The sequence below is a fragment of the Bacillus sp. 17RED48 genome, from assembly GCF_019837545.1.
GTDB lineage: Bacteria > Bacillota > Bacilli > Bacillales > Bacillaceae_G > Bacillus_A > Bacillus_A wiedmannii.
Window position 1 is genome coordinate 962657 of the sequence record NZ_JADAXG010000001.1, and the last position, 57671, is coordinate 1020327.

Sequence of the window (57671 nt, forward strand, 5' to 3'; positions counted from 1 at the left end):
TCTGAATTCGCTGAATTAGAAAATCCAGATAAAGAAAAAGTTAGAAAAGCAAATCAAAAAGACTTCGATTCATTCTAAGAAAGGGGTGAGAAAATGGCAGGAAGAATTAAAGGGATTACAATTGAGATTAATGGTAACACTCAACCGTTACAAAATTCTCTAAAAGATGTTAATAAGCAAAGTGATAGCTTGGCCAAAGAACTAAAAGATGTTGAACGTCTTTTAAAATTTGATCCTGGTAATGTTGAAGCTTTAGCTCAGAAGCAAAAGTTATTAACTCAACAAGTAGAAAATACAACGCAAAAGCTAGATAAATTGAAGGCAGCGGAACAACAAGTCCAAGCGCAATTTCAAAATGGGAAAATTTCCGAAGAGCAATATCGCGCATTTAGGCGTGAAATTGAATTTACAGAAGGATCGCTTAATGGCCTAAAGAATAAGCTTGGAAACATGAAGGCTGAGCAAGATAGTGTAGCGAGTTCAACAAGACAATTAGAAACATTGTTTAGCGCTACTGGGAAAAGCGTTGATGATTTTGCAGGAGCATTAGGAAATCGTCTTGTGAATGCAATTAAAAATGGAACAGCTACAAGTCGGCAGTTAGAACAAGCAATTGGGATTATCGGACGAGAAGCATTAGGAACAGAAGCAGATATTGAAAAATTACAACGTGCTCTACGATCTGTGGATGACGGTAATTCAATCCAGCAAGTTCGAAATGAATTAAGAGATTTACAACAAGAAGCCGGAAGAACGGAGAAGAAGTTTGAAGGTTTAAAAATAGGGTTAGAAAATGTTATTGGTGGGTTAGCAGCTGGTGGTGGTATTTCAGCCGCTATTGAAAAATCATTGGATATGTCAAAGCTACAAACGAAAATTGATATTGCTTTTGATGTTCCAGATTCATCAAAAAAATCAGTTGAAGAGGCTATTAGGGGTATAACTGCTTATGGGTTAGATGCTGAAGAGTCACTTGCAGGTGTGCGTCGACAATGGGCTTTAAATAAAGGTGTAAGCGATGAAGCGAATGCAGCAATTGTAAGAGGAGCAGCCGCAATTTCTCAGTCTTATGAAGGCATAGATTTTACTGAACTAATTCAAGAAACAAATGAAATCGGTAATGAATTAGGTATTTCACAAGAAGGCGCTCTCGGTATGGCTGATGCCTTATTAAAAATGGGTTTTCCACCGGAACAATTAGATATTATCGCCGAATATGGTGGTCAGCTTACACGAGCAGGCTACAACGCTGAAGAAGTACAAGCTATTATGGCAGCTGGCGTTGAAACCGGAACCTGGAATATTGATAACCTCCTAGATGGATTGAAAGAAGGTCGTATTAAAGCGGCTGAGTTCGGTCAAGGTGTCGATAAAGCTATGAAAGAATCGCTTGAAGGCACAAAAATTTCAGCAGAACAAGTTGAAAAATGGGGTCAGGCAGTAGCTAAAGGTGGTAAAGATGGATCGGCAGCTATGACTGAAATTGCACAAGCTTTATCAGAGGTTGAAGATGAAACAAAACGTAATGAATTAGGGGTTAAGTTTTTCGGAACAATGTATGAAGATCAAGGGCAAAATATCATTAATACATTGCTAGGAGCAAAAGAAAAGGTTATAGATTTTGATAAGAACCAAAAGAACTTAAATGATTCCATTAAGAAAATGGATGCAAACCCAGCAGTTAAATTTCAAAAAGCGATGCAAGATTTACAAGTTGCACTTAAGCCAGTTCTTAGTGTTATAGCTGATGTTATTGCTAAAATTGCTGATTGGATTTCTAACAATCCCAAATTAGCAGCAACACTAGCCGCGGTAGCAGTTGCTATCGGCGTCATTGCAGGAGCATTTATGGCATTAGCTCCAATAGTCGTGACCATATCCACCATTGGATTAGCGATGATGGGATGGGTAGCTTTAATTGCTGTGGTTGTAGCCGCGGTAATCGCCTTAGGTATAGCCATTTATCAAAATTGGGATTCTATAAAACAATGGACAATAGAAACATGGAATTCTATTAAAGAATATTTAATAGAGCTTTGGGATGGGATTGTTCAATCCTCTAGTGAAGCGTGGACTTCTTTTTTAGAAACCATGCACTCATTCTTTGATCCAATAGGTCAGTTTTTTAGCGATTTATGGACAGGGATAGGCGAAATATGTAGTAGTACATGGAATTCTATTGTTGAATTCTTTTCAGGTGCTTGGGCTTCATTCACTGAAATGATGCATAGTTTCTTTGATCCAATAGGTGAATTCTTTAGTAGCTTATGGTCTGGAATTGTAGAAACAGCGTCTTCTTGGTGGACTTCTTTAGTTACAACAGCTTCGGAATTGTGGGGGACACTCGTACAAGCTTGGCAAGAAACTTGGAATACCATTGTTACTGTTTTAGATCCAATCATTTCATTAATTTCAACAGTACTACAGGCTGGATGGCTATTAATACAAGCGGGGGTACAAATTGCATGGGCAGCCATTTCACATTATATTATTCAACCGATTCAACAAGCTTATGATTGGGTAAGTACAAAGATAGGTGAATTAGTTGCATGGCTCGGTACACAATGGGAAATTGCAAAAGCTGTGGCGCAAGTTGCATGGGGACTATTTAAGCAATATATTATTCAACCCGTCTTAGACACTTGGAACTTTGTAAAAGAAAAATTTGGTGACTTAATATCCTGGTTAAGCTCAAAGTGGGAACTTGCTAAATCATATACTCTTATGGCTTGGAATTTGGTTAAACAGTATGTGATTCAACCTGTTCAAGATTTGTGGAATACAACAAAGCAAAAACTTGGTGAATTAGTAAATTGGATATTAAGCAACTGGGAAACTATAAAATCCTATACACTTACAGCTTGGAATTTAGTGAAGAAATATGTAATCGACCCTGTCACAGAAACGTATAATCAAGCCAAACAAAAATTCACTGATTTATATAATTCAGCTAAAGAAAAATTCGATTCCGTAAAGAGTGCAGCACAAGAAAAATTTGAAGCAGCTAAACGTTTTATTATTGATCCAATTAAAGACGCAGTTGACAGTGTAGAAAAATTTATTGGAAAGATTAAGGGTTTCTTTAGTGACTTGAGGTTAAAGATTCCAAAACCAGAAATGCCACCTCTTCCACACTTCAGCTTGCAAACTAGCACTAAAAATGTTTTAGGAAAAGATATTACATTTCCGTCTGGACTCAATATAGATTGGCGCGCCAAAGGTGGTATTTTTACTAAACCAACTATCTTCGGAATGAATGGGGGAAACTTGCAAGGCGCAGGAGAAGCTGGACGAGAAGCGGTTTTACCTTTAAATAAAAAGACACTTGGAGATATTGGTGCAGGAATCGCAGCAACCATGTCACGTGAACAATTTTCTATGCCTGGTGAAATAAATCAATTAATGAGTGATATGAGCCGTATGATTGCTAGTTCTGTAAGTCAATTATCAGGATTAAAGACTGTCATGAGTGGTGTGTATGGAAGTATGTCAAATAGTAGACAAGCCATGACAAACAGTGTATCAAATCAAGTATTTAATTACTCTTCAGGATCATCTGATGGTGGAGTACTTCCAATGCTTGGTGGCGATTTAGTTGTTGAAGTTCCTGTTGTTTTAGAGGGACGAGATGTGGCGCGTGGTACTTATCGATACACGAAAGAGTATCAAGAAAGAGAAGAACAAAGAAACTCAGCCTTTTAGGTTTGGGTTTCTTTTATTATATAAAGAAATGAGGTGTCATCATGAGTTCTTTTACATTTAATAACGAACGAAAAGACTTTGTCCAAATCGCAAAAGGGTGGAAAAGACCGACTTGGGCACCATTGAAACGTAATTTTCTAAGTGTTCCAGGATATCCAGGTGCAAGACTATTAAACACACAAACAGAAATGCGTGTTTTATCTATTCCTGTAGGAATTATCGTTCCTGATGGATCTGATTTAGAACTCATAAAAGAAGAAATTGCGGATTGGTTAATTACAGATCAAGCAGTAGAACTTACTTTTGATGTAGAACCAAATAGAACATATTTAGCTGTTGTAGATGATAGCTTTGATCCAGATGAATTTGTAACACTCGGTATCGGTACAATTAAATTTATTTGTCCGATGCCATATAAATTAGGAAAAGTACAAACTCATCCATTTGTACAAAGTTGGTCTACTGAGACTACTTCCTATTTCACAAATAAAGGTAGTGTAGAAGCTCCAGCATTAATTGAAATGACTGTAAAAAAACCAAGCACTTTTTTAGATGTATGGTTTGGTAAATATCCTTTAGAACGAAATTATTTCCGCATTGGTTATCCCCTAACTGTGGAGGAATCAACGGTACAAGAGCGTGAACGTGTGTTATGGGATGAAATGGCTTCACCTATAGGCTGGACTCCTGTTACTGGACAATTTGATGATATGAAAGGGACAGGTAGTTTTAAATCAAGAGGTGGTTACGCGCTATATTGTGAAGAGTACGGAGAAGGGAAAGGATTTTACGGTGCAATAGCTAAGAAAAGTATTCCAGGTGGTCCATTACAAGATTTTGAAATGGAGGCATGGATGACTTTAAAGTCCAAAAACATTGATGAGATGGGGCGTTGTGAAGTTCTCTTATTGGATGAGGCAAGTAATCTGGTAGCTCGCATTAATATGAATGATTTATACGTAACGGCAGAAATTACAAAAGCACATATGAAAATCGGGAATAGCGGAACGCCTAATAGCATTCGGAAATTAGTAGATACAAGTGGCTATTACTTATCTACTTTCAATCAATTTCGGGGACGCCTGCGTATTGCTAGGAGAGGGACAAAATGGTCTGTATATGTAGCTAAATTTATAGATGGTAAAGAGATAGACGGAGCTTCCCTAGTTGAACAATGGAACGATGTTGACAGCAGTAATCCAATGACAAACCGAAAAATCGCACAAGTTATGATTGCGCTTTGTAAGTGGGATAATCACCGGCCTGTTAACGAAATGCAATTTGATGATTTAAAGATTTGGAAGGTAAACAAAGTTCCTTCTAATACAAAACCTTATATTTTCGATGCAGGAGACAAAGTGATTATTGATACAGAAAAAAGTCTTGTTACGATTAATGGGAAAGATGCTATAAATATTAAAGATATATTTAGTGAATTTCCTAAAATCATACGTGGGGATAATCGTATTGATATAATGCCACCAGATGTTACAGCGACAATCAGTTACAGGGAGAGGTATAGATGAGAACGCCAAGTGGTGAATTGCATGTTGTTGATTTTAAAACAGAACAAATTGTAGCATCTATTCAGCCTACAGATTATTGGGGTGATAAAAGACATTGGGAAATCAAAAATAACATTGATACATTAGAGTTTTTTGTATTTGATAATACAAGGCATTCATCCACACTTATGCAACAAAATTTAGTGTTAAAAGAAGTGCGTGATGGTCGTATCGTTCCTTATGTAATTACTGAAATTGAAAAGAATTCTGATGATAAATCAGTAATTGCTTATACATCAGGTGAATGGATTCAGCTTGCCAAAGCTGGAATTATTCCTCCGCAAAAACTAGAAGGTAAGACAGTCATTGAAATGGTTGATATCGCTCTTGCAGGTACGAAGTGGCAAAAAGGAAATTTAGAATATGCTAGTTTCCGTTCTATGACGATTGATGAGTTTATCGATCCATTAACTCTCCTTAAAAAGATAGCTTCATTATTCGAATTAGAAATTCAATACCGCGCTGAAGTCGTAGGCTCTCAAGTCGTTGGTCGTTATGTAGACATGGTTAAGAAGCGTGGTCGAGAAATAGGAAAAGAAGTAACTCTTGGCAAGGATTTAATGGGGATTAAGCGTATTGAGAACTCTCAAAACATTTGTACAGCCTTATTAGGTTTTGTGAAAAAAGAAGGTGGAGAGTTTGTTACCATTGCAGAAATAAATAATGGTGTTCCTTATCTTGTGGACAATGATGCGTTTCAAAGGTGGAATGAGAAAGGGCAGCATAAATTTGGTTTTTACAGTCCAGAAACAGAAAACGAGGACATGGATGCAAAACGTTTAATGACTCTTATGAATACAGAGTTAAAAAAGCGTGTCAATACATCCGTTTTTTATGAAGTTGAAGCACAATCAATTGGTCGTGTTTTTGGATTAGCTCACGAATTAATTAACGAGGGCGATACGATTCGAATAAAAGACACTGGATTCACACCTAAGCTTTATTTAGAAGCTAGGGTAATTGCTGGTGATGAATCGTTTAAAAATCCATTGCAAGATAAATATATATTTGGGGATTATCGTGAAATTGTTGATCCAAATGAAGAATTAAGAAAGATTTACAATCGAATCATTAGTTCATTAGGCAATAAGCAAGAAATGATAGATCAACTTGATAAATTAGTGAAAGATGCTAATGAAACAGCTAGTGATGCAAAGAAGGAGTCAGGGGCAGCAAAAGAACTTGCTGAAAAGGTACAAGAAAATATTAAAAATAATACCATTGAAATCATAGAATCGAAGAATCCACCAACAACAGGACTGAAACCTTATAAAACGCTTTGGCGTGATATTAGTAACGGAAAGCCCGGTATTTTAAAAATATGGACAGGTACAGCGTTTGAATCGGTTGTACCCGATGTTGAATCTGTAAAAAAAGAAACATTAGATCAGGTTAATAAAGATATTGAATCCACAAAAACAGAGTTAAATCAAAAGGTTCAAGAGGCACAGAATCAAGCTACAGGACAGTTTAACCAAGTGAAGGAAAGCTTACAAGGTGTTAGTCGTACAATTTCTGATGTGCAAAACGAACAAGGTAATATTAATAAAAAAGTAACTCAAATAGAACAAACTTCAGATGGATTTAAAACCTCTATTGAATCGTTAACTAAAAAAGATGGTGAGATTAGTAATAAATTAAGTACGGTAGAATCAACTGTGGAAGGTACAAAAAAGACGATATCTGATGTACAGCAAACAACGAATGATTTAAAGAAAACAACTACTGAAATAGAAGAGAAGGCTGGAAAAATCAACGAAAAGCTTACGAGTTTAGAGACAAGAGAAGTCAATGTTCGAAACTATGCAAGTAACTCAGATTTTTCGAATGATAAAAACGGCTGGACCGGAATTACAAATGCGGTTACTACTAAAATTGTCGATGTTACAGTACCAAGTATTCCAGAAATTAAGAAAGGTTTACAATTAACAAGCAATAGCGCTTTTGTCACTCAGATTTTACAAACAGAACCTTTTATAAATAAAAAAGGGGTAGCTTCCTGCTATGTGGATGTAAAAACGGTAACTTCCACATCTGAGTATCCACGTTTGTACATGCGGTTTACTTATGATCAAAACGGAAAAGATCAGAACTATTATGCTATTTTTCCGCAAAAAGAGGTAACGAATGGCTGGAAACGAATTTCAGTTAAATTTGATACGACTAAATATACAGGTACTTTGAAGGAAGTACGTGTAAATTTAGCAACCGCCAATACAACAACTGTAGATGCAACGTTTACAGGAATAATGGTTACATTTGGTGACTTACTTGAATCTTGGAATCTTGCTCCAGAAGATGGAGTAACACAAGGGGCTTTTCAATCTAAAACAACCGAGATTGAAAAAAGTGTGGATGGCGTAAAAACTACTGTAACAAATGTTCAAAATAGCCAAGCTGGATATGAAAAACGTATGAGCAATGTAGAACAAACAGCAAGTGGATTGTCCTCCACAGTTAGTAATTTAAACAATGTAGTATCAGATCAAGGAAAGAAACTCACTGAAGCAAATACAAAACTTGAACAACAGGCAACCGCAATCGGTGCGAAAGTTGAGCTTAAACAAGTAGAAAATTATGTTGCTGGGTTTAAGATACCTGAGCTGAAACAAACAGTTGATAAAAATAAACAAGATTTATTGGGGGAATTAGCTAATAAACTTGCAACTGAGCAATTTAATCAAAAAATGACTCTGATTGATAACCGTTTTACTATTAATGAACAGGGTATCAATGCAGCAGCAAAAAAGACAGAAGTATATACAAAGACACAAGCAGATGGACAATTTGCTACAGATTCCTATGTAAGAGATATGGAGTCACGCCTTCAAATAACAGAAAAGGGCATTAGCATATCTGTAAAAGAAAATGATGTAATCGCAGCCATTAACATGAGTAAAGAAAACATTAAGTTAAATGCTGCACGAATAGATTTAGTTGGTAAAGTTAATGCTGAGTGGATTAAAGCGGGAATACTAAGTGGTTGTCAAATTAGAACATCAAATACAGATAACTACGTAAGCTTAGATGACCAATTTATACGCCTCTATGAAAAAGGGGTTGCTAGATCATTTCTAGGACATTACAGAAGAACAGATGGTTCAGTACAACCAACTTTTATCCTAGGAACAGATGAAAAAACTAGCGCTCCAGCAGGCGCTTTATTTATGTCTCAAGCAGGTGCAGGATGGTCAGGTGCTTATGCGAGCATTGGTATTAGCGACGGCATAGTTGATGGTACAGTCCAAAAATCTGTGTATTGGGAGTTGCAAAGAAACGGTCTAAGTGTTCTAAACGCTAATGATTACCATGTGTTTTATGCTGGGAATGGGAGTTGGTATTTCAGACGAGGAAAAGTTGGGTTATATCAAACTTCGTTAGTCGTTGAAGATAATGGTACAGATTCTGATTTAAGATTACCCAATATCACTTTACGTAACAGCCGTGCAGCAGGATATACAGGTATCATTCAAGTTAAGTCACCTGTTACTCAGAATGGCTGGGGATCTGTTCAAGGTAATTTCATGAGCCCTTCATTACGGGAATATAAATCGAATATTCGCGATGTGTCTTTTTCTGCTTTAGAAAAGATACGGAACGTTAGAGTAAGAGAATTTAACTATAAGAACGCAGTAAATGAACTATACAAAATGAGAGAAGAAAAAGATCCTAATGATCCTCCATTGACAATACAAGATATTAAAACATATTACGGGGCAATTGTAGATGAGTCTGATGAAGCATTTATTGATGAAAGTGGTAAAGGAATTCACTTATATTCATATGCATCACTTACAGTCAAAGCTTTGCAAGAAGTTGATGCAACGGTACAGGAACAGGAAGGAGAAATAGCTAATCTAAAATCACAAGTAGCAAGTCAAGAAGATCGGATAGCTCGATTAGAAGAATTATTACTACAACAATTAATTGATGAGAAACCAGAGCAGCCGTAAGCTGTTTTTTATTTTGCGCAAAATACGGCTTTTGTATGGAAATTCCTGCGATACATTCACCGTAAATAAGGTTGTCTCATATCATGTAGAGATTGCTTTATTACGATTACAAAAGGATGTGAATGTATTGGAAGATGTATATGTAAAAATCGACAGTTTAAAAGCAGAACAAAAAGAAATTATGCGAGATATTCGTAATTTAGAAACTCGCACAACAATTAATGAGAAAGACATCGCTACAATTAATAAGCAATTAGAAAAGATTAGCATGAATACAACTTGGATTTTACGAATTATTATTAGCGCGATCACTATGTCGGTTTTGGGTTTAATATTAAAAGGGATGATTTAAATTACTAAAATAAAAGTACTTATTGAGGGAGAGACGAGAGTCTCTCTTTTTTATTTTGAAATGAGGTGGTCAAAGTGGAAGGGTTACAAGATGTAAGAAATGATGTACAAGAAATGAAGCAAGAAATCAAAGAAATAAGATTTGAAATTAAAAGCTTAGAAATGCGAACAACTGGTAACGAAAAAGACATTATTAATATCACTAAACAGTTAGATAAAATCGGTGCCAATACTACCTGGATATTACGACTTATTGTGGGCGGACTTGTTGGGGCGGCTCTTACTTTCTTATTGAAAGGAGGTGGTATGTAATGTTTGAAATTACAGTAATGATTGGCATTGTAGTAGGTCTTTCACAAATTGGGAAAACAATTGGATTACAAACAAATTATGTTCCGTTATTAAATTTAACGCTTGGCATTGTGCTAGGCGTTTTATTTTTGGGTGGAGATATCAAAACAAATGTATTTCAAGGAATCATCATTGGACTGTCAGCAAGTGGATTATTTGACCACACAAAAATTATGAAAAAGGATGTTGATGCTAAATGAAAAAGACAATGAAACATATTACCTCGTTCCTTATGATTTTAGTAATTGCTGGTTCTTTTGCTACAAGTTCTTTTGCTGATAGAACACTTATTATTCCTGATTTACCAAAACAACCATACCGCAATGGTGTTAGTGCTTATGAGGGCGTCGTGGCACATTCTACAGCAACTCCAGAAGCCCCAGCTATTAACATTCAAAAATATGAGTCTCGTACATGGAGAAATGCATTTGTTCACTATGCAGTCGATTGGGACGAAATAATCCAAATTGCTGATACAAAGTACATTGCTTATGGCGGTGGTTCTTCTGCTAATAAACGCTTTGTACATGTTGAACTTTGCGAAACAGCAGATTACGATAAATTCAAACGCAGCTATGATAAATACGTAAAGTTACTTGCTGAAATTCTTCGTGATCGTGGTTTATCTGTAGAAAAAGGATTGTGGACTCACTACGATGTGACTAAATACCTTGGTGGTACAGATCATGAAGATCCACTTGATTACTTAAAGTCTCATGGTGTTTCAGAAGCTCAATTTAGAGCAGATGTGCAACGCGCATACAATAATGCTAATGTAGATGTTTCTATACCTGACAAGCCATCTAAGCCAGCAGAAGTTCCAACAGCTGTAACAGATGGGATCGCTTATATTGAAGGCTACAACGTTAATTTACGTAAAGGACCTGGTACAAGTAATTCTAAGATTCGTCAACTAAACAAACCAGAATCTTATGTTGTTTGGGCTGAAAAGGATGGTTGGTTAAATCTTGGTGGAGATCAGTGGATTAAGAAAGATCCATCTTATGTGAAATTTAATAAGAAAAGTACAGTGGATTCTTCTATTGTTGGAAAACGTGTTGTTTCAAAAGTTAACAATCTACGTTTCTATGATGCTCCATCTTGGCAAGATAAAGATGTTGCTGGTTCTGTAGATACAGGTTTAGGATTCACAATTGATACAAAAGTAAGTGTTAATGGTTCACCACAATATAAAGTTCACAATAGCAAAGGTAAAACATACTATGTAACAGCAAATGAAGCCTATGTGTATGTGAAGTAAGAGGAAACTAGAAGAGGCTTCCCTTGTCTATGTAAGGAGGCCTCTTCTAGGGATGTCAGTTATTTGTATAGCTTATTGCATTATATGCGATATTCTTAACGTATTATAACTTGGAAAATAAAATAGGAAGATGAAAACGAAGCACTCTTGACTAAGGAATACTCTGTTTTTCAACAAAAGAATAGTTTTAGGAACAAAAATAAGAGCCGTCATTTGACGGCTTTTTTTTATTTCTATGTAATTAAAATTTACTTTTAGATAATGCCTTGATTATTGGATTCACAATTCTACCGATCAAACGAAATCCTCTAAATATCGACTGGACAACCTTCATCGTATCATCCCCCTTAATTAAGTAAATCATACCAACTAATTCTATATTTTAAAAGTTTGATTTTATGTTATTAGATTTCTTCTTCAATCCAAATATCTTCTACATGTAAGTTTAATACTTTCGCAATTTTAATGGCGTTTCGTAAAGAAGGCTCACTTTTACCATGTATGATTTGACTTAGTTGTTGTGGTGTGATTTGCACTCTCTTTGCTAGCGCCCCTTGTTTTATCATCCGATCGTCTAAAATTTCCTTGAGCCTACATTTCATATTTATTCACCTCATCTTCGTATATTCGATAACAAATTGAAAATTCCTATTAACTTTTTTTAAGATGGACAAACAAGTTTTTATTTTCTAGTTCATATACCTATATCAAGACCAGAAGGAATACCAAGTGGAATTAAGGACATCAAAAGGGGAGATGGTTACATGCGTTGGCAGTATAATCACTTAAACACAACTCCATATTTACATCCTTCAAAAGAATTACGTCAAATGTATAACGAATCAAGGTCTATAACAGAAACGGAATCAATTAGAAATCACATGATTAATCACAAAGTTTATGACCGAAAAGAATATAAAGGATATTTCAGTTTATCGCAGGTAGTAGAAGAAGATCTATATGGTGATGAAGAAGATGTTTTAAACTGGGAAATTCTAATGGATTGTTATGATGTCGTCCTTACGAGAAAAGGAATTGCATTTCGTGAAAAGGAAGAGGAGGAATAATTATGACACTTGCAGGAGAAGCGATAATTATTTGGACGGCAACAGGCCTGTCAGTAATAACGATGAAGGTAGCAGAAAAAATGGGGAAGAGCGTTCCACATTGGCTTCCACGTATCACCTTGTACTCAACGCTCACAGGCTCGTTCTTATGCCTTCTACGTTATGTTCTCATTGCATTTCTATAAAGGCATACGATGTGGAAAATTATCGTTCTTTATGTCATAAGGGGTTTGGCTTGTCTTCAAACATTCCTTGAAACAGGGATATATACCCTCTATAAGAGGGATATAGGGAGTGATTTTATGTTGGAGCTATTATCGGTACCGGTCGCTGGATTAATTTTCGCTATATTCGGTGATAAGTTTAAAAGTAAAGAGGGTGACCGCAAAAAGATACAAGTATTTTTTGAAGTAAGCGGAATTGCAATCAGGAGGGAGGATAGATTGCAGTATCCTGTTTTTCTTGAGCAAAAAAAGGATGACCGAAGCACAACTTATGTATATCGGTTACCTGTAGGGATGCCAAGTAAAATTATTCAGAAGGTTGAAGATGTTGTCTCTGAAGGATTAAACAAACCTGTCCGAATTGATTATGATAATTACAAATTAAATATTCGTGTGTTTCATAGGGATATACCGAAAAAATGGTCATGGTCTACCGATTTAGTGACACAAGGAAATTGGCGTGTGCCAATGGGCCAAAGTTTAGAAAAACTTATCTATCATGATTTTGATAAAACACCACATATGACACTAGGCGGTCTCACACGAATGGGTAAGACGGTATTTTTAAAGAATGTAGTTACTTCACTTACTTTAGCGCAACCAGATCGTATTCATTTATACATTATTGATTTGAAAGGCGGTTTGGAGTTCGGCCCATTTAAGGACTTAAAACAAATAGTTTCCATTGCTGAAAAGCCCGCAGAAGCTTTTATGGTATTAAATGATATTCTTGAGAAGATGGAAGAGAAAATGCAATACATGAAAGATAGACATTATACAAACGTTGTAGAAACAGATATCAAAGAGCGCTATTTTATCATTGTTGATGAAGGTGCGGAACTTTGTCCTGATAAAAGTATGAAAAAAGAACAACAAAGATTATTAGGAGCGTGTCAACAAATGCTCTCTCACATAGCACGTATAGGTGGTGCCTTAGGATTTAGATTAATTTTCTGTACACAGTATCCGACAGGGGATACATTGCCACGCCAAGTGAAACAAAATAGTGATGCGAAGTTAGGTTTTAGATTACCTACTCAAACAGCTTCAAGTGTTGTTATAGATGAACCGGGATTAGAATCAATAAAAAGCATTCCTGGACGTGCGATTTTCAAAACGGATAGGCTCACTGAAATACAAGTGCCTTACATTAGTAATGAAGTGATGTGGTATCATTTAAAACAATATGAGGTGAAGAAGCATGAGGATGCAAACGCATATGCAAATCAACCGTCAAATGACGATACTTGCGACGATTAGAAAGCTACAGTTTGCAACAAGAAGGCATTTAATGAGTGTTCATGAAATGGGTGGAATAAGAAATGCAAATCGGATTATGAAGGATCTCTCTTCTTACACGGGTAAAGTAACTCACAACAAAGAGTATGTTTATTATTTAAATCAATCGGGGCATAAGTTATTTGGCGAAGGGAAAGTAGTTCATCATAGTAGAGTAGCACATGCTATTTTACGTAATGAAGCATGGCTACATTTATATTGTCCAGATGATTGGCAAATTGAAACGGAAATAAGATATATAAAAGATAATAAGAAAAAGAAGATTGTTCCAGATGTGAAGTTTCGTGATGAGGATAAGATACTTCATGCAGTAGAAATAGACCGTACCCAAAAGATGGTGGTCAATGATGAGAAACTAAAATGCTATGAAGAGCTTACTAAAATATATAAACAAAAATATAACGGAAAAGTGCCAGTTATCCATTTCTTCACCATAACAAAATATAGAGAAAAGAAGTTGGAGCAACTGGCAGCAAAATATGATGTATTTGTAAAAGTATATGTAATTCAAGAAATTTAATTCTATAGGTGTTAACTGGAGAAGTAAATGGGAATATATATAAGAAGAGAGTGATCGCAAACGACCACTCTCTTTTGACCACGCAGACCACATTGACCACAACTTGTACCACATTTATTATTTACTTTATGTCCATTCTGTCTAAAATAGAAAATATTTCTGGACAAAAACACACGTTTTAACACATAATGGACACAATGCTTCTATAGAGGTGTAAAGAAAAAACATTGACAAATATAAAATGGCTAGCTATAATTTTGTTTGTTGCCTTGAGGTGATATGATATGAAATGGTCCATCCATCAATTGAATAAATTGAGAAATAAAGGATTGACATTGGATGAGATGGTAGATGTAAGTGAGCTACAAGAGGTCGAGAAAGATATTCGTGAAATTAATCCTGCTCATGTAACAGGAAGAGTTGATTTTGGCTCCGGTAAGTTTACGTTCCATCTACATATAACTGGAAGCATGGTTTTACCATGTTCTCGCTCTTTAGTAGATGTGACATTACCATTTGACATTAAAACAACTGAGGTGTTCCAAACTTCACAAGAAGAATTTGAAACTGAAGCTGAAATTCATTGTTTAGAAGGAGAAGTACTTGACTTACTGCCCGTAATCAAGGAAAATATACTTTTGGAGATTCCAATGCAAATTTTCAGTGATGATGTTTCTGGTGGAGCACCGATGCAAGGTCAAGACTGGCAAGTGATTTCGGAAGAAAACAAAGAAAAGACTGTTGATCCACGATTAGCAGGACTTGCAAAGTTTTTTGACAAATAATCGGAAGACTGGTTTAGGCCTTCATATGAAAATAACTATTTCTTTTAAGGAGGTGGGAAGAATGGCTGTACCTTTTAGAAGAACTTCTAAAACAGTAAAAAGAAAGCGTCGTACGCATTTCAAATTATCAGTACCTGGTATGGTAGAGTGCCCAAGCTGTGGTGAAGCGAAATTAGCTCACCGTGTATGTAAAGCATGCGGTACTTACAAAGGTAAAGAAGTAATCAGCAAGTAATTGCGGGAAAATAAACGTAGAAGATATCTTCTACGTTTATTTTTTTTGTCTTATTCTTTATTTGTTGTATTCTATCTTTTCTAGTAACTGCATATGCTTAATAAAAAATGCATAGGGAGGACTAGAGAGATGGCGACAACAAGACAAGATGCTTGGACTGATGATGAAGATTTGCTTCTGGCAGAAGTAGTACTCCGGCATATTCAAGAAGGTGGAACGCAATTATCTGCCTTTAAAGAAGTGGGAAGACATTTATCTCGTACACCAGCAGCATGTGGCTTTAGATGGAATTCTTACGTTAGAAAACAATACAAAGAACGTATTGAAGAAGCGAAGCAACTACGTAAAGTAGAAAATTATGAAGTAAAAGAGACAAAGGTAGTAGAGCCTACGTCAATTACATTGAATGATGTTATTGATTTCTTGCAAAATTATAAAGATGAAAACTCTTTAATGGTGTTGCAACAGCAAATTGAATCGTTACAAACAGAGAGAGAGAGTCTTTTGGAGCGATTATCAGTATATGAGGAAGAGTATAGAACATTGCTTGATTATATCGATCAAAAAAGAAGTGTAATGGTAGCAGAAAGAAATAGCGCTCGTTCGAATGGAAAATTAGAAAAGTTAAAGAAATAAAAAAACAGCTGCTATGTAGCTGTTTTTTTTATTTCTTATGCGGACTCTTCGTTTGTAACCGCATTCAAATTTGTTTCGGGGTTCCAAACATAAAAATCACCATCAGGTACTGATACAGGCTGGAAATTTAATTTATCCCAAAAACCAGCTGAATGGATACGTGCGATCGTTTTAATTGGGAACTGTAGCCCCTTCGCATAATTTACAAGCATTTCTCCGAATCCTTGTTTTTGGAAAGTTGGTAACACTTCAAGTTTATAGAGTTCTAGGTAAGTACCTGTAATTTCGAATGGTTCCCCGCCGTGCCTTTTCATATATAGACTCATACGTGCAATTAGTGATCCACCATAATAAATACCGTAAAATGGAGATTCACTATCGTTTTCAATAATGTTTGCCTGTAATTCTTCTAACATGGATAATTCTTGAGCTCCGCAACCTTTAAATTTTTTAAATTCGTCTAATGTTTTATAATTGATGAGCAAGCGCTCAACTTTTGGGAATCCCATAACATCACATCCTCTTCTTGTCTCGTTGAATGCAGAAAAGTAAAAATATTTATAATAATATTATAACTCATTTTTTTATTTTTATGAAGAAGATAGTATATTTCTTTTATTATTTTTTTGGGGATTTGCTAAACTAAGAGTAGAAGCATATTAATAGGTAGTATATACATATTGAAAGTAGAGGTTGCATTTGTTTGTTAAAGAGCAATGAAATTGTAAACTGTGTTCATGGAATTGAGAAAGATAAAGTGAAACTGTAATCGGTGGGATTTGTTCACCTTTAGTTAATTATGATTCCGCACCAATCAGGTGTTTGCGGGATAAAAAGGGGGAGGGAAAAGGGACTTGTGTATCGTATTTATATGAGTTCCTTGTGTGAAAATGAAAATTGGAGTTGTGGGACCAGGAGCTATCGGTCTGTTATATGCATTTTATTTACAAAAAAGTAATCAAGATGTTACGTTGTTTACAAGGACAGCTAAACAGGCTGAGGAATTGAATATAACGGGTGTAACTTGTATGAGGGAGGAAAAACGTGAAACCGTATTCCCACCTGTTTTGCCAATAGAAAATATGCTAGACAAGAAGCTAGACTATATATTTATTGCTGTTAAGCAATATCATATAACTGACATACTGCCTTTTGTGCGAGGGGAATCCTCATTAATCTTTTTGCAAAACGGAATGTCTCATCTTCATGCTATGCAGAAAATAGGGAATGAAAATATTGCAGTTGGGATTGTAGAGCATGGTGCAAAAAAAGAAGAAAGACATACCGTTTATCATACGGGGATAGGTGTAACGAAGTTTGGAATCGTGCACGGCCAGTCTATACATTTTGAAAAAATATTTAAGTGCTTTCCATTTCCTCATTTTCCGATTCAAATAGAAGATGATTGGAAGGATGTCATGCACAAAAAATTAGTAGTTAATGTATGTATCAATCCATTGACAGCGTTATTACAAATCCAGAACGGAGAGTTGATTACGAACCCGTTTTTTTATCGATTGATGGAGCAAGTATTTCAGGAAGTCGTTTTTCTTGTTAAAGAAGAAAAAGAAATGGTATGGAAAATGGTACGTCACGTATGTGAAAAAACGTCTCATAATACATCATCTATGCTGGCAGATGTAAGGGCGAATAGACAAACGGAAATTGGTGCGATTGTTGGATATGTATTAGAGGAAGCTAAGAAACAGCAACGATCCGTTCCGACACTTCAATTTTTGTTCGATGCAATAAAAGGATTAGAAGTAAAAGAATAAGTGTAATTCTTTGCTTTTACGTGCAACATTGACTACAATGTGGATTGGTGAGAGAACAGGATACGAAAGGAAGAATTATATGGAGATAAAAGAAATCTCTGTTCCGCAACAAGGTGTTGTAGCGGACTATATGAACGGTAAAAAAGAGATACAGTCGTGTTTTGACTATATGTTAACAGAAGATGCTTTTAAACAGCGTGTACATGATTTGCGTGAGAGGGAGTTTTTCCGCCAAGATTTAGTAGCGCATTTATTAGAATATAATACAAAATTACAAGCGGGAGAAGCTACGATTCAAAATGTAAAAGCGCTTGGAGAAGAAAATACATATGTTGTTATAGCTGGACAACAAGCTGGATTATTAACTGGACCACTTTATACAATTCATAAAATCATTTCAGTTTTACAGCTTGCGAGGGAAAAGGAAGAAAGTTTAGGTGTTAAAGTTGTTCCTGTTTTCTGGATTGCTGGTGAAGACCATGATATGGATGAAATTAATCATACTTTTGTAACGAAGAATAAAAAAATAAAAAAGACTATTTTTCATGATCGTAATCCGAAAAAGGCGAGTGCTTCAGAGTCCGAGCTTTCTTTGGAAGACTGTAGAAAGTGGATTGAAGAAATTTTCAAAACATACCCTGAAACGAATTTTACAAAGGATGTACTGCAATTTATTGATGATTCTTTGGGGGAATCGAATACGTATGTAGATTTCTTTGCCCATCTTATTATGAAAATGTTCGTGAATTCTGGTTTAATTCTTGTTGATTCACATCATCCTGAATTAAGAAAATTAGAAGTGCCGTTTTTTAAGCAAATTATAGGTAAGTATAAAGAAGTACAAGAGGGGCTTCATAACCAACAGGAAATAATTAAAGAATTAGGATATAAACCGATTATTGAAACAAAGTATAATGCAGTACATATATTCATGGAAATTGATAATGAGCGAGTGTTACTTGAAAACGATCAAGGGAAGTTTGTAGGGAAGGATGGAGCGTATTCCTTTTCATATGAGGAATTGATGGAAGAGATGGAAAGAAGCCCGGAACGCTTTAGTAATAATGTTGTAACGCGCCCTCTTATGCAAGAGTATCTATTTCCTACGCTCGCGTTTATTGGAGGACCAGGGGAATTAGCTTACTGGAGTGAATTGCAACAAGTTTTCCATACGATTGGTTTCCAAATGCCGCCTGTCGTTCCGCGTATTACAATCACTTATGTAGAGAGGGATATAGCGACAGATTTATACGATTTGCAATTGCAAGACAGTGATCCGTTTTTAAATAACGTAGATAAGTTGCGTGAAAACTGGTTATCTAATCAAATAGAGGAACCGATAGATGATCGATTTGTAGAGGCGAAAAAAGAAATAATTGATATCCATACGTCATTACAACAGTTTGTGAAGAAAATAGATCCTGGATTAAGTGCGTTTGCAGGGAAAAATGAATTCAAAATTAATGAACAAATTGAACTGTTGGAAAGAATGTTGAAAAGAAATGTTGAGAAAAAACATGCAGTACAGCTAAATAAATTCCGTCGCATACAATTTGCACTTCGTCCATTAGGGGCGCCGCAAGAGCGTGTGTGGAATGTATGTTACTATTTAAATCAGTTCGGTTTGGATTTCGTTGATCGTGTAATGGCAGAAACGTTTTCTTGGGATGGAAAACATCATGTTATAAAACTATAGAATCTTGCTCTTAGGAGCAGGATTTTATTTTTGTTCTGTTGAATTTACTGTGAAGTGAAATTTTTCTGAATTATTAATTTTAAAAACGGTGAATATTGTAATTATGCAGGATACTTAAATATATGACAAAATAGCACAAAATGTAAACGTATTATCATCTTTTTCGACAGTTTTTTATTTAAATTCCCGCAAAAGATGATAAAATTTAGTATATAATAAAAGAAAATAGCGATTTGTATAGTATGCTGCCTTTGTAGGCAAGTTAAATGAGTCGTTCTTTCATAGTATTTCGTTCTCTAATCGTGAAATATGCGTTTGGAGGAGGAGATGCATTCAACATAATTAATTGGAAAAAGAGTAGGTGCAACAATGTTTAAACACGTAACAGTACTTTTGAAGGAAACAGTAGACGGCTTAGATATAAAGCCAGGTGGTACATATGTAGATTGTACACTGGGGGGAGGAGGACATAGTTCTTATTTATTATCCCAATTAACTGAAGGTGGAAGATTAATCGCGTTTGATCAAGATGAGATAGCGATTCAAAATGCGAAAGAAAGATTCTCTTCATACGGTGAGCAGTTCATAACAGTAAAGAGTAATTTCCGTTATTTATCTGAAAAACTACAGGAATTAGGTATAACAGAAGTAGATGGTATTTTATTTGATTTAGGTGTTTCATCCCCACAATTAGATACACCAGAGCGTGGCTTTAGTTATCATCATGATGCACCGTTAGATATGCGGATGGATCAAGATGCCCCATTAACAGCATATGATGTTGTAAATAGCTGGTCATATGAGCAACTTGTAAGAATTTTCTTCCAGTATGGTGAAGAGAAATTTTCAAAACAAATAGTAAGGAAAATTGAAGCGTATCGTGAGAATAAAGCTATTGAAACGACAGGAGAATTAGTAGAACTAATTAAAGAGGGTATTCCAGCTCCTGCTCGTAGAACGGGTGGACATCCTGCGAAGCGAGTGTTCCAAGCAATCCGTATTGCGGTAAATGATGAATTGAAAGTGTTTGAAGAAGCGTTGGAATCTGCAATTGAGATGGTCAAGCCGGGTGGAAGAGTTAGTGTTATAACATTCCATTCTTTAGAAGACCGTATTTGTAAAACGACGTTTAAGCGAAATAGTACAACGCCACAATTGCCACCAGGATTACCGATTATTCCTGATGAATTTAAGCCGAAATTAAAGCTTATTACAAGAAAACCGATTTTACCTTCTGATATAGAGTTAGAAGAAAATAATCGAGCGCGTTCTGCGAAATTGAGAATCGCTGAAAAACGATAAAAAGGGGAGAGAGGTATGAGTAACTTAGCTGTAAAGTACAAACAACAAGCGCAAGAAGAGGTACAGATTCAAACGCCCCCACAGCAGATGGTTCAGCCAAAAGCTAAAGCGAAGATTACAAGAATCGAAAAACTGTTGTATGTAGCATTTATTGGCTTTTTATTGTATGCCTGTGTAGCGTTTATTGGAAATAAAGCAGGCCTTTATCAAGTTAATGTAGAAGCAGCGACGATAGAACAAAAAATTGTACAGCAGCAAAAAGAAAATCAAGAGTTACAGGCTGAAGTAGAGAAGTTAAGTCGCTATGAACGAATCGCTGAAGTTGCAAAAAAACACGGGCTAGAAATTAATGCGAATAATGTGAAGGGCCTCAAATAAGGCAATAGGTGTGAAGGGAAAATGAAGAGAAATATGACTAAATTTCATACCAATAAGGGAGCAGGGTATTTTATGATTTTATTCCTCCTGCTCTTTTTGCTATTGTTAGCCCGATTTTTTTACATACAAGCGACAGGAACAGTGCATAATCAGGATTTGGATAAACTTGCTCAGCAAAAACATAGTAAAAAAGGAGTTCTAGAAGCAAATCGCGGGACGATTTATGATCAAAACGGTCATGTGTTAGCGCAAGATGCAAACTCTTATAAACTTGTAGCGGAACTAAAAGGTGCGAATCATGTTGAAAATAAAGAGGATACTGCAAAGAAAATTGCGGGAGTACTCGGAAAAGATGAAGAGAAGATTTTAGCCACGTTAAATAAAAAAGATAAAAGTCAAGTCGAATTTGGAACACTAGGTAAAGATTTGACGAAAGAACAGAAGGAACAAATAGAAGCGTTGAAATTGCCAGGCATATCTTTTATTACTGAAAATGCAAGAGTGTATCCGAACGGTGATTTTGCATCTTACGTTATAGGGCATGCTAAACCGAATGAAGAGGGAACGTCGGTAGGGCAATTTGGTATAGAAAAAAGTTTAGATAAATATTTAAGTGCTTCTAACGGGAAAGTATCTTATACAGGTGATCGTAAAGGAGTGTCTCTTGACGGTGGGAAAGTGAACGTAGAGGCACCTAAAAACGGAGATAACGCGTATTTAACGATAGATCAACGTATTCAAAGTTATTTAGAAGATGCGATGAAAGCTGCAAGTAAGCATTATGAACCAGAAAATTTAATAGGGATTGTTGCGGACCCAAAAACAGGGAAAATATTAGCGATGTCTAGTAAACCTAGTTATGATCCAAATGATCGCCAAATTGAATATTTCTTCAATGATGCAATTGCAAATGCATTTGAACCGGGATCAACAATGAAAATTTTCACGCTAGCGGCAGCGATTAATGAAGGTGTGTATAAAGGACAAGATTATTATCAGTCTGGTACATACCAAGTCGGAAACCGAAAAATAAAAGATCATAACGGCGGTGCTGGATGGGGATCTATCACATTTGATGAAGGGGTAGAGCGCTCTTCCAACGTAGCGTTTGCAATTTTAGGGGATCAAAAACTTGGCCCAGAACGATTCCGAAAATATATTCATAGTTTTGGATTAGATGAAAAAACGAACATTGATTTACCTGGTGAAGGTTCAAATACCATTGTATTCGATCAGCAAATACAGCAAGTAACAACAGCTTTTGGACAAGGTTCTACTGTAACGCCAATACAGCTTGTACAAGCTGCAACTGCTATTGCAAATGATGGGAAAATGATGAAGCCTTATACAATTGATAAAATTGTAGATCCAATAACAGGCGAAGTAAAATTAGAACATAAGCCAGAGGAAGTGGGAAAACCTGTTACGAAAGAAACAGCAGCGCAAGTAAGACAGTTATTAGAACGCGTTGTTACATCGCCGAAAGGAACAGGAACTGCTTATAAAGTTGATGGGTATTCAGTTGGTGGTAAAACAGGGACAGCGCAAATTCCGGATGGAAAAGGTGGCTATATGACAGGAAGAGAGAATTACATATTCTCATTCTTAGGGATGGCACCTATGGACGATCCGCAACTTGTTGTATATGTAGCTGTAAAACAGCCGAAATTGAAAGATGATGAGAATGGCGCACAGCCTTTAGCTGATATTTTTAAATATGTAACCAAAAATAGTTTAGAGTATTTAAAGATTAAGCCAAATGAAATAAAAGACCCGAAAAAATATGTGAAAGAACAACAAACTGTCGTTCCGGATGTAACAGGGAAAACGATGGAAGAAGCGAAAAAAGCAATTGATAAAGCAAAACTTCGTCCAATCGTATTAGGCGAAGGAAAAGTGCAGCAGCAAGTGCCAAAAGCAACTGAGCAAACATTAAAAGGTGACCGAGTCTTCTTAGTAGGAGATAAACCTACAATGCCAAATATACAAGGTTGGGCACTGCGTGATGTTATGAATTTAGCAAAAACATTAAAGCTTAACCTAAAACCTACTGGTACGGGATACGTAACCGAACAAAGTGTGCCAGAAGGAACATTGTTGCAACCTGGTACAGAGCTAGGTGTAACACTTGTACCGCCACTTGAACCACAACAAGAAGCAGAAAAACCGTAATGGTAAAAGAGAAGAAGTTCTAATTAAATAAGTACAAGCATATATTGGAACAAGCTAGGCGTAAGGGAGGCTTGTTCCAATATGCGTGTATCAAATGTAACAGTTAGAAAACGACTTATTTTTATACTCATATCAGGTATACTTATTTTCACTATCATCGATATTCGTCTTGGATATGTGCAATTTTTTCTTGGCAATATGTTAACGGATCGTGCGAAGGATTCATGGAGTCGTAATATTACTTTTGAACCTGAACGTGGGAAGATTTTAGATCGAAATGGTGTGGAACTTGCTACGAATAAAAGTGCTCCAACTGTCTTTGTTGTACCGAGGCAAATTGAAAAACCAGCAGAGACTGCAGAGAAGTTAGCTGCAGTATTAGGTGTGGAAAAAGATGAGATTTATAAGAGAATTACAAAAAAAGAATCGATTGTAAGGTTAGATAAAGGCGGAAGAAAAATATCACATGATAAAGCGAAAGAGGTACGAGGATTAAGTTTGAAAGGTGTTTATATCGCAGAGGACTCTATCCGGTACTATCCATTTGGCAACTTTTTATCACACGTATTAGGGTTTGCTGGTAGTGATAACCAAGGTCTTATGGGACTAGAAAAATATTATGATAAAGAGCTAAATGGTGATGAAGGACATGTGCGTTTTTTTGCAGATGCAAAAGGACAAAGGATGCCTAATGTTGGCGATGATTTCAAAAAACCAGAAGCTGGTTTGAATTTAGGCTTAACAATTGACGCACGTATTAATAGAATTATGGAAAGAGAAATGAATATTGCGGAGTCGACATATAATCCAGATGGTATGATTGCGATTGCAATGAATCCGAAAAATGGTGAAATTTTAGGTATGTCGAGTCGGCCGAGCTTTGATCCAGCAGATTTTCAAAGTGTTTCTCCAGAAGTGTATAATAGAAATTTACCTGTATGGAGTACGTATGAGCCTGGTTCAACATTTAAGATCATTACGTTAGCCGCAGCCTTGAATGAAAATTTAGTAGACTTAGAGAAAGATACGTTTTATGATGATGGAGCAACTGAAGTGGGTGGAGCTAGATTGAAATGCTGGAAAGCGGGAGGCCATGGTAGCCAAACGTTTTTAGAAGTAGTTCAAAACTCTTGTAACCCAGGATTTATCGAACTTGGTGATCGTCTTGGTAAAGACCGATTGTTTAAATATATTCGTAATTTCGGCTTTGGACAGAAAACCGGAATTGATTTGCAAGGTGAAGGTAGTGGGATTTTATTTAATTTAGATAAAGTTGGTCCAGTCGAGCAAGCAACTACTTCATTTGGTCAAGGAGTTTCTGTAACACCAATTCAACAAGTAGCAGCAGTAGCAGCGGCTGTAAATGGTGGGACATTGTATCAACCGTATATAGCTAAGGAGTTTATTGATCCGAAAAATAATCAAGTTGTAAGTAAAAAGACACCTGTGGAAAAAAGAAAAGTTATTTCCAAGGAAACTTCAGAAAAAGTTCGGTATGCATTAGAGAATGTTGTAGCAAAGGGATCTGGTAAAGGTGCTTTCATTGATGGGTATCGTGTAGGTGGAAAAACAGGTACGGCTCAAAAGGTGAAAGATGGTAAATATTTAGAGAATAATTATATAGTATCTTTTATCGGTTTTGCTCCAGCAGATGATCCGGAAATTGTTGTCTATGTTGCTGTTGATAATCCGAAAGGTGTAACGCAATTTGGTGGAGTAGTAGCAGCTCCAATTGTTGGGAATATTCTTCGGGATGCACTTCCTGTTATGGGAGTGAAACCGAGACAAGAACAAGTTGAGAGAGAATATAAATGGGGCGATACACCAACTGTGGAAGTTCCGAATTTAATTGGTATGAAAAAGAAAGACTTACAGACACAACTCGTCGATTTGAAGCTTGATATAAGTGGAGACGGGGAGAAAGTAATTAAACAATCGCCAGAAGCAGGAGCTAAAGTGAAAGAAGGCTCAAAAATTAGAATTTACTTCGGGAATTAAAGGTAACCTAGTACGTTTTATGGTACAATTGGTGGAAGTGAGTTCTTTATAGAAGAGTTACTTAATTTGAGGCTGTAAGAGCCTCAATTATAAATAGGTCTATTTATTAGACACAGTAGCACTTACCTCCTATTTTATATAATTAGGAGGTAACGTGTTGCTTATTAAAAAAGAGATAAATACACAATGTAGAGAGGGTTTAGTGAAATGAAGTTGCATACACTTTTATCATGTTTGCATGATTTTCCAGTTGTTCCAAAAGAAAATCCAGAAATCACATCTATAGAAGCTGATTCACGTAAAGTGAAAGAGGGAAGCTTATTTGTATGTATGAAAGGATATACGGTTGATAGCCATGATTTTGCTAAGCAAGCAGCGGCACAAGGAGCGGCTGCTATTGTTGCGGAAAGACCAATTGATGTTGACGTTCCAGTTGTACTTGTGAAAAACACTTTTCGTTCGTTAGCGGTTTTAGCTGATTATTTTTATGGTCAACCAACACACAAGTTACATTTAATCGGAATTACAGGTACAAATGGAAAGACAACAACATCGCATATTATGGATGAGATTATGCGCGCACATGGTCATAAAACAGGGCTAATTGGAACGATTAATATGAAAATCGGTGATGAAACATTTGAGGTGAAAAATACAACACCAGATGCACTAACACTTCAACACACATTTTCAAAAATGGTTGAGCACGGTGTAGATAGTACAGTAATGGAAGTTTCGTCACATGCTTTAGATCTTGGTCGTGTACACGGATGTGATTACGATGTAGCAGTGTTTACAAATTTAACACAAGATCATTTAGACTATCATAAAACGATGGAAGAATATAAACATGCAAAAGGGTTGCTATTTGCACAACTTGGCAATAGTTATAATCATAATCGTGAAAAGTACGCGGTACTGAATAACGATGATGCTGTAGCTGCGGAATATATGAGAAGTACTGCGGCAACTGTTGTAACGTATGGAATTGATACAACAAGTGATATTATGGCCAAAGATATCGTTATGACGAGTGGTGGAACTACATTTACGCTTGTAACACCGTATGAAAGTGTAAATGTTACGATGAAATTGATTGGGAAATTTAATGTATATAACGTACTAGCGGCAACAGCGGCAGGACTTGTTTCTGGTGTAAGTTTAGAAACGGTTATTGATGTAATAAAGCAACTAGCTGGAGTTCCAGGACGTTTTGAAGTAGTTGATGGTGGACAAAATTATACAGTTATTGTGGATTATGCACATACACCAGATAGCTTAGAAAATGTATTAAAAACAGCAAAACAGTTTGCAAAAGGCGATGTATATTGTATCGTCGGTTGTGGCGGAGATAGAGATCGAACAAAGAGACCAATCATGGCAAGTGTTGCAACAAAATATGCAACTCATGCAATTTACACTTCAGATAATCCAAGAAGTGAAGAGCCAGGGGCTATTTTAGATGATATGGTGCAAGGTGCAAATGGGAATAATTATGAAGTAATTATTGATAGAAAAGAAGCGATATACCATGCAATTACTAATGCGAAAGCTGAAGATATCATCATTATTGCTGGTAAGGGTCATGAAACGTATCAAATTATTGGTAAAGAAGTTCATCATTTTGACGATCGTGAAGTCGCTAAAGAAGCAATTACAGAGCGTTTAAACAACGAAGAGTAACAACGTGAGAGGAGGACTACATGTGCTTGAGCAAGGTTTATTAGTAACGGCTGGGGTAGCATTCTTAATTTCTGTTGCCCTTTCGCCATTATTTATTCCATTTTTAAGGAAATTAAAGTTCGGACAGAGTATTCGTGATGAGGGACCAAAGTCACATCAAAAAAAATCAGGGACACCTACAATGGGTGGTATTGTCATATATGTATCGATGATGGTAACTTCACTTATTATGGCGATTAAGTTTAATCATTTAGGTGCAGAGGTTTCGTTATTATTATTAGTGACATTTGGTTACGGATTGATTGGATTTTTAGATGACTACATAAAGGTAGTTAAGAAGAGAAATCTTGGTTTAACATCAAAACAAAAATTAGTAGGTCAGCTTGTTATTGCTATTGCGTTCTTTTTAATTGGAAAAGGGCAAGCGTTCCACACATACATCATGATTCCGGGAACAGATGTTAAGTTTGAATTAGGTTGGGCATATTTTGTACTTGTATTATTTATGCTTATTGGTGGATCAAATGCAGTTAACTTAACTGACGGTTTAGATGGTTTATTATCAGGAACAGCTGCTATTGCATTTGGAGCGTTTAGTATTATTGCAGTAGCGCAAGAGCAATTTGGAGTAGCGATATTCTGTATGGCAGTTGTAGGAGCTGTACTTGGATTTTTAGTATTCAATGCAAATCCAGCGAAAGTGTTTATGGGAGATACAGGTTCCTTAGCTTTAGGTGGAGCCATTGCAGCTGTAGCGATTTTATTAAAACAAGAATTGCTACTTGTAATCATTGGTGGAGTATTCGTAATGGAGACTTTATCTGTTATTATTCAGGTCATTTCTTTTAAAACAACAGGAAAACGTGTCTTTAAAATGAGTCCATTACACCATCATTATGAATTATGTGGTTGGTCAGAGTGGCGTGTTGTTGTGACATTTTGGTCTGTAGGATTTTTATTAGCTGTGTTAGGAATTTATATCGGGGTGTGGATGTAATTGAAAACTGTAACTGAATTTCAAAATAAAAATATTCTTGTATTAGGCATTGCAAAAAGTGGTTATGCAGCAGCTACGCTGTTACAAAAATTAGGGGCAAATGTTATTGTAAATGACGGAAAGCCTTTAGCGGATAATGTACTTGCTGCAGAATTACAAGCAAAAGGAATGGACGTTGTATGCGGTGGTCATCCTTTAGAATTGTTAGAGAGAAATATCTCTCTTGTTGTAAAAAATCCAGGAATCCCGTATTCTAATCCAATATTAGTTGCTGCGAAAGAAAAGCAAATTCCAATTGTTACGGAAGTTGAATTAGCATATCGTATTTCAGAAGCGCCATTTGTTGGGATTACAGGGTCTAACGGTAAAACGACGACGACAATGATTACATTTGAAATGCTAAAAGAAGGACAAAAGCATCCTGTAATTGCAGGGAACATAGGAACTGTAGCGTGTGAAGTAGCACAGGATGCAAAAGAAAATGAAGTTGTAGTTACAGAACTTTCATCGTTCCAACTGATGGGAGTAGAATTGTTCCAACCTAAAATTGCTGCATTTTTAAATTTATTTGAGGCCCACTTAGATTATCACGGGACGAAGAAGGAATATGGTTTAGCAAAAGCAAATATTTTTAAAAACCAAACAGAAAATGATTATAGTGTAATAAATGCAGATGATGCAGATGTGATGGCTTTATCTGCTTATAGTAAAGGGCAAAAAGTACTATTCTCGACAACGAAAGAAATTGAAGATGGTGCGTGTATAAAAGAGAATGCTCTTTGTTTTAAAGGTGAAAAAGTTGTTGAAATAGGCGATATCGTTTTACCTGGTCAACATAATTTAGAAAATATTTTAGCAGCGATGAGTATCGCAAAATTATTGGGTGTTTCTAATGAAGCGATTACGGCGGTGTTAAAACGTTTTACAGGTGTAAAACATCGTTTAGAATATGTAACAACTATTAACAATCGTAAGGTTTATAATGACTCAAAAGCAACGAATATGTTAGCGACTGAGAAAGCTTTATCTGCGTTTACACAACCGATTGTGTTATTAGCAGGTGGACTTGATCGTGGAAATGAATTCGATGATTTAATTCCGTATTTCAAAAATGTAAAAGCAATTGTGACATTTGGACAAACAGCTCAAAAATTAGTAAGAGCTGCAGAAAAAGCGGGATTAGATGCAATTGAAAGTGTCGATACTTTAGATGAAGCGGTAGTGAAAGCTTATGCTCATTCTACAGATGGTGATGTAATTCTTCTTTCTCCAGCATGTGCAAGCTGGGATCAATTTAAAACATTTGAAGAAAGAGGAGACATTTTTATACAAGCTGTGCATAAACTTATATAAAGTAAATCAAAACATCAGTAGGCTAACACCTACTGATGTTTTGTTACATAGGGCAAAAGTTTCTGCCTAAAGAGGTGGTGTTTATGGGTAATGAAGAAAACGCCTGATTTTATTCTCATCATCGTTACACTTGCGTTGTTAACAATCGGAATGGTTATGGTGTATAGTGCGAGTGCGGTTTGGGCCTCTTATAAAATGGGGGACTCATTCTTTTTTGCAAAAAGGCAATTGCTATTTGCAAGTATCGGTGTAGTGGCTATGTTTTTAATTATGAAAATTGATTATTGGGTGTGGCGTACGTATTCAAAAGTAATTTTGCTAGTTTGCTTCATTCTTCTTATTCTTGTTCTTGTTCCTGGGGTAGGACTTGTTCGAGGAGGAGCGCGAAGTTGGATTGGAATCGGGGCATTTTCCATTCAACCGTCAGAATTTATGAAGTTTGCGATGATTATTTTCTTAGCAAAATTTTTAGCGGAACGACAAAAATTAATTACCTCTTTTAAACGTGGTTTACTACCAGCTCTTAGTTTTGTATTTCTTGCTTTTGGGATGATTATGTTACAGCCAGATCTTGGCACAGGAACGGTAATGGTTGGGACATGTATTATTATGATATTTATCTCGGGAGCAAGGGTCTTTCACTTTGCAATGTTTGGTTTGCTTGGTGTAGCAGGATTTGTAGGGCTAATTGCATCAGCACCGTATCGAATGAAACGTATTACATCATATTTAGATCCGTGGTCAGATCCGCTTGGAAGTGGATTTCAAATTATTCAATCGTTACTTGCAATTGGACCAGGTGGATTATTCGGGCTTGGACTTGGACAAAGTAGACAAAAGTTTCTTTATTTACCTGAACCGCAAACAGACTTTATATTTGCGATCTTATCCGAGGAATTAGGTTTTATTGGTGGTTCATTTGTGTTATTATTATTTAGTCTATTATTATGGCGTGGGATTCGTATAGCTTTAGGAGCGCCAGATTTATATGGTACGTTTTTAGCAGTAGGTATTGTGGCGATGATTGCGATTCAAGTAATGATTAATGTTGGTGTTGTAACAGGATTGATGCCTGTAACAGGTATTACTTTGCCGTTTTTAAGTTATGGTGGATCAAGTTTGACATTAATGTTAATGGCAGTAGGTGTATTATTAAATATAAGTCGCCATTCTCGCTACTAAACCCTGTTTTATAAGACAGGGTTTTTCGTATGTGCGCGAAGAAACATGATGTATATAGAAATAAATACGACTGAAATAAGAAAAGAGAAGCGGAGGAGTTAGTAGTGCGTGTATTAGTAAGTGGTGGGGGCACTGGAGGTCATATTTATCCGGCTCTTGCTCTAATAAGAGAAATAAAAAAATTAAATCCGGAAGCAAGGTTTTTATATATTGGTACGGAGAGTGGATTAGAGAGCACAATCGTTCCAAAAGCAGGCATACCGTTTCAATCTATTGTTATAAGTGGATTTAAGCGTAAAATATCGTTAGATAACGTGAAAACGGTGATGCGTTTCCTAAAGGGTGTACAAGATAGTAAACGATATATTCGTCGTTTTAATCCGGATATTGTAATTGGAACGGGTGGATATGTATGTGGACCAGTTGTATATGCTGCAGCAAAATTAGGTATTCCAACCATTGTACATGAACAAAATAGTGTACCTGGTGTAACGAATAAATTTTTAAGCCGCTATGTTGATAAAGTTGCGGTTTGTTTTGAAGCGGCTATAGAACATTTTCCACAGTCAAAAGTGGTGATGACAGGAAATCCAAGAGCATCAGAAGTAATGGATCAGAATGGAATGAAAGGAAAACGTTCAGTAGGTTTATCTCTTCCTAAAAAATCGGTACTTATTTTTGGTGGAAGTCGTGGGGCTAGACCGATTAATGATGCTTTCGTAGAGGCAATTGAACAGTTTGGAAATAAAAGTTACGAAATATTGTATGTAACAGGTGAAGTTCATTATGATAAAGTGATGGAAGCAGTGAAGCAAAAAGGGAATCCGAATAATGTTATTATTAAACCTTTCATTCATAATATGCCAGAGGTACTTACAGGTGTAGATCTTGTTGTTTCAAGAGCGGGGGCAACAACACTTGCAGAATTAACCGCGTTAGGTAAGCCAAGTGTGTTAATACCGAGTCCTTACGTAACAAATAACCATCAGGAAAAGAATGCACGTTCTGTTGTCGATAAAGGAGCAGCAAAAATGTTGCTTGAAAAAGATTTAACAGCAGAAACGCTTATTCGTGATATTGATGAGATTTTATTAGATGCACAAACATTACAAAATATGAAGCTGGCTGCGGGGCAATTAGGTATTCCAGATGCAGCAAATAAGCTGTATGAAGTAATGAATAAGCTTGTAAAAAAATAACGTTAGGTGAACGCCCTGCATACTACTGTAATAAGGATACTTAGTATGGGGGAGATTGTTTATGGAGCAATTAGTAAATGAGCTTATAGAAGCAAATGTTGGTCGCGTGTTAGTGAATGAAGCGTTAGCGCGTTATACCACTATGAAAATAGGTGGACCAGCTGATATTTTAATTGTGCCAAAGCATGTTGCCAGTATTGAAAAAACGTTGCAGTTAGTAAAAAAATATAAAACCAAGTGGACTGTAATTGGTCGGGGTTCGAACCTTCTTGTATCTGATCTAGGTATAGAAGGTGTCGTTATTCGTTTAGGAGAAGGATTAGACCACTTAGAAGTCGAAAAACATAGAGTAAGAGTTGGTGGTGGGTATCCCCTTATTAAATTATCAACTTTACTTAGTCGTCAAGGGTTATCCGGCCTGGAATTTGCCAGTGGTATTCCAGGAAGTGTTGGTGGTGCAGTGTATATGAATGCAGGAGCACATAAATCGGATATATCAAACATATTATCAAAAGCTCTTATTTTGTTTGAAAACGGAACAATTGATTGGTTAACACATGAAGAAATGGAGTTTTCCTATCGTACTTCTGTATTGCAAACGAAACGTCCTGGTATTGTTTTGGAAGCTGAGTTTCAATTGCAGGTAGGAGAGCGTGAGGGAATCGTAAGCGTCATGCAAAAGAATAAAGACTACCGCCGTGAAACACAGCCGTGGAATCATCCTTGTGCAGGAAGCATATTTCGGAATCCAATCCCATACTTTGCAGGAGACTTAATAGAAAAGGCGGGGCTTCGTGGTTATCAAATAGGCGGAGCTCAAATTTCTGAAATGCATGGGAATTTTATTATTAATACTGGGGGAGCCAGTGCGCAAGATGTCTTATCTTTAATTGCATTAATAAAACAAACAATCAAGGATAAATTTGGCGTAGAAATGCATACAGAAGTAGAAATCATTGGAAGATAACGGTTATTCGTTCCGCTCATTATCATTTATGTTATAATAAGAAGATAAGAACGGCATGAGGAACATGCCGTTTTTTATGTTACGTAGGGGGATCGTACATGAAAAATAGTAAAGTGATTAAACTACAGGATCGTGTACCAAAGTTAAAAAATCAACAGAAGAAAAATAAGAAAAATGTTAATCATCGGTTGATTCTATACATATCAATTTTATTTTTATTAGTGCTCTTTTTAATTTATTTTCGGTCTCCGCTAAGCAATATCAAAAAGATAAGTGTGTTTGGAAATCATTATATGACAGATGAACAAGTGATGAAGGAATCAGGTGTGACGTATGATACAAGTTATTTCCGAGTGACAGCACATAAAGCAGAAGAAAACCTAACGAAACGAAAAGAAATTAAAGCGGTAAATGTAAAAAAACGTTTTCCAAATAAAATTGATGTTCATATTGAAGAATATGTAACGATTGGTTATATAAACAAAGATGGGAAATTACAACCGTTACTAGAGAACGGGAAAACACTTGATGTACTTCCGAACGGAAAACTTCCTGTTGCAGCGCCAATTTTTGAACCTTTTAAAGAGGAGAAAATGAAGGAGTTAATTGCTGAGCTTGAAAAATTAACACCAACGATTTTAAGGTCTATTTCTGAAATCCGTTATTCACCGACGAATGCGAATGAAGATCACCTTACTTTATATATGAACGAAGGGTACGAAGTGAGCACTACGATTCAAAATTTCGCAAAGCGTATGGAAGCTTATCCGCTTATCTTAAAAACAATTGAGCCGGGTAAAAAGGTATTAATTGATTTAGAAGTAGGGGCATATACGAAAGAATTAGGAGCGGAAGAAAAAAAAGAATAGAACGATAGTTTTTACTACGTTCCTATAGAAAAAACAAAACGAATGTTCTGTTGAATGCATCTGAATTTACAAGAATGGTTCATTTGATGAAAAAGATGTAAAAATTCTTAGATTCATACTAGGATTGGTACAAGTTTCACTTTTCTATGAGTACATCTTAGTGTAGACTTATACTTGGCGGTAATCTTTACACTTGAAATAGAATTATTTCAAGATAAGCAGTTATTCACAGTTTACTGCGATATTCTTAAATGAATGTTAAATAAAAATAAGAAAAATATAGGGTTAAAAAAGGGAAACGTATAAAGACGTTGAATATTTTTCTTATAAATAGTAAAGTTGCGATTGTTGTTCCATATATTGAGTTGTATGGTATAAATAAAGAAGGAGGTGCCAAAGAATGAACAGCAATGAAATATATGTTAGTCTTGACATCGGTACATCCAATGTTAAAGTCATCATTGGTGAAATGGTTAATGACAGCTTAAACATTATTGGTGTTGGAAATGTAAAATCAAATGGTTTAAAGAAGGGATCGATAGTTGATATAGACGAGACTGTTCGATCAATTAAAAAAGCAATTGAACAAGCTGAGCGCATGGTGGGAATCCACATTGAGCAAGTTGTAGTAGGCGTCAATGCAAACCAGGTACAACTACTTCCTTGTCACGGAGTAGTCGCTGTTTCAAATGAAGATCGTGAAATCGGGAATGAAGATGTCTTACGCGTTCTAGATGCAGCACAAGTTGTGTCAATTGCTCCAGAACGTGAGTTTATTGATGTGGTACCTCGACAGTTCATCGTAGACGGTCTTGACGAGATTAACGATCCACGCGGGATGATCGGTGTAAGATTAGAAATGGAAGGTACACTTATAACAGGCTCGAGAACTTTACTACATAACCTACTTCGTTGTGTAGAAAAAGCAGGTCTTGAAATAGTTGATATTTGTCTTCAACCTTTAGCGGCTGCAACAGTTGCTATATCTTCAGATGAAAAACATAGAGGAGTAGCCCTTGTTGATATGGGGGGAGGATCTACAACCTTATCTATTTTTAAAGATGGAGAGTTACAAGCAACGAGCGTATTACCGTTAGGTGGAGACCATATAACGAAGGATATTGCGATTGGGTTGAAAACTTCAACAGAAAATGCAGATCAAATTAAGTTGAAATATGGACATGCTTTTTATGATACAGCATCTGAAGAAGAGATGTTTACGGTTCCTATTATGGGAAGCGATCAAACAGAACAATATTCTCAGTTGGAATTATCGGATATAATAGAGGCTCGTGTAGAGGAAATTTTAATGTTTGTTCAAGATGAAGTGCGTAAATTAGGAGTAAAGCAAGTAGCTTCTGGCTATGTACTAACTGGTGGAATTGCTTCTATGCCGGGTGTTCTTGATCTTGCATATGATATTTTACATGAAAATGTTCGTATAGCGACTCCTGATTATATTGGTGTGCGTGAGCCCCAATATACAAGTGGAGTAGGATTAATTAAACATTCTTATCAAAAAGCTAAATTACGTGGGAAAAATGTGCAGGAAAAGCAAGAACATTTTGAACCAGTACCAGCACCAGCACCAACGCCGGTACAACAGCAACCTGCGAAACAAAAAACTCGTAATCAAAACAATAATAATCAAAATGATGACCGTATGATGTCAAAAGTAAAACGTGTATTCCGTTATTTATGGGATTAAAATTGGACACGAAAAATGAGGTTCTAGGGGGATTTCGACATGTTAGAGTTTGATACTACTCAAGATCAATTAGCGAATATAAAAGTTATCGGTGTCGGCGGTGGCGGAAACAATGCTGTAAACCGTATGATTGAACACGGTGTACAAGGTGTAGACTTTATCGCTGTGAATACTGATGCACAAGCATTAAATCTATCAAAAGCTGAAACAAAAATGCAAATTGGTGGAAAATTAACACGTGGACTTGGTGCAGGTGCAAACCCTGAAGTAGGGAAAAAAGCTGCAGAAGAAAGTAAAGAACAGATCCAAGAAGCACTTCGTGGTGCAGATATGGTCTTCGTAACTGCTGGTATGGGCGGCGGAACTGGAACTGGTGCAGCTCCAGTTGTTGCTCAAGTTGCAAAAGAATTAGGTGCATTAACAGTTGGTGTTGTGACACGTCCATTTACATTTGAAGGACGTAAGCGTGCAACACAAGCAGCATCTGGTATTGCGGCATTTAAAGAAAATGTAGATACACTTATTGTAATTCCAAACGATCGCTTATTAGAGATTGTTGATAAAAATACGCCGATGTTAGAAGCATTCCGTGAAGCAGATAACGTATTACGTCAAGGTGTTCAAGGTATTTCTGATTTAATTGCAACACCAGGTTTAATTAACTTAGACTTCGCAGACGTAAAGACAATTATGTCTAATAGAGGTTCTGCTTTAATGGGTATTGGTTCTGGTAATGGAGAAAATCGTGCTGCTGAAGCTGCGAAAAAAGCGATTTCTAGTCCGTTATTAGAAACATCTATTGATGGAGCTCAAGGTGTTATCATGAACATTACGGGTGGAGCTAACCTAAGCTTATATGAAGTACAAGAAGCGGCAGACATTGTAGCTTCAGCTTCAGATCCAGAAGTAAATATGATCTTCGGTTCTGTTATTAATGAAGGATTAAAAGATGATATCGTTGTAACTGTAATTGCAACTGGTTTTGATGATAGTGCTTCGACGCAGCCACCAAAACCAATTATCCGTCCGACTGCGAATCACACGCAACAACAGCAACAGCAAGTAGCTCAACCTTCAAAACAACGTGAAGTTAAGCGTGAAATGAAACGTGAAGAGCCGGTTGTGCATGAGCGTCATACAGATTCAGATGACATCGATATTCCAGCATTCTTACGTAACCGTCGTAGACGATAAAAGAAAAGGAGCTTTCATGCTCCTTTTTTGTTTTATACAGGGAAAAGATCTGCTAAGCAGGTCTTTTTTTATTTTATATATTTCGATTTATATGAAAATAAAAAATATAGTATTCTATGAAACTTATACTTTTATTTTTTACCGACAGATTTTGTCTAGAAAACACAAAATAACAAAAAAACACCTCCGCAAATTGACACACTTTCCTATTGGATATGCATTATACTAGTCTCAACTTAAAAAAAGAGGTGAATTGTTTGGTTGTTTACGCCGACGTTGTTTGGTTGTTAAACGCCTGCATTGATTTTCTTTTACTTTTATTAACAGCAACCGTGTTAAAAAAGAAGATCAAAAGATGGAGGCTTGTGTTAGGGGCATTTATAGGTTCAACCATTGTTATTTTTGCCTTTACTCCTTTTGCTTCTATGATGACACATCCAATTATGAAACTACTGTACTCGTTACTTATTGTGTATACAGCATTTGGGTTTACAACGTTTAGAAACTATACACAAACTGTTTTTACTTTTTACTTTGTAACCTTTATGGTTGGCGGAGGGTTAATTGGGACTCATTTCTTTTTGCAAACGAATGAAATGGTAAATGGATTGGTTCAATCTCAATCAATTTCTTACGGTGATCCAATTAGCTGGTTGTTTGTTGTTTTTGGTTTTCCAGTAATTTATTATTTTTCTAAAAAGCGTATTGAAAGCGTAGAGGTTACAAAAATACACTATGATCAAATTGTGAAATTGAAAATTCAATTAGCCGAAGAGGAACTAGAACTCGCAGGTTTAATTGATAGTGGGAACCAACTTTACGACCCGTTAACAAAAACACCCGTTATGATTATGCATATCTCATCATTAGAGCATTGCTTGCCAACTTGGTTAACAGAACAAATTTATTCCAAAACAGAGATTCCTCAAATACCAGAAAATGATTCTGGGTGGGCGACAAAATTACGCTTAATTCCTTTCAGAGCAGTAGGAGTAGAGAATCAATTTTTATGGGCAATTAAGCCAGACAGTGTGCAAATTTATCATGAAGGTAGTTCTATTGTAGTTAGCAAAGTATTGATTGGATTAAATACACAACAGCTGTCAACCAATGGCGAGTATCAATGTATTGTGCATCCGAAAATGTTAATTTCGCAAAAAATGGTTATTGCTTAATAATGAGAGGCGGGATAATATGATGAAATTAAAATTTTATTTAGTATACCTTTGGTATAAAGTATTGCTGAAATTAGGAATTAAGACCGATGAAATTTATTACATTGGTGGAAGTGAAGCGTTGCCACCACCGTTAACGAAAGAAGAAGAGGAAGTTCTTTTGAATAAATTGCCAAAAGGAGATCAGGCAGCAAGATCGTTACTGATTGAACGCAACTTACGGTTAGTTGTATATATAGCAAGAAAGTTTGAAAATACAGGGATAAACATTGAAGATTTGATTAGTATAGGAACAATCGGCCTTATTAAAGCAGTGAATACATTTAATCCAGAAAAGAAGATAAAATTAGCAACATATGCCTCACGTTGTATAGAAAATGAAATTTTAATGCATTTGCGTCGGAATAATAAAAATCGTTCAGAAGTTTCTTTTGACGAACCGCTTAACATCGATTGGGATGGGAATGAACTTTTGTTATCAGATGTATTAGGTACAGATGATGATATTATTACAAAAGATTTAGAAGCTACTGTAGATCGTCATCTTCTAATGAAAGCATTGCATCAATTAAATGATCGTGAAAAACAAATTATGGAACTTCGGTTTGGGCTTGCTGGAGAAGAAGAAAAGACGCAAAAAGATGTGGCGGATATGCTTGGGATTTCACAGTCATACATTTCGCGTTTAGAAAAAAGAATCATAAAAAGATTACGAAAAGAATTTAATAAAATGGTGTAAAGAATAAGACCAGCCGTTATCTAGGCTGGTCTTATTCTCTTTCGTTGTATGAGAAGAGACAACGAAAATGAAAAATGAAGAGAAAACCGCATGCATAAAATCCCCTTCAAAGGAAATACTTTACACTGTACAGCAACTCCCGATAGGAGGGAACACTTTGACGAGAAACAAAGTAGAAATTTGCGGTGTTGATACAGCTAAACTTCCCGTACTAAAAAATGATGAAATGCGTAAATTATTTCGTGAAATGCAAAGTGGAGAGATAAGCGCAAGAGAGAAATTAGTGAATGGAAACTTACGTCTTGTACTGAGCGTCATCCAAAGATTTAATAACAGAGGAGAATATGTTGACGATTTATTTCAAGTTGGTTGCATCGGACTTATGAAATCCATTGATAACTTTGATTTAGGCCAAAATGTAAAATTTTCAACGTATGCTGTGCCGATGATTATTGGGGAAATACGCAGATATTTGCGTGATAATAATCCGATTCGTGTATCTCGATCATTACGAGATATTGCGTATAAAGCGTTACAAGTAAGAGAGAAATTGATTGCAGAAAATTCAAAAGAACCAACAGCAATGGATATTGCAAAAGTGCTTGAAGTGACTCATGAAGAAATTGTTTTTGCATTAGATGCGATTCAAGATCCAGTTTCATTATTTGAACCGATTTATAACGATGGGGGAGATCCTATCTTTGTAATGGATCAGTTAAGTGATGAAAAACAAAAGGACGAGCAGTGGGTTGAAGAGTTAGCACTGAAAGAAGGGATGAAGCGTTTAAATGATCGTGAGAAAATGATTATTCGAAAACGTTTCTTTCAAGGAAAGACACAAATGGAAGTTGCAGAAGAAATTGGGATTTCTCAAGCACAAGTGTCACGTTTAGAGAAATCAGCTATTAAACAAATGAATAAAACGATTCAAGGATAAGGTTTCACCATTTATGGTGAAACCTTTTTATATGTAATATAGTTTGTCTTCGCTCATAGTAGGGAAGCTGTGTTCATATAATGAAAATAATATGGAATTAGTAGAGGGTGCTTCCTGTTAATTTGAGAAACAGTGTTTTTTCAATTCGTCATATATAAGGGAGAGGATGAAAATGAAAAGAATTTCAGAGTTACAGATGAAAGAGATAATAAATGTTTCAGATGGAAAAAGGCTTGGGAATATTGGAGATATTGAAATTGATATGAACACAGGGAAGATCGGGTCTATTATTATTTCCAAACAGGCACGTATGTTGGGGATCTTTGGAAAGGATGTAGAAATTGTAATTCCTTGGGAGGAAATTATGAAAATTGGGGAAGATGTCATACTTGTAAGAGTAAATCCTGTTAATTCTGTAACAGAATCAATACAAACACCGACAATTTCATAAAGAATATTACAAATTCCTCTTTTTTTTCTGTTGGCATTATGAAAAAATAAAAGTATGGTAAAATAGACAGGAAGTACCATGCTTTTTTATGTTATTTTAATTAAAAGGAGCCGCTTTGTTATGAGAGAACCATTTAAATATGTGGACGGTATATTGTATTTACAAGCGTGGAAAGAACTTGGAAACATTACTGCTGGATTTACGACAAAAGATGATGGGGTAAGTACGGGCTCCTTTCATGCGATGAATTTAGGATTACATGTGAATGATATCGTGGAGAATGTTCATGAAAACAGACGCATTTTAGCAAATAAGTTACAAAAACCATTAGAAAACTGGATTTGCTCTGAACAAGTTCATGATCATCATGTTGAAAAAGTAGGACAACAGGAAAAAGGAAGTGGCGTCTATTCATATGAAGACGGCATTTCAAAAACAGATGGCATTTATACGACTAATAATGATGTTCTTCTAACATCATGTTACGCGGATTGTGTTCCACTCTATTTTTATGCGCCATCACATGGTATGATAGGACTTGCGCATGCTGGATGGAAAGGGACTGTAAAAGAGATTGCAAAGGAAATGATTCAAAAATGGAATGCAGAAGGGGTTTCAAGCGATGAAATTCATGTTGCAATTGGACCAGCAATTGGGTCTTGTTGTTACGTTGTTGATGATAGAGTGTTAACAGCAGCAGAGCAAGTAGTAAACGGTTCTGTCCCTTATAAAAAAATTTCTGATGGGCAGTACGCAATTAATTTAAAAGAAATTAATCGTATATTATGTGTACAAGCAGGCATAAAAGAAGAGAATATTGTAATGTCATCTCTTTGTACAAGCTGTGAAAAACAACTATTTTTCTCTCATCGTCGTGATCAAGGTAAGACGGGGAGAATGTTGAGTTTCATAGGTTTTAAGGAGGAAGAAAGCAAGTGACAGTACAAAAAAATTTAACAACTGTAAACGAAGAAATTAAACAATCTTGCGCACGAGCGGGACGTTCTTTGCAAGATATTAAACTCGTTGCAGTTACAAAAACGGTAGGAATTGAAAAGACAAACGAAGTAATTGAAGCTGGAATTAGCGATTTAGGTGAAAATAGAAATGAAGGTTTCTTACAGAAGTACGAACATTTCGGTTCAAAAGTGAATTGGCATTTTATTGGATCATTACAAACGAGAAAAGTAAAAGAAATCATTAATGAAATTGATTATTTACATTCGTTAGATCGACTTTCACTTGCAAAAGAAATTCAAAAACGTGCTGATAAGAAAGTGAAATGTTTTATTCAAGTGAAAACATCATCTGAAGAATCAAAGCAAGGATTGGCAATAGAAGAAACCGTTTCTTTCATTCAAAGTTTGCAAGAATTGGATAAGATTGAAGTGGTTGGACTAATGACAATGGCTCCGTTTACAGAAGAAGAGGACGAAATCAGACGCTGTTTTAAGGAGTTACGTATGCTACAAACAGAGGTGCAGGAGCTAGAATTATTACATGCGCCATGTAAAGAATTATCAATGGGAATGTCTAATGATTACACGATTGCAATTGAAGAAGGTGCTACATATATTCGTTTGGGGACGATTTTAGTAGGAAAAGCGTAAAAGGAAGGAGAATCTTATTATGAGTTGGTCAAAAGTAAAATACTTCTTTTTTGATACACCGGAAGAAAAAGAAGCAGCTCAATATAGTTATGAAAAGGAGCAAACAGACATGAAGAAGCAGCAAGATCCGCCAGAACAACAAGATGTTACGTTTCCAAAAGCGCAACCGAAACAAAATGTTGTGAGCATTGAAACGGCAAAGCAATCTTCAAAAGTTGTTTTATTAGAACCACGCACATATTCGGAAGCGCAAGGGATTTCGGACCATTTAAAAGGTAGACGAGCTGTTGTGATTAATTTACAACGAATGTCTACTGATCAAGCTGTACGTATCGTTGACTTTTTAAGTGGTACTGTATACGCTATAGGCGGGGATATTCAAAAAATAGGACCGAAAACATTTATGTGTACACCTGAAAATGTAGATATTGTTGGTGCAATTTCAGAGTTATTCGGTGAAGAAGAAGACACAAATATAAAGAGGTGGTAATACGCCATGGAAACAGTTTTAAGGCTTTTAGTTTATGCTATCGAGATTTACTCGTGGGCACTTATTATTTACATTCTCCTATCATGGTTCCCGGGTGCAAAGGAATCAACTTTCGGAGATATTCTTGCGCGTATTTGTGAACCGTATTTAGAACCATTTCGCAGATTTATTCCGCCGCTTGGTATGATTGATATCTCTCCACTCGTTGCGATTTTCACGTTAAAGCTTGCTACGAATGGTTTAATAAGTATATTCAACTATTTCTTATAGTAAGAGGTTAAATAAATGAGCATCTATGAACATTTCAGACCCGATGAAGAGGTCTTTGTGGATAAGGTGTTAGAGTGGAAGCGAGCAGCGGAGTACCATCAAGTGAAGTTAACAGACTTCCTTGATCCAAGACAACAACAAATTGTCACTATGGTAATAGGACAAGGGGATGTTGCTGTACAGTTTGATGGTGCAACGCCTCATGCAGAGCGTAAGAGAGCACTCATTTATCCGGACTATCTAGTAGTGAATGAAGAGGAATTTCAAGTAGAAGTATTGGAAATTGACTATCCTTCCAAGTTTTATACGCTAGAACATAGGCAAATATTAGGTACATTTATGTCTCTCGGTTTAACGAGAGAAAAATGTGGTGATATTTTGCTTCAAGAAGATCGTGCCCAAATTGTAGTCGCGAAAGAAGTTGTATCTTATATTGAGATGAACTTACAATCTATAGCAAAAGTGAAAGTCTCCTTATCACCAGTGCAAGGAGAAAAAATTCTACAGATGCAAGAAACGTGGGGAGAGAAATCTGGAACGGTTTCTTCACTTCGTTTAGATGTTATGTTAGCTGAAATGTTACATATATCCAGACAAAAAGTACAACCTTTCATAAAAAATGGTTTAGTAAAAGTTAATTGGAAAACAGTGGAGCAAACTTCTTATGAATGTTATCCAGGAGATGTTTTTTCAGTAAGAGGATATGGACGAAGTAAATTGTTTTCTGTAGAAGGTAGAACAAAGCGCGACAAATGGAGAATTTTGTATGGTATACTAAAATGATTGGTTTTTTAGAAGGAAATCCTCCTATTTTGTCGAAGAAAAGATATAATTGAAAGAGGAAATTTAGATAACTACTTGGAGGTGGCGTTGTGCCGTTAACACCATTAGATATTCATAACAAAGAATTTGGTCGCGGATTCCGTGGCTATGATGAAGATCAAGTAAATGAGTTTCTTGATCAAATTATCAAAGATTATGAATTAGTCATTCGTGAGAAAAAAGCTTTAGAAGAAAAAGTTGCGCAATTAGAAGGGAAGTTAGATCATTTCTCTAATATTGAAGATACGTTAAACAAATCTATCATCGTTGCACAAGAAGCAGCGGAAGAAGTAAAACGTAATGCGCAAAAAGAAGCAAAATTAATCGTACGTGAAGCAGAAAAGAATGCAGACCGTATTATTAACGAAGCGTTAGTAAAATCAAGAAAAGTTGCTTTTGATATTGAAGAGCTAAAGAAACAAGCGAAAGTATTCCGCACTCGTTTCCGTATGTTATTAGAAACACAGCTTGAAATGTTAAACAACGATGATTGGGATAAACTAATTGAGTTAGAAGACGAAGTAGATGAACTGTTGAAAAAAGAAGAAACAGTGTAAGCTTGACGTTTTTCTCATTATTACATATAATTTTAAACAACATATTTATTAAGAAAAACGAAGATAGGGATAAGTACCTTTTCAAACCTTATATAGCGAACTGAGGATGGTGTAAGCTCAGGATAAGGAGATAATGGGAATATCACCCTGGAGTTCCGCGCTGAACAAATAGAGTAAGCGTAGGCGTATATTCGCGTTAAGAATATAAAGAGGATTGTATACATACGTATAGGATCTACTAGGGTGGTACCGCGGGAGACTTTCTCGTCCCTTTTTGGGATGAGAAGGTCTCTTTTTTATTCCGTTTTTTAAGTGTTTCTTTTATACATGTAAGGAGGAATTGAGCATGGAGTACAAAAATACATTACTAATGCCAAAAACAGAGTTCCCAATGCGTGGGAATTTACCAAAACGTGAGCCTGCAATGCAAGAACAGTGGGCTGAAATGAATATTTATGAAAAGGTACAAGAACATACGAAAGGTCGTCCTTTATTTGTACTGCATGATGGACCTCCATATGCGAATGGTGACATTCATATGGGACATGCATTAAATAAAGTGTTAAAAGACTTTATTGTTCGTTATAAATCAATGACTGGTTACTGCGCACCATATGTACCAGGTTGGGATACACACGGTTTACCAATTGAGCAAGCTTTAACAAATAAAGGTGTAAAGCGTAAAGAAATGACAGTTGCTGAGTTCCGTAAGTTATGTGCAGAGTATGCATATGAACAAGTAGAACGTCAACGTGAACAATTTAAGCGTCTAGGTGTACGTGCAGATTGGGATAACCCATATATTACTTTAGAGCCGGCTTATGAAGCGCAACAAATTAAAGTGTTCGGTGATATGGCGAAAAAAGGTTATATTTATAAAGGACAAAAACCAGTTTACTGGTCTCCAACGAGTGAATCAGCTTTAGCAGAAGCTGAAATTGAATACCAAGATAAAAAATCAGCATCTATTTACGTAGCATTCCCTGTAAAAGATGGAAAGAACGTATTAGAAGGTGATGAGAAATTCATTATCTGGACAACAACACCTTGGACGTTACCTGCAAACTTAGGTATTTCTGTTCACCCAGAACTTGAATACGCTATTGTAAAAGTAAATGATGAAAAATATATTATTGCTTCTGAACTATTTGAGACAGTTGCAAAAATGTTAGAGTGGGAAAATGCTGAAGTTGTGAAAACGGTAAAAGGTAGCGAACTTGAGTATACAGTTGCAAAACATCCATTCTACGATCGTGATTCATTAGTTATGCTAGGAGATCACGTAACAACAGATGCAGGTACAGGTTGTGTTCATACAGCACCAGGGCACGGGGAAGATGACTTCGTTGTTGGTAAAAAGTATGGATTAGAAGTACTTTGCCCAGTTGATGATAAAGGTGTATTAACAAATGAAGCACCTGGATTTGAAGGCTTATTCTATGATAAAGCTAACAAGCCAATTGCAGAAAAATTAGAAGAAGTAGGCGCGTTACTGAAACTAACATTCATTACGCATTCATACCCACATGATTGGAGAACGAAAAAACCAATTATTTTCCGTGCGACAGCACAGTGGTTTGCATCTATTGAAGCGTTCCGTAAAGAATTATTAGAAGCTGTTGCGGAAACAAAATGGGTACCAGCATGGGGAGAAACTCGTCTTCATAATATGGTTCGTGACCGTGGTGACTGGTGTATTTCTCGTCAGCGTGCATGGGGTGTACCAATCCCTGTATTCTATGCAGAGAATGGTGATCCAATTATTACAGATGAAACAATTAACCATGTAGCAGATTTATTCCGTGAGCACGGTTCTAACGTATGGTTTGAGCGTGAAGCGAAAGATCTATTACCAGAAGGATTTACACATATAGGTAGCCCAAATGGTGAATTCCGTAAAGAAACAGACATCATGGATGTATGGTTCGATTCAGGTTCTTCTCACCAAGCAGTATTAGAAGAGCGCGAAGACTTACAACGTCCAGCTGATTTATATTTAGAAGGATCTGACCAGTATCGTGGTTGGTTTAACTCTTCATTATCAACAGCAGTTGCTGTAACAGGTAAAGCTCCATATAAAGGCGTACTAAGCCATGGTTTCGTATTAGATGGTGAAGGACGTAAAATGAGTAAGTCGATTGGAAACATCGTCGTACCGAAGAAAATTATGGATCAATTAGGTGGAGATATTTTACGCTTATGGGTATCTTCTGTTGACTATCAATCTGATGTACGTATTTCAGATGATATTTTAAAACAAGTAGCAGAAGTGTATCGTAAAATCCGTAACACATTCCGTTTCTTATTAGGAAACTTAGATGACTTTAAGCCAAGTGAAAATACAGTAGCTGTAGCTGAACTTCGTGAAGTAGATCGTTACATGTTAGTGAAATTAAATGACTTAATTACAAAAGTAAAAGAAGCATATGAAACATACGACTTCGCTGCTGTGTATCATGCAATTCATAACTTCTGTACAATTGATTTAAGTTCATTCTACTTAGACTTTGCAAAAGACATTTTATACATTGAAGGTGCAAACCATGAAGATCGTCGTGCAATTCAAACTGTATTATATGATGTTCTTGTTGCATTGACGAAACTTGTAACACCAATCTTACCGCATACAGCTGATGAAGTATGGCCATACATTCCAGGTGTAACAGAAGAAAGTGTACAACTAACTAACATGCCAGAAGCTGTACAATTAGATGGTGCGGAAGCATTAAAAACAAAATGGGATGCATTTATGACGCTGCGTGATGACGTATTAAAAGCGTTAGAAGTAGCTCGTAATGAGAAAGTAATCGGTAAGTCATTAAATGCAAGTATTACGCTATATCCGACTGTAGAAATGAAAACTATGTTAGAGTCTATTAGCGAAGACTTGAAGCAATTATTCATCGTTTCTGAGTATAAACTTGGTGGTATGATGGAAGAAGCGCCAGCAGATGCGCCAAAATATGAGCATACAGCGGTTGTTGTTGCTCAAGCAACTGGTGAAACATGTGAACGTTGTTGGGTAGTTTCAGAAACAATTGGTAAAGATGCTGAACATGCAACATTATGTGAGCGTTGTGCAACAGTTGTTAAAGAAAACTATGTAAAATAATAAAAAAACTGACTGTGCATAAGTACAGTCAGTTTTTTTATTGATGATATATTAAAATAACTTTCACTCTCTTTCCTATGAAGGAAAAATGTGTGTGAGGTAAGCATAGAAATTTCGGACACACTAATCGTACATTGCAGCTGGGAGGAATGTACACGTGAATGAAATGTATATGGAAATCAAAGAAGAATTGCAATTGATGCGAAAAGAGTTACAAGAGAGGCTAGCTAAAGAGGTCATGCACAAATATGATACAGAGTTTAGCGAAGAGCTTGGATATGAAATTAAGGAAGAGATAAAGAAAAAACTCCTATTACATGATATAAAAGAGGACTTAAAAGATGTAGAACGTGCATTATTTAAAATGGAGATAGATATGTATGGTATTTGTGAAGAAACGGGGAGAGCAATTTCGGTAAAACAAATGAAGACGATGCCGACTGCCCGTACCATTCATGAATTTTTCTATGAAAAAGTAAATGTATGAATGCGCACAACGATATTATATTACCTTTTTTAAATTTATTTTATTCTTCTATAAAGGTTCATTGTGAAAAGGTTGCAGCTATGCTAAAATTTTGAGGTACACTGTCTTTGTGGGGGAAATGAAAATGATATATTATGTAATAGCGTTATTTGTCATTGCCATCGATCAAATATCGAAATGGCTAATTGTAAAGAACATGGAATTGGGTACGAGCATTCCGATTATCGATAATGTATTATACATAACATCACATCGAAATAGAGGAGCTGCCTGGGGGATTTTAGAAAATAAAATGTGGTTTTTCTACATTATTACAGTCGTTTTTGTAGTATTTATCGTAATTTATATGCAAAAATATGCGAAAACAGACAAACTTCTAGGGATTTCATTAGGTCTAATATTAGGCGGAGCAATTGGTAATTTCATTGATCGTGTATTTAGACAAGAAGTAGTGGATTTCATTCACGTGTATATTTTCTCGTACAACTATCCAGTATTCAATATAGCTGATTCAGCATTATGTATTGGTGTTGTATTAATTATTATTCAAACATTATTAGAAGGCAAGAAAACGAAGGAGTAATTGAATGAGTGAAGTAGTACAAGTAACAGTTGCAGAAGAACAAAAAAGTGAGCGAATTGATAAATTCGTTGCAGAAATAAACAGTGAATGGTCACGTTCACAAGTACAACAATGGATTAAAGATGATGTCGTTACAGTTAATGGAAAATCGGTAAAAGTGAATTATAAAGTTAAAGAAAACGATGAAATTACAGTAACGATTCCTGATCCAGAAGAGTTAAATATCCAAGCAGAAGATATGGGCTTAGAAATTTATTATGAAGATGCAGATGTACTCGTTGTAAATAAGCCACGTGGTATGGTTGTACATCCAGCTCCAGGGCATACAAGCGGTACGCTTGTAAACGGACTTATGCACCATTGTACAGACCTGTCAGGTATTAACGGTGTAATGCGTCCTGGTATTGTGCATCGTATTGATAAAGATACATCTGGACTATTAATGGTTGCTAAAAATGATGTGGCGCATGAGTCACTTGTAAATCAACTTGTAGCAAAAACAGTAACAAGACGTTACAAAGCGATTGTACACGGTGTGATTCCGCATGATAAAGGAACGATCGATGCACCAATTGGTCGCGATAAGAAAGAACGTCAAAGCATGACAGTTGATGAAAATGGTAAGAATGCTGTTACGCACTTCCAAGTGTTAGAACGCTTTAAAGATTTTACACTTGTAGAATGTCGCTTAGAAACGGGACGTACGCACCAAATTCGTGTTCATATGAAATATATTGGCTATCCACTTGCAGGAGATCCGAAGTATGGTCCGAAGAAAACATTAGACATGAATGGACAAGCACTTCACGCAGGTATTTTAGGGTTTGACCATCCCCGTACTGGTGAATATATTCAGTTTGAGGCACCGATTCCAGAAGTGTTTGAAGACGCATTAAATATTTTACGGAAATATTATTGACAAATCATAAGAAAACTGAGATACTGACAACAGTTAAATAATGATCCTTTAACACAGCCCCGTGAGGTTGAGAAGGTAACGGTTTGAAATGCATAGGGTATGTTGTACCCTTTTTTCAAAAGTCCTCTCGCACACGCTGAGAGGACTTTTTTTATACCATTACTCTCACGCAAGAAAAAAGCTTGGAGGTGTAGAGCATGCAAGAGAAAGCTGTCGTTTTAGATGACCAAATGATTCGCCGCGCTTTAACACGAATTAGTCATGAAATCGTGGAACGAAATAAAGGTGTCGATAATTGTGTTCTTGTCGGAATTAAAACGCGTGGAATTTTTATTGCACAACGTTTGGCAGAACGAATTGGTCAAATTGAAGGAAAAGAAATGGAAGTTGGAGAGCTAGATATTACGTTATATCGTGATGATCTAACACTACAATCGAAAAATGAAGAACCACTTGTAAAAGGTTCTGATATCCCTGTAGATATTACGAAGAAAAAAGTTATCCTTGTGGATGATGTATTATATACAGGAAGAACAGTTCGAGCAGCAATGGATGCTCTTATGGATTTAGGTAGACCATCACAAATCCAACTGGCGGTTCTTGTTGATAGAGGTCATCGTGAACTACCAATTCGCGCTGATTATGTAGGAAAGAACATTCCAACATCAAGTGAAGAGCGTATCGAAGTTGATTTGCAAGAGACAGATCAACAAGATCGAGTAAGCATATACGATAAGTAAAGCCCTTTTAAATGTAGTCCTGTGAGGCTGCCAAAGGGTCTTGGCTTTCATATGTCAAATTTGGCATACGAAAGTGTAGGACTCTTTGTGCACAGGCACAAAGAGTTTTTTTATTGCAAAGATTTAAACTGAAGGAGGATGTAACAATGGAACAAAAGCCAGTATTAGACGTTAATGAAGTACCGAAACCGGGAAAATGGTTATTTTTAAGTATACAACATTTGTTCGCGATGTTTGGATCAACAGTGCTTGTTCCGTTTTTAACAGGATTGAATCCGTCAGTAGCATTAATATCAAGTGGATTAGGAACGCTAGCGTTTCTTCTTATAACGAAAGGTCAAGTACCTGCCTATCTAGGATCATCATTCGCCTTTATCGCACCGATTATAACAGCGAAAACAGCAGGTGGACCTGGAGCAGCAATGCTCGGTGGTTTGCTAGCAGGGCTTGTGTATATCTTAATCTCACTCGGAATTAAGAAGTCAGGATCAGAGTGGATTATGAAATTACTTCCGCCAATCGTAGTTGGTCCAGTCGTAATGGTAATCGGTCTCGCTTTAGCACATACAGCAGTTAACATGGCGATGAACGGTGCGGATGGCAAATATAGCTTTACACACTTTTCAGTAGCATTAGTAACATTAGCAATTACAATTATCTGCTCTATATTCGGAAGAGGATTTTTCAGTATCATACCAGTGCTACTGGGCATTATCGGCGGATATATCTTCGCTTACTTCCAAGGGCTAGTAAATTTAAAGCCGGTGGCTGAGGCAAAATGGTTTGTTGTACCAGATTTCACAGTGCCATTTGTAACATATACTCCGGAGTTTTCGTGGAAGATTGTACTCTTGATGGTACCAGTTGCACTAGTAACAATTTCAGAGCATATCGGACATCAAATTGTACTTGGAAATGTTATTAAAAGAGATTTAATTGAAAAACCAGGCTTACATCGCTCGATATTCGGTGATGGTATAGCAACATTAATTGCATCACTAATCGGTGGACCACCGAATACAACGTATGGTGAAAACATTGGTGTGCTAGCAATTACGAGAGCATACAGCGTATACTTATTCATCGGCTCAGCAGTGTTCGCAATCATGTTCGGATTTATCGGTAAGATTTCGGCACTGATTCATTCGATCCCAACACCGGTTATGGGTGGAGTATCAATCTTACTATTCGGTGTAATCGCATCAAGTGGATTACGCATGATGGTAGATGAGAAAACGGACCTAAGTGACAAACGAAACTTAATGATTGCATCAGTAATACTAGTAATCGGTATTGGTGGAGCGGTACTGCAAGTAGGAGAATCGTTCCAAGTAGAAGGAATGGCACTAGCAGCAATTGTAGGTGTACTATTAAATCTACTACTACCGGAAACGAAACAAATAAAACAATCTAAGCAGATTGCTTCATAATAATAACCTTTTAATTCAGTCCTGTGAGACCGGAAAGGGTGGCTTCTTTCTTGCACCCTAGTCTCACACGACTAGGGTATTTTTATGCAAATGTTGTTATAAAAATACAAAAGTGGTAACATAAAAATCAGAAAGATGAGGGATGACGATGAGCCATTTGTTAACGATGAGTGAATTATCGGAAGTAGAAATTTCAGAAATCCTAAAAGACGCAGAAGATTTCGCGAATGGAAAAGAGAGCAAACCGACAGAGCAAACTTTTGTTGCGAACTTGTTCTTTGAGAATAGTACGAGAACGAGATTTAGCTTTGAAGTTGCTGAGAAGAGATTAGGACTTGAAGTTTTAAACTTTTCAGCGGATGCATCTAGCGTACAAAAAGGAGAAACTTTATACGATACGATAAGAACACTAGAATCAATCGGAACAAAAGCGGTGATCGTCCGCCATGAGCAAGATCGCTACTTCGATGAACTAAAAGATCAGGTAAATATCCCAATCTTAAACGCTGGAGATGGATGTGGAAACCACCCAACGCAGTGCCTACTCGATCTTCTTACAATTAAACAAGAGTTTGGAAGATTTGAAGGATTAAAGATTGCGATAGTAGGAGATGTTCGTCATAGCCGAGTAGCACGTTCTAATGCAGAAGCATTAACGAAACTGGGTGCAACAATTTACTTTGCAAGTCCAGAAGAGTGGAAAGATGAAGACAGCACATTTGGAACATACAAACCATTAGATGAACTTGTTTCAGAAGTGGATGTAATGATGTTACTTCGTGTACAACATGAGCGTCATGATCATTATGAAACAGACATTATGAAAGAGTATCATGAGAAACACGGATTAACAGTGGAAAGAGAAAAGCGTATGAAAGAAGGAAGCATTATTATGCATCCAGCTCCTGTAAACCGTAATGTTGAAATTGCAAGTGAACTTGTTGAGTGTGAGCGTTCACGCATATTTAAACAAATGGAAAATGGAGTTTACGTAAGAATGGCTGTACTAAAACGCGCCTTACCAAATGTATTAGGAGGAATGAAACATGAATTACTTGTTTAAAAATGGTCGTTATATGAATGAAGAAGGAAAAATCGTAGTAACAGATCTTCTCGTACAAGACGGTAAAATCGCTAAGGTAGCAGAAAATATTACGGCAGATAATGCTGAAGTAATCGATGTGAACGGAAAGTTAATCGCACCTGGATTAGTAGATGTACACGTACATCTTCGTGAACCAGGTGGTGAACATAAAGAAACAATTGAAACAGGTACACTAGCAGCGGCAAAAGGTGGATTCACTACAATTTGTGCAATGCCAAATACACGCCCAGTACCAGATTGCAGAGAACATATGGAAGACTTGCAAAAACGTATTAAAGAAAAAGCGCATGTCAACGTACTACCATACGGAGCAATTACAGTACGCCAAGCTGGTTCTGAAATGACAGATTTCGAAACATTAAAAGAACTTGGAGCATTTGCTTTCACTGATGACGGTGTAGGCGTACAAGATGCTAGCATGATGTTAGCTGCTATGAAGCGTGCAGCGAAATTAAATACGGCAGTAGTTGCACACTGTGAAGAGAATACTCTTATTAATAAAGGTTGTGTACATGAAGGGAAGTTTTCTGAGAAACACGGATTAAACGGTATCCCATCAGTATGTGAATCTGTACATATTGCAAGGGATATACTGCTTGCTGAAGCGGCCGATTGTCACTATCACGTATGTCACGTAAGTACGAAAGGTTCTGTACGCGTAATTCGAGATGCGAAACGCGCTGGAATTAAAGTAACAGCAGAAGTAACACCTCATCACTTAGTGTTATGTGAAGATGATATCCCATCAGCTGATCCTAACTTTAAAATGAACCCACCGCTTCGTGGAAAAGAAGATCACGCAGCACTAATTGAAGGATTACTAGATGGAACGATCGATATGATCGCAACTGACCATGCACCGCATACAGCGGAAGAGAAAGCACAAGGAATTGAAAGAGCACCATTCGGAATTACTGGTTTTGAAACAGCATTCCCACTTCTATACACACACCTTGTGAAAAAAGGAATTATTACATTAGAGCAGTTAATTCAATTCTTAACAGAAAAGCCAGCTGATACATTCAGCTTAGAAGCAGGTCGCCTGAAAGAAGGTAGAACAGCTGATATTACAATCATTGACTTAGAACAAGAAGAAGAGATTGACCCAACAACATTCTTATCAAAAGGAAAAAATACACCATTCGCAGGTTGGAAATGCCAAGGATGGCCGGTAATGACAATCGTTGGTGGTAAGATCGCATGGCAAAAGGAGAGTGCATTAGTATGAAAAGACAACTTATCTTAGAAGATGGAACAGTATTAATTGGAAAAGGTTTCGGAGGAGAAATTGAAAAGTCAGGTGAGGTTGTATTCACAACAGGAATGACTGGATATCAAGAAACATTATCTGATCCATCATATTGCGGTCAAATCGTAACATTCACGTACCCATTAATCGGAAACTACGGCATCAACCGTGACGATTTTGAATCGATTCACCCATCTGTAAATGGTTTAATCGTAAACGAAATTTGTGATCATCCATCAAACTTCCGTAATGAAATTTCGTTAAATGATTACTTAAAAGAAAGAAATATCCCAGGGTTAGCAGGAATTGATACAAGAAAATTAACGAGAAAAATTCGTCAATACGGTACATTACGTGGACGTCTATGTAACATGGATGCAGATGTAGAATACATCGTAAGCCAATTAAAAGCGACAGTATTTACAGATCACGTGAAACGCGTATCAACGAAAGATCCATACCCAAGCCCAGGCCGTGGACACCGAGTTGTACTTGTAGACTTCGGAATGAAACATGGTATTTTACGAGAATTAAATAAACGTGACTGTGATGTAATTGTAGTACCTTACAATACAACAGCAGAAGAAATTTTACGCCTTAGCCCAGATGGAATTATGTTAAGTAACGGACCTGGAGATCCGAAAGATGTACCAGAAGCAATTGAAATGTTAAAAGACATTATCGGTAAAGTTCCTTTATTCGGAATTTGCTTAGGACATCAACTATTCGCTCTAGCATCTGGTGCGAATACAAGTAAGTTAAAATTCGGTCACCGTGGTTTAAACCATCCAGTAAAACATCTTGCAACTGGAAAAGTAGCAATTACATCTCAAAATCATGGTTACGCAGTAGAAGAAGAATCAGTTAAAAATACAGACCTTGAAATTACACATGTTGCTTTAAATGATGGAACAGTAGAAGGTCTTCGTCATACGAAGTTCCCAGCATTTACAGTGCAATACCATCCAGAAGCTTCAGCAGGACCAGAAGATGCAAATGATTTATTCGAAGATTTCTTAGAAATGATTGAAAACTTCAAGAAAGAAGGGGAAGAGTTATGCCAAAACGCCTAGACATTAACACAATTTTAGTAATCGGATCAGGACCAATTGTAATTGGGCAAGCAGCAGAGTTTGACTACTCTGGTACACAAGCTTGTCAATCTCTTAGAGAAGAAGGTTACAAAGTAATCCTTGTTAACTCTAACCCAGCAACAATTATGACAGATACTGCAACAGCAGATAAAGTATATATAGAACCATTAACATTAGAATTCGTAAGCCGTATCATTCGTAAAGAACGTCCAGATGCAATCTTACCAACATTAGGTGGTCAAACAGGTCTAAATATGGCTGTTGAACTTGCGAAATCAGGCATACTTGAAGAGTGCGGAGTTGAAATTTTAGGAACAAAATTATCAGCAATCGAGCAAGCGGAAGATCGTGATTTATTCCGTACACTAATGCAAGAATTAAATGAACCAATTCCATCTAGTACCATTATTCATACGCTAGAAGAAGCACATGAATTTGTAAAAGAAATTGGTTATCCAGTTATTGTTCGCCCAGCATTTACAATGGGGGGAACAGGTGGCGGAATCTGTAGTAATGAAGAAGAACTAATTGAAATCGTATCAGGTGGATTAAAACATAGCCCAGTAACACAATGTTTATTAGAGAAGAGCATTGCTGGTTGTAAGGAAATTGAATATGAAGTAATGCGTGATTCGAATGATAACGCGATTGTAGTATGTAACATGGAAAATATCGATCCAGTTGGGGTTCACACAGGTGATTCTATCGTTGTAGCACCGAGCCAAACATTAAGTGACCGTGAGTATCAAATGTTACGAAACACTTCATTAAGAATTATTCGCGCATTAGGAATTGAAGGTGGATGTAACGTTCAGCTTGCACTTGATCCACATAGCTTCCAATACTATGTAATCGAAGTAAACCCGCGTGTAAGTCGTTCATCTGCACTAGCATCTAAAGCAACTGGATATCCAATTGCGAAATTAGCTGCGAAAATTGCAGTTGGCTTAACATTAGATGAAATTATAAACCCAGTAACACAAAAAACATACGCTTGCTTCGAGCCAGCATTAGACTATGTTGTTTCAAAAATTCCACGTTGGCCATTTGATAAGTTTGAATCAGCAAACAGAACACTTGGTACACAAATGAAGGCAACTGGTGAAGTTATGTCAATCGGACGTAACTTAGAACAATCATTATTAAAAGCGATCCGTTCTTTAGAACTTGGCGTTTATCACTTAGAGTTAGAGCATTTAAAAGAGCTTAATAAAGAAACAATGAAAAAACGCATTATAAAAGCTGATGATGAGCGACTGTTTATTGTAGCAGAAGCAATTCGTCAAGGTGTAACGAAAGAAGAAATCAACGATTGGTGTGAAATGGACTTCTTCTTCTTACAAAAAGTTGAAAATATCGTAAACATGGAACGCGAAGTAAAAGCAAGTGTAGGAAATATGGAAGTATTACAATCAGCAAAAGAAATGGGCTTCAGTGACCATTACATCGCCAGTGCTTGGAACAAAACAGAGCGTGAAATTTACGATATGCGTAAAGAAAGCAATATAACTCCTGTTTATAAAATGGTAGATACTTGTGCGGCAGAGTTTGAATCTGCAACACCATACTACTACAGCACATATGGTGACGAGAATGAATCGGTTAGAACAGATCGTAAGAGTGTTGTCGTACTAGGGTCTGGTCCAATCCGTATCGGTCAAGGGGTTGAGTTTGACTATGCAACAGTTCACTCTGTATGGGCAATTAAAGAAGCTGGATATGAGGCAATCATTGTTAATAACAATCCAGAAACAGTTTCAACAGACTTCAGTATTTCTGACAAATTATACTTTGAACCATTAACAATTGAAGATGTAATGCACATTATCGATTTAGAAAAGCCAGAAGGTGTTATCGTCCAATTCGGTGGACAAACGGCAATTAACTTAGCTGCTAAATTAGAGGCTCATGGTGTGAAAATCTTAGGAACATCACTTGAAGATTTAGACCGTGCAGAAGATCGTGATAAGTTTGAAGCAGCTCTAACACAGCTTGGTATCCCGCAACCAGTTGGTAAAACAGCAACGACTGTAGAGCAAGCGGTAGCAATCGCTGACAAAATTGGTTACCCAGTATTAGTAAGACCATCTTACGTACTAGGTGGACGCGCGATGGAAATCGTATATCGTCAAGAAGAACTGCTGCACTACATGAAAAATGCGGTTAAAGTTCACGCAGATCACCCAGTATTAATCGACCGTTACATGGTTGGTAAAGAAATTGAAGTAGATGCAATTTCAGATGGTGAGAATGTGTTCATTCCAGGTATTATGGAACATATTGAACGCGCTGGAGTTCACTCTGGTGACTCAATCGGAGTATATCCACCACAAAGCTTATCTGAAAAACTGAAAGAACAAATTATTGAACATACAATTGCACTTGGAAAAGGTTTAAATATTGTTGGATTACTAAACATTCAGTTTGTAGTATTCAAAGATGAAGTGTATGTAATTGAAGTAAATCCACGTGCGAGCCGTACAGTACCATTCTTAAGTAAAATTACAGGCGTACCGATGGCGAATGTTGCAACGAAAGTTATTTTAGGTCAAGATCTTGTAGAGCAAGGATATGGAACTGGTTATCACCCAGAAGAGAAAGAAGTGTATGTAAAAGCACCGGTATTCTCATTCGCGAAGCTACGTTCAGTTGATACAACATTAGGACCTGAAATGAAATCAACAGGGGAAGTAATGGGGAAAGACTTAACACTTGAAAAAGCATTATACAAAGGGTTAGTTGCTTCAGGAATTAACATCCCAACGCACGGATCAGTAATCATTACTGTAGCGGATAAAGATAAAGAAGAAGCAATGGAAATTGCAAAACGTTTCCACGAAATCGGATATAACTTATTAGCAACAGCTGGAACAGCACAATCGTTAGCAGAGCAAAACATTCCAGTGCAAGTTGTAAATAAAATTGATTCTGAAGAATACAACTTACTTGATATTATCCGTCAAGGAAAAGCACAGTTTGTAATCAATACATTAACAAAAGGCAAACAACCAGCGCGTGATGGTTTCCGCATTCGCCGTGAATCAGTAGAAAATGGTGTGGCTTGCTTAACATCACTTGATACAACGAGAGCAATCTTACGAGTACTAGAATCTATGACATTCTCAGCTCATTCAATGAAAGAAATTACGCAAACGAAGCGTCACGAGGTGGTACATGCATGATGCAAAAGCAAAATATGATCGTCGTTAACCAAAAAGAAATCGCAAAAAACATTTACGAATTAGTGCTTCAAGGGGATCTTGTGCAGCAAATGAACGATCCAGGGCAGTTTGTACACATTAAGGTAGCAGAGGGCATTACGCCCCTTCTGCGCCGCCCAATTAGTATTTGTAATGTCGATCAAGACAAAAACGAATTTACAATGCTATATCGTGCGGAAGGACAAGGAACAAAAACATTAGCGAAAAGAAAACAAGGTGAACTTGTAGATGTGTTAGGACCACTTGGACATGGTTTTC

53 protein-coding genes and 1 other annotated feature (2 of these 54 running past the window's edge) are annotated in these 57671 nt (G+C 36.6%); of the genes, 51 read left to right on the forward strand and 2 right to left on the reverse strand.

The annotated features are described in order from the left end of the window. The 8 genes from ILT06_RS05500 to ILT06_RS05535 form a co-directional block, all read left to right on the forward strand. A protein-coding gene (locus tag ILT06_RS05500) for a hypothetical protein (RefSeq protein ID WP_016092190.1) crosses the window boundary here: on the forward strand, positions 1-78 show its end. Its footprint begins 84 nt before the window's first position; 78 of the gene's 162 nt are visible here — the last part of the coding sequence; its start codon lies beyond the left edge, outside the window; its stop codon occupies positions 76-78. 15 nt (positions 79-93) lie between these two features. Then, positions 94-3702, forward strand: coding sequence for a phage tail tape measure protein (locus ILT06_RS05505; protein WP_222654909.1), 3609 nt, complete (start codon positions 94-96; stop codon positions 3700-3702). Positions 3703-3743: 41 nt separating this feature from the next. Next, positions 3744-5228: a distal tail protein Dit gene (locus ILT06_RS05510; protein ID WP_222654910.1), complete on the forward strand. Its 1485-nt coding sequence runs from the start codon at positions 3744-3746 to the stop codon at positions 5226-5228. Then, positions 5225-9220, forward strand: a complete 3996-nt coding sequence (locus tag ILT06_RS05515) for a phage tail spike protein (RefSeq protein ID WP_222654911.1) — start codon at positions 5225-5227, stop codon at positions 9218-9220. Before ILT06_RS05510 ends, ILT06_RS05515 begins: the two co-directional genes overlap by 4 nt. Positions 9221-9347: 127 nt before the next feature. Beyond that, on the forward strand, positions 9348-9572 hold the full coding sequence (locus ILT06_RS05520) for a hypothetical protein (protein WP_000390479.1): 225 nt from the start codon (positions 9348-9350) through the stop codon (positions 9570-9572). 74 nt (positions 9573-9646) lie between these two features. Beyond that, the gene (locus ILT06_RS05525) at positions 9647-9883 is read left to right on the forward strand and encodes a hemolysin XhlA family protein (protein ID WP_128282536.1); all 237 of its coding nucleotides are present in this window, start codon (positions 9647-9649) and stop codon (positions 9881-9883) included. Further along, the gene (locus tag ILT06_RS05530; protein ID WP_222654912.1) at positions 9883-10122 is read left to right on the forward strand and encodes a holin; all 240 of its coding nucleotides are present in this window, start codon (positions 9883-9885) and stop codon (positions 10120-10122) included. Before ILT06_RS05525 ends, ILT06_RS05530 begins: the two co-directional genes overlap by 1 nt. Then, on the forward strand, positions 10119-11183 hold the full coding sequence (locus ILT06_RS05535; RefSeq protein WP_222654913.1) for an N-acetylmuramoyl-L-alanine amidase: 1065 nt from the start codon (positions 10119-10121) through the stop codon (positions 11181-11183). The genes ILT06_RS05530 and ILT06_RS05535 overlap by 4 nt, the downstream gene beginning before the upstream one ends. Before the next feature lie 404 nt (positions 11184-11587). Here the strand turns inward: ILT06_RS05535 and ILT06_RS05540 are convergent, their stop codons facing one another. Continuing rightward, positions 11588-11785, reverse strand: coding sequence for a helix-turn-helix transcriptional regulator (locus tag ILT06_RS05540; protein ID WP_073516181.1), 198 nt, complete (start codon positions 11783-11785; stop codon positions 11588-11590). Between the two features lie 162 nt (positions 11786-11947). Here ILT06_RS05540 and ILT06_RS05545 point away from each other — a divergent pair, with 162 nt between their 5' ends. The 7 genes from ILT06_RS05545 to ILT06_RS05575 all read left to right on the forward strand — a co-directional run bounded on the left by ILT06_RS05545 (position 11948) and on the right by ILT06_RS05575 (position 15949). Then, the gene (locus ILT06_RS05545; RefSeq protein ID WP_222654914.1) at positions 11948-12250 is read left to right on the forward strand and encodes a hypothetical protein; all 303 of its coding nucleotides are present in this window, start codon (positions 11948-11950) and stop codon (positions 12248-12250) included. Positions 12251-12252: 2 nt separating this feature from the next. Beyond that, entirely contained in the window at positions 12253-12435 is a 183-nt protein-coding gene (locus ILT06_RS05550) for a hypothetical protein (protein ID WP_222654915.1), read from the forward strand. A 117-nt stretch (positions 12436-12552) separates the two neighbouring features. Beyond that, positions 12553-13734 (forward strand): FtsK/SpoIIIE domain-containing protein, encoded by a 1182-nt coding sequence (locus tag ILT06_RS05555; protein ID WP_222654916.1) that lies wholly within the window; start codon positions 12553-12555, stop codon positions 13732-13734. Then, positions 13676-14293 (forward strand): replication-relaxation family protein, encoded by a 618-nt coding sequence (locus ILT06_RS05560; protein ID WP_222654917.1) that lies wholly within the window; start codon positions 13676-13678, stop codon positions 14291-14293. The genes ILT06_RS05555 and ILT06_RS05560 overlap by 59 nt, the downstream gene beginning before the upstream one ends. A gap of 284 nt (positions 14294-14577) precedes the next feature. Further along, the gene (locus ILT06_RS05565; protein WP_000872150.1) at positions 14578-15078 is read left to right on the forward strand and encodes a YceD family protein; all 501 of its coding nucleotides are present in this window, start codon (positions 14578-14580) and stop codon (positions 15076-15078) included. Positions 15079-15139: 61 nt separating this feature from the next. Then, the gene (gene rpmF, locus ILT06_RS05570; protein ID WP_001984764.1) at positions 15140-15313 is read left to right on the forward strand and encodes a 50S ribosomal protein L32; all 174 of its coding nucleotides are present in this window, start codon (positions 15140-15142) and stop codon (positions 15311-15313) included. Between the two features lie 129 nt (positions 15314-15442). Then, complete coding sequence (locus tag ILT06_RS05575; protein WP_060488408.1) at positions 15443-15949, forward strand: RsfA family transcriptional regulator; 507 nt, start codon at positions 15443-15445, stop codon at positions 15947-15949. A 35-nt stretch (positions 15950-15984) separates the two neighbouring features. Here ILT06_RS05575 and ILT06_RS05580 read toward each other — a convergent pair whose 3' ends face one another. Then, entirely contained in the window at positions 15985-16458 is a 474-nt protein-coding gene (locus ILT06_RS05580; RefSeq protein ID WP_060488409.1) for an N-acetyltransferase, read from the reverse strand. Between the two features lie 375 nt (positions 16459-16833). Between ILT06_RS05580 and panE the strand changes: the two genes are divergently transcribed. The 36 genes from panE to pyrK form a co-directional block, all read left to right on the forward strand. Continuing rightward, a complete protein-coding gene (gene panE / locus ILT06_RS05585) occupies positions 16834-17724 on the forward strand; it encodes a 2-dehydropantoate 2-reductase (protein ID WP_081257197.1) in 891 nt (296 codons plus the stop codon). A gap of 79 nt (positions 17725-17803) precedes the next feature. Next, the gene (gene bshC / locus ILT06_RS05590) at positions 17804-19420 is read left to right on the forward strand and encodes a bacillithiol biosynthesis cysteine-adding enzyme BshC (RefSeq protein ID WP_064474965.1); all 1617 of its coding nucleotides are present in this window, start codon (positions 17804-17806) and stop codon (positions 19418-19420) included. A gap of 369 nt (positions 19421-19789) precedes the next feature. Beyond that, positions 19790-20722 (forward strand): 16S rRNA (cytosine(1402)-N(4))-methyltransferase RsmH, encoded by a 933-nt coding sequence (gene rsmH, locus ILT06_RS05595; protein ID WP_000472512.1) that lies wholly within the window; start codon positions 19790-19792, stop codon positions 20720-20722. Positions 20723-20737: 15 nt separating this feature from the next. Next, positions 20738-21100: a cell division protein FtsL gene (gene ftsL, locus ILT06_RS05600; RefSeq protein ID WP_000067081.1), complete on the forward strand. Its 363-nt coding sequence runs from the start codon at positions 20738-20740 to the stop codon at positions 21098-21100. Between the two features lie 21 nt (positions 21101-21121). Then, entirely contained in the window at positions 21122-23272 is a 2151-nt protein-coding gene (locus tag ILT06_RS05605; protein WP_081257198.1) for a penicillin-binding protein, read from the forward strand. A gap of 81 nt (positions 23273-23353) precedes the next feature. Beyond that, positions 23354-25270, forward strand: coding sequence for a stage V sporulation protein D (locus tag ILT06_RS05610; protein WP_222654918.1), 1917 nt, complete (start codon positions 23354-23356; stop codon positions 25268-25270). Between the two features lie 207 nt (positions 25271-25477). Then, positions 25478-26953, forward strand: a complete 1476-nt coding sequence (gene murE, locus ILT06_RS05615) for a UDP-N-acetylmuramoyl-L-alanyl-D-glutamate--2,6-diaminopimelate ligase (protein ID WP_088047253.1) — start codon at positions 25478-25480, stop codon at positions 26951-26953. Positions 26954-26975: 22 nt separating this feature from the next. After that, positions 26976-27950 carry a phospho-N-acetylmuramoyl-pentapeptide-transferase gene (mraY, locus tag ILT06_RS05620; RefSeq protein ID WP_000893058.1) on the forward strand — a complete coding sequence of 325 codons (975 nt, stop codon included), beginning with the start codon at positions 26976-26978 and terminating at the stop codon, positions 27948-27950. Beyond that, positions 27951-29303: a UDP-N-acetylmuramoyl-L-alanine--D-glutamate ligase gene (gene murD / locus ILT06_RS05625; RefSeq protein WP_064474970.1), complete on the forward strand. Its 1353-nt coding sequence runs from the start codon at positions 27951-27953 to the stop codon at positions 29301-29303. 90 nt (positions 29304-29393) lie between these two features. After that, positions 29394-30485 carry a stage V sporulation protein E gene (gene spoVE, locus ILT06_RS05630; protein WP_000753517.1) on the forward strand — a complete coding sequence of 364 codons (1092 nt, stop codon included), beginning with the start codon at positions 29394-29396 and terminating at the stop codon, positions 30483-30485. A 104-nt stretch (positions 30486-30589) separates the two neighbouring features. Beyond that, positions 30590-31684 (forward strand): undecaprenyldiphospho-muramoylpentapeptide beta-N-acetylglucosaminyltransferase, encoded by a 1095-nt coding sequence (murG, locus tag ILT06_RS05635; RefSeq protein ID WP_064474971.1) that lies wholly within the window; start codon positions 30590-30592, stop codon positions 31682-31684. Between the two features lie 61 nt (positions 31685-31745). Further along, positions 31746-32651 (forward strand): UDP-N-acetylmuramate dehydrogenase, encoded by a 906-nt coding sequence (gene murB / locus ILT06_RS05640; protein ID WP_000437052.1) that lies wholly within the window; start codon positions 31746-31748, stop codon positions 32649-32651. A gap of 98 nt (positions 32652-32749) precedes the next feature. Further along, positions 32750-33520, forward strand: a complete 771-nt coding sequence (gene divIB / locus ILT06_RS05645) for a cell division protein DivIB (RefSeq protein ID WP_016086556.1) — start codon at positions 32750-32752, stop codon at positions 33518-33520. A gap of 400 nt (positions 33521-33920) precedes the next feature. After that, the gene (ftsA, locus tag ILT06_RS05650) at positions 33921-35228 is read left to right on the forward strand and encodes a cell division protein FtsA (protein ID WP_001087544.1); all 1308 of its coding nucleotides are present in this window, start codon (positions 33921-33923) and stop codon (positions 35226-35228) included. 39 nt (positions 35229-35267) lie between these two features. Further along, positions 35268-36422 carry a cell division protein FtsZ gene (gene ftsZ, locus ILT06_RS05655; RefSeq protein WP_000888983.1) on the forward strand — a complete coding sequence of 385 codons (1155 nt, stop codon included), beginning with the start codon at positions 35268-35270 and terminating at the stop codon, positions 36420-36422. A gap of 257 nt (positions 36423-36679) precedes the next feature. After that, complete coding sequence (gene spoIIGA, locus ILT06_RS05660) at positions 36680-37597, forward strand: sigma-E processing peptidase SpoIIGA (RefSeq protein ID WP_048563202.1); 918 nt, start codon at positions 36680-36682, stop codon at positions 37595-37597. Positions 37598-37616: 19 nt separating this feature from the next. Next, on the forward strand, positions 37617-38336 hold the full coding sequence (gene sigE, locus ILT06_RS05665; RefSeq protein ID WP_000976947.1) for an RNA polymerase sporulation sigma factor SigE: 720 nt from the start codon (positions 37617-37619) through the stop codon (positions 38334-38336). Between the two features lie 157 nt (positions 38337-38493). After that, positions 38494-39273, forward strand: coding sequence for an RNA polymerase sporulation sigma factor SigG (sigG, locus tag ILT06_RS05670; protein WP_000197753.1), 780 nt, complete (start codon positions 38494-38496; stop codon positions 39271-39273). 172 nt (positions 39274-39445) lie between these two features. Continuing rightward, positions 39446-39724 carry a YlmC/YmxH family sporulation protein gene (locus ILT06_RS05675; RefSeq protein WP_142289349.1) on the forward strand — a complete coding sequence of 93 codons (279 nt, stop codon included), beginning with the start codon at positions 39446-39448 and terminating at the stop codon, positions 39722-39724. Between the two features lie 120 nt (positions 39725-39844). Continuing rightward, a complete protein-coding gene (gene pgeF / locus ILT06_RS05680; protein ID WP_064475091.1) occupies positions 39845-40663 on the forward strand; it encodes a peptidoglycan editing factor PgeF in 819 nt (272 codons plus the stop codon). Next, entirely contained in the window at positions 40660-41334 is a 675-nt protein-coding gene (locus ILT06_RS05685; RefSeq protein WP_064474973.1) for a YggS family pyridoxal phosphate-dependent enzyme, read from the forward strand. The genes pgeF and ILT06_RS05685 overlap by 4 nt, the downstream gene beginning before the upstream one ends. A gap of 19 nt (positions 41335-41353) precedes the next feature. Next, a complete protein-coding gene (locus tag ILT06_RS05690) occupies positions 41354-41824 on the forward strand; it encodes a cell division protein SepF (RefSeq protein WP_064474974.1) in 471 nt (156 codons plus the stop codon). Between the two features lie 6 nt (positions 41825-41830). Continuing rightward, a complete protein-coding gene (locus ILT06_RS05695; protein ID WP_064474975.1) occupies positions 41831-42094 on the forward strand; it encodes a YggT family protein in 264 nt (87 codons plus the stop codon). 15 nt (positions 42095-42109) lie between these two features. Beyond that, positions 42110-42877 carry a YlmH family RNA-binding protein gene (locus tag ILT06_RS05700; RefSeq protein ID WP_088047255.1) on the forward strand — a complete coding sequence of 256 codons (768 nt, stop codon included), beginning with the start codon at positions 42110-42112 and terminating at the stop codon, positions 42875-42877. An 89-nt stretch (positions 42878-42966) separates the two neighbouring features. After that, positions 42967-43473: a septum site-determining protein DivIVA gene (gene divIVA, locus ILT06_RS05705; protein WP_001131609.1), complete on the forward strand. Its 507-nt coding sequence runs from the start codon at positions 42967-42969 to the stop codon at positions 43471-43473. Positions 43474-43524: 51 nt separating this feature from the next. After that, positions 43525-43748, forward strand: a binding site (T-box leader). Between the two features lie 71 nt (positions 43749-43819). Then, entirely contained in the window at positions 43820-46585 is a 2766-nt protein-coding gene (ileS2, locus tag ILT06_RS05710) for an isoleucine--tRNA ligase (protein WP_088047256.1), read from the forward strand. Positions 46586-46742: 157 nt separating this feature from the next. Continuing rightward, on the forward strand, positions 46743-47072 hold the full coding sequence (locus ILT06_RS05715) for a TraR/DksA C4-type zinc finger protein (RefSeq protein WP_001004658.1): 330 nt from the start codon (positions 46743-46745) through the stop codon (positions 47070-47072). A gap of 124 nt (positions 47073-47196) precedes the next feature. Continuing rightward, positions 47197-47655, forward strand: a complete 459-nt coding sequence (lspA, locus tag ILT06_RS05720; RefSeq protein ID WP_000642186.1) for a lipoprotein signal peptidase LspA — start codon at positions 47197-47199, stop codon at positions 47653-47655. Positions 47656-47659: 4 nt separating this feature from the next. Then, a complete protein-coding gene (locus ILT06_RS05725) occupies positions 47660-48574 on the forward strand; it encodes an RluA family pseudouridine synthase (RefSeq protein WP_222654919.1) in 915 nt (304 codons plus the stop codon). Between the two features lie 197 nt (positions 48575-48771). Next, entirely contained in the window at positions 48772-49314 is a 543-nt protein-coding gene (gene pyrR, locus ILT06_RS05730; RefSeq protein ID WP_001156490.1) for a bifunctional pyrimidine operon transcriptional regulator/uracil phosphoribosyltransferase, read from the forward strand. 146 nt (positions 49315-49460) lie between these two features. Further along, on the forward strand, positions 49461-50744 hold the full coding sequence (gene uraA / locus ILT06_RS05735) for a uracil permease (RefSeq protein ID WP_064474979.1): 1284 nt from the start codon (positions 49461-49463) through the stop codon (positions 50742-50744). 148 nt (positions 50745-50892) lie between these two features. Then, a complete protein-coding gene (gene pyrB, locus ILT06_RS05740) occupies positions 50893-51807 on the forward strand; it encodes an aspartate carbamoyltransferase (RefSeq protein ID WP_088047259.1) in 915 nt (304 codons plus the stop codon). Continuing rightward, complete coding sequence (pyrC, locus tag ILT06_RS05745; protein ID WP_088047260.1) at positions 51791-53077, forward strand: dihydroorotase; 1287 nt, start codon at positions 51791-51793, stop codon at positions 53075-53077. The genes pyrB and pyrC overlap by 17 nt, the downstream gene beginning before the upstream one ends. Next, positions 53074-54171, forward strand: coding sequence for a carbamoyl phosphate synthase small subunit (locus ILT06_RS05750; RefSeq protein WP_088047261.1), 1098 nt, complete (start codon positions 53074-53076; stop codon positions 54169-54171). Before pyrC ends, ILT06_RS05750 begins: the two co-directional genes overlap by 4 nt. After that, positions 54156-57374 (forward strand): carbamoyl-phosphate synthase large subunit, encoded by a 3219-nt coding sequence (carB, locus tag ILT06_RS05755; protein ID WP_064474983.1) that lies wholly within the window; start codon positions 54156-54158, stop codon positions 57372-57374. Before ILT06_RS05750 ends, carB begins: the two co-directional genes overlap by 16 nt. Beyond that, positions 57371-57671, forward strand: partial view of a dihydroorotate oxidase B electron transfer subunit gene (gene pyrK, locus ILT06_RS05760; protein WP_000983346.1) — the start only. 479 nt of this gene lie beyond the right edge of the window; only the first 301 of its 780 coding nucleotides appear in the window; the start codon lies at positions 57371-57373; its stop codon lies off the right edge, out of view. The genes carB and pyrK overlap by 4 nt, the downstream gene beginning before the upstream one ends.

Excerpts from the sequence above, each read along its gene's own strand:
- ILT06_RS05505 (WP_222654909.1), top strand. The coding sequence starts at position 94 with ATGGCAGGAAGAATTAAAGGGATTACAATTGAGATTAATGGTAACACT.
- ILT06_RS05510 (WP_222654910.1), top strand. The coding sequence starts at position 3,744 with ATGAGTTCTTTTACATTTAATAACGAACGAAAAGACTTTGTCCAAATC.
- ILT06_RS05515 (WP_222654911.1), top strand. The coding sequence starts at position 5,225 with ATGAGAACGCCAAGTGGTGAATTGCATGTTGTTGATTTTAAAACAGAA.
- ILT06_RS05530 (WP_222654912.1), top strand. The coding sequence starts at position 9,883 with ATGTTTGAAATTACAGTAATGATTGGCATTGTAGTAGGTCTTTCACAA.
- ILT06_RS05535 (WP_222654913.1), top strand. The coding sequence starts at position 10,119 with ATGAAAAAGACAATGAAACATATTACCTCGTTCCTTATGATTTTAGTA.
- ILT06_RS05540 (WP_073516181.1), bottom strand. The coding sequence starts at position 11,785 with ATGAAATGTAGGCTCAAGGAAATTTTAGACGATCGGATGATAAAACAA.
- ILT06_RS05545 (WP_222654914.1), top strand. The coding sequence starts at position 11,948 with ATGCGTTGGCAGTATAATCACTTAAACACAACTCCATATTTACATCCT.
- ILT06_RS05550 (WP_222654915.1), top strand. The coding sequence starts at position 12,253 with ATGACACTTGCAGGAGAAGCGATAATTATTTGGACGGCAACAGGCCTG.
- ILT06_RS05555 (WP_222654916.1), top strand. The coding sequence starts at position 12,553 with ATGTTGGAGCTATTATCGGTACCGGTCGCTGGATTAATTTTCGCTATA.
- ILT06_RS05560 (WP_222654917.1), top strand. The coding sequence starts at position 13,676 with ATGAGGATGCAAACGCATATGCAAATCAACCGTCAAATGACGATACTT.
- ILT06_RS05565 (WP_000872150.1), top strand. The coding sequence starts at position 14,578 with ATGAAATGGTCCATCCATCAATTGAATAAATTGAGAAATAAAGGATTG.
- rpmF (WP_001984764.1), top strand. The coding sequence starts at position 15,140 with ATGGCTGTACCTTTTAGAAGAACTTCTAAAACAGTAAAAAGAAAGCGT.
- ILT06_RS05575 (WP_060488408.1), top strand. The coding sequence starts at position 15,443 with ATGGCGACAACAAGACAAGATGCTTGGACTGATGATGAAGATTTGCTT.
- ILT06_RS05580 (WP_060488409.1), bottom strand. The coding sequence starts at position 16,458 with ATGGGATTCCCAAAAGTTGAGCGCTTGCTCATCAATTATAAAACATTA.
- bshC (WP_064474965.1), top strand. The coding sequence starts at position 17,804 with ATGGAGATAAAAGAAATCTCTGTTCCGCAACAAGGTGTTGTAGCGGAC.
- rsmH (WP_000472512.1), top strand. The coding sequence starts at position 19,790 with ATGTTTAAACACGTAACAGTACTTTTGAAGGAAACAGTAGACGGCTTA.
- ftsL (WP_000067081.1), top strand. The coding sequence starts at position 20,738 with ATGAGTAACTTAGCTGTAAAGTACAAACAACAAGCGCAAGAAGAGGTA.
- ILT06_RS05605 (WP_081257198.1), top strand. The coding sequence starts at position 21,122 with ATGAAGAGAAATATGACTAAATTTCATACCAATAAGGGAGCAGGGTAT.
- ILT06_RS05610 (WP_222654918.1), top strand. The coding sequence starts at position 23,354 with ATGCGTGTATCAAATGTAACAGTTAGAAAACGACTTATTTTTATACTC.
- murE (WP_088047253.1), top strand. The coding sequence starts at position 25,478 with ATGAAGTTGCATACACTTTTATCATGTTTGCATGATTTTCCAGTTGTT.
- spoVE (WP_000753517.1), top strand. The coding sequence starts at position 29,394 with ATGAAGAAAACGCCTGATTTTATTCTCATCATCGTTACACTTGCGTTG.
- murB (WP_000437052.1), top strand. The coding sequence starts at position 31,746 with ATGGAGCAATTAGTAAATGAGCTTATAGAAGCAAATGTTGGTCGCGTG.
- divIB (WP_016086556.1), top strand. The coding sequence starts at position 32,750 with ATGAAAAATAGTAAAGTGATTAAACTACAGGATCGTGTACCAAAGTTA.
- ftsA (WP_001087544.1), top strand. The coding sequence starts at position 33,921 with ATGAACAGCAATGAAATATATGTTAGTCTTGACATCGGTACATCCAAT.
- ftsZ (WP_000888983.1), top strand. The coding sequence starts at position 35,268 with ATGTTAGAGTTTGATACTACTCAAGATCAATTAGCGAATATAAAAGTT.
- sigE (WP_000976947.1), top strand. The coding sequence starts at position 37,617 with ATGATGAAATTAAAATTTTATTTAGTATACCTTTGGTATAAAGTATTG.
- ILT06_RS05675 (WP_142289349.1), top strand. The coding sequence starts at position 39,446 with ATGAAAAGAATTTCAGAGTTACAGATGAAAGAGATAATAAATGTTTCA.
- pgeF (WP_064475091.1), top strand. The coding sequence starts at position 39,845 with ATGAGAGAACCATTTAAATATGTGGACGGTATATTGTATTTACAAGCG.
- ILT06_RS05690 (WP_064474974.1), top strand. The coding sequence starts at position 41,354 with ATGAGTTGGTCAAAAGTAAAATACTTCTTTTTTGATACACCGGAAGAA.
- ILT06_RS05695 (WP_064474975.1), top strand. The coding sequence starts at position 41,831 with ATGGAAACAGTTTTAAGGCTTTTAGTTTATGCTATCGAGATTTACTCG.
- ILT06_RS05700 (WP_088047255.1), top strand. The coding sequence starts at position 42,110 with ATGAGCATCTATGAACATTTCAGACCCGATGAAGAGGTCTTTGTGGAT.
- ileS2 (WP_088047256.1), top strand. The coding sequence starts at position 43,820 with ATGGAGTACAAAAATACATTACTAATGCCAAAAACAGAGTTCCCAATG.
- lspA (WP_000642186.1), top strand. The coding sequence starts at position 47,197 with ATGATATATTATGTAATAGCGTTATTTGTCATTGCCATCGATCAAATA.
- ILT06_RS05725 (WP_222654919.1), top strand. The coding sequence starts at position 47,660 with ATGAGTGAAGTAGTACAAGTAACAGTTGCAGAAGAACAAAAAAGTGAG.
- pyrR (WP_001156490.1), top strand. The coding sequence starts at position 48,772 with ATGCAAGAGAAAGCTGTCGTTTTAGATGACCAAATGATTCGCCGCGCT.
- uraA (WP_064474979.1), top strand. The coding sequence starts at position 49,461 with ATGGAACAAAAGCCAGTATTAGACGTTAATGAAGTACCGAAACCGGGA.
- pyrB (WP_088047259.1), top strand. The coding sequence starts at position 50,893 with ATGAGCCATTTGTTAACGATGAGTGAATTATCGGAAGTAGAAATTTCA.
- pyrC (WP_088047260.1), top strand. The coding sequence starts at position 51,791 with ATGAATTACTTGTTTAAAAATGGTCGTTATATGAATGAAGAAGGAAAA.
- ILT06_RS05750 (WP_088047261.1), top strand. The coding sequence starts at position 53,074 with ATGAAAAGACAACTTATCTTAGAAGATGGAACAGTATTAATTGGAAAA.
- carB (WP_064474983.1), top strand. The coding sequence starts at position 54,156 with ATGCCAAAACGCCTAGACATTAACACAATTTTAGTAATCGGATCAGGA.